This window comes from Proteus sp. CA142267, from assembly GCF_003336825.1.
Taxonomy (GTDB): Bacteria; Pseudomonadota; Gammaproteobacteria; order Enterobacterales; family Enterobacteriaceae; genus Proteus; species Proteus terrae.
Genome location: NZ_QPMG01000007.1, coordinates 57,672 through 115,342, shown reverse-complemented (window position 1 = coordinate 115,342; position 57,671 = coordinate 57,672). Strand labels below are relative to the sequence as shown.

The 57,671-nt window shown below is 38.1% G+C and carries 52 protein-coding genes (2 of these 52 cut by a window edge); 21 read left to right on the top strand and 31 right to left on the bottom strand.

Going from position 1 to position 57,671, the window contains the following annotated elements; genetic code table 11:
* Together C0T34_RS12710 and coaD are read left to right on the top strand one after the other, a co-directional pair.
* Positions 1-112, top strand: the final stretch of a protein-coding gene (locus tag C0T34_RS12710) for a glycosyltransferase family 2 protein (RefSeq protein ID WP_098941485.1). 668 nt of this gene lie to the left of the window's left edge; only the last 112 of its 780 coding nucleotides appear in the window; its start codon lies beyond the left edge, outside the window; it ends in the stop codon at positions 110-112.
* Positions 102-587, top strand: coding sequence for a pantetheine-phosphate adenylyltransferase (coaD, locus tag C0T34_RS12705; RefSeq protein WP_098941486.1), 486 nt, complete (start codon positions 102-104; stop codon positions 585-587). Before C0T34_RS12710 ends, coaD begins: the two co-directional genes overlap by 11 nt.
* On the opposite strand, the gene mutM is transcribed toward coaD, so the two are convergent.
* Entirely contained in the window at positions 584-1,408 is an 825-nt protein-coding gene (gene mutM / locus C0T34_RS12700; RefSeq protein ID WP_109850252.1) for a bifunctional DNA-formamidopyrimidine glycosylase/DNA-(apurinic or apyrimidinic site) lyase, read from the bottom strand. The genes coaD and mutM overlap by 4 nt on opposite strands.
* A 99-nt stretch (positions 1,409-1,507) precedes the next feature.
* On the opposite strand from mutM, the gene rfaL reads away from it, so the two are divergent.
* Positions 1,508-2,767 carry an O-antigen ligase RfaL gene (rfaL, locus tag C0T34_RS12695; RefSeq protein WP_109850251.1) on the top strand — a complete coding sequence of 420 codons (1,260 nt, stop codon included), beginning with the start codon at positions 1,508-1,510 and terminating at the stop codon, positions 2,765-2,767.
* Between the two features lies 1 nt (position 2,768).
* On the opposite strand, the gene C0T34_RS12690 is transcribed toward rfaL, so the two are convergent.
* From C0T34_RS12690 to radC, 7 genes are all read right to left on the bottom strand, one after another.
* Entirely contained in the window at positions 2,769-3,938 is a 1,170-nt protein-coding gene (locus C0T34_RS12690) for a glycosyltransferase family 4 protein (RefSeq protein WP_109850289.1), read from the bottom strand.
* Positions 3,938-5,041 (bottom strand): glycosyltransferase family 4 protein, encoded by a 1,104-nt coding sequence (locus C0T34_RS12685; RefSeq protein ID WP_109850250.1) that lies wholly within the window; start codon positions 5,039-5,041, stop codon positions 3,938-3,940. The genes C0T34_RS12690 and C0T34_RS12685 overlap by 1 nt, the downstream gene beginning before the upstream one ends.
* A 3-nt stretch (positions 5,042-5,044) precedes the next feature.
* Positions 5,045-6,046, bottom strand: coding sequence for a glycosyltransferase family 9 protein (locus tag C0T34_RS12680; RefSeq protein ID WP_109850249.1), 1,002 nt, complete (start codon positions 6,044-6,046; stop codon positions 5,045-5,047).
* Between the two features lie 138 nt (positions 6,047-6,184).
* Complete coding sequence (locus tag C0T34_RS12675; RefSeq protein ID WP_098941491.1) at positions 6,185-7,312, bottom strand: glycosyltransferase family 4 protein; 1,128 nt, start codon at positions 7,310-7,312, stop codon at positions 6,185-6,187.
* 149 nt (positions 7,313-7,461) lie between these two features.
* Entirely contained in the window at positions 7,462-7,629 is a 168-nt protein-coding gene (rpmG, locus tag C0T34_RS12670; RefSeq protein WP_006534250.1) for a 50S ribosomal protein L33, read from the bottom strand.
* Positions 7,630-7,640: 11 nt separating this feature from the next.
* Positions 7,641-7,877, bottom strand: coding sequence for a 50S ribosomal protein L28 (gene rpmB, locus C0T34_RS12665; RefSeq protein WP_036914542.1), 237 nt, complete (start codon positions 7,875-7,877; stop codon positions 7,641-7,643).
* A 247-nt stretch (positions 7,878-8,124) separates the two neighbouring features.
* The gene (gene radC / locus C0T34_RS12655) at positions 8,125-8,796 is read right to left on the bottom strand and encodes a DNA repair protein RadC (RefSeq protein ID WP_109850248.1); all 672 of its coding nucleotides are present in this window, start codon (positions 8,794-8,796) and stop codon (positions 8,125-8,127) included.
* 302 nt (positions 8,797-9,098) lie between these two features.
* On the opposite strand from radC, the gene coaBC reads away from it, so the two are divergent.
* The 3 genes from coaBC (at position 9,099) to slmA (ending at position 11,467) form a co-directional block, all read left to right on the top strand.
* A complete protein-coding gene (coaBC, locus tag C0T34_RS12650; RefSeq protein ID WP_098941493.1) occupies positions 9,099-10,310 on the top strand; it encodes a bifunctional phosphopantothenoylcysteine decarboxylase/phosphopantothenate--cysteine ligase CoaBC in 1,212 nt (403 codons plus the stop codon).
* Positions 10,294-10,752, top strand: coding sequence for a dUTP diphosphatase (gene dut / locus C0T34_RS12645; protein WP_098941494.1), 459 nt, complete (start codon positions 10,294-10,296; stop codon positions 10,750-10,752). The genes coaBC and dut overlap by 17 nt, the downstream gene beginning before the upstream one ends.
* Positions 10,753-10,864: 112 nt before the next feature.
* Positions 10,865-11,467 (top strand): nucleoid occlusion factor SlmA, encoded by a 603-nt coding sequence (slmA, locus tag C0T34_RS12640; protein ID WP_023583381.1) that lies wholly within the window; start codon positions 10,865-10,867, stop codon positions 11,465-11,467.
* 308 nt (positions 11,468-11,775) lie between these two features.
* Here the strand turns inward: slmA and pyrE are convergent, their stop codons facing one another.
* Together pyrE and rph are read right to left on the bottom strand one after the other, a co-directional pair.
* Positions 11,776-12,420 carry an orotate phosphoribosyltransferase gene (gene pyrE, locus C0T34_RS12635; protein ID WP_098941496.1) on the bottom strand — a complete coding sequence of 215 codons (645 nt, stop codon included), beginning with the start codon at positions 12,418-12,420 and terminating at the stop codon, positions 11,776-11,778.
* An 80-nt stretch (positions 12,421-12,500) separates the two neighbouring features.
* Positions 12,501-13,217, bottom strand: a complete 717-nt coding sequence (gene rph, locus C0T34_RS12630) for a ribonuclease PH (protein ID WP_069366895.1) — start codon at positions 13,215-13,217, stop codon at positions 12,501-12,503.
* A gap of 125 nt (positions 13,218-13,342) precedes the next feature.
* Here rph and C0T34_RS12625 point away from each other — a divergent pair, with 125 nt between their 5' ends.
* Entirely contained in the window at positions 13,343-14,206 is an 864-nt protein-coding gene (locus C0T34_RS12625) for a YicC/YloC family endoribonuclease (protein WP_098941497.1), read from the top strand.
* Between the two features lie 171 nt (positions 14,207-14,377).
* On the opposite strand, the gene C0T34_RS12615 is transcribed toward C0T34_RS12625, so the two are convergent.
* From C0T34_RS12615 to murQ, 5 genes are all read right to left on the bottom strand, one after another.
* A complete protein-coding gene (locus C0T34_RS12615) occupies positions 14,378-19,321 on the bottom strand; it encodes an RHS repeat-associated core domain-containing protein (protein ID WP_109850247.1) in 4,944 nt (1,647 codons plus the stop codon).
* Between the two features lie 107 nt (positions 19,322-19,428).
* The gene (locus tag C0T34_RS12610) at positions 19,429-20,349 is read right to left on the bottom strand and encodes a transferase (protein WP_098941499.1); all 921 of its coding nucleotides are present in this window, start codon (positions 20,347-20,349) and stop codon (positions 19,429-19,431) included.
* Positions 20,350-20,494: 145 nt separating this feature from the next.
* The gene (locus tag C0T34_RS18145) at positions 20,495-20,668 is read right to left on the bottom strand and encodes a hypothetical protein (protein ID WP_162556829.1); all 174 of its coding nucleotides are present in this window, start codon (positions 20,666-20,668) and stop codon (positions 20,495-20,497) included.
* A gap of 74 nt (positions 20,669-20,742) precedes the next feature.
* Complete coding sequence (locus C0T34_RS12605; RefSeq protein WP_109850246.1) at positions 20,743-20,943, bottom strand: helix-turn-helix domain-containing protein; 201 nt, start codon at positions 20,941-20,943, stop codon at positions 20,743-20,745.
* A 118-nt stretch (positions 20,944-21,061) separates the two neighbouring features.
* Positions 21,062-21,958, bottom strand: coding sequence for an N-acetylmuramic acid 6-phosphate etherase (gene murQ, locus C0T34_RS12600; protein WP_109850245.1), 897 nt, complete (start codon positions 21,956-21,958; stop codon positions 21,062-21,064).
* Between the two features lie 107 nt (positions 21,959-22,065).
* On the opposite strand from murQ, the gene C0T34_RS12595 reads away from it, so the two are divergent.
* Positions 22,066-22,803, top strand: coding sequence for a tetratricopeptide repeat protein (locus C0T34_RS12595; RefSeq protein WP_098941502.1), 738 nt, complete (start codon positions 22,066-22,068; stop codon positions 22,801-22,803).
* A 90-nt stretch (positions 22,804-22,893) separates the two neighbouring features.
* Here C0T34_RS12595 and C0T34_RS12590 read toward each other — a convergent pair whose 3' ends face one another.
* Positions 22,894-23,352: a GNAT family N-acetyltransferase gene (locus C0T34_RS12590; RefSeq protein WP_109850288.1), complete on the bottom strand. Its 459-nt coding sequence runs from the start codon at positions 23,350-23,352 to the stop codon at positions 22,894-22,896.
* A gap of 127 nt (positions 23,353-23,479) precedes the next feature.
* On the opposite strand from C0T34_RS12590, the gene C0T34_RS12585 reads away from it, so the two are divergent.
* On the top strand, positions 23,480-24,967 hold the full coding sequence (locus C0T34_RS12585) for a PLP-dependent aminotransferase family protein (protein WP_109850244.1): 1,488 nt from the start codon (positions 23,480-23,482) through the stop codon (positions 24,965-24,967).
* A 55-nt stretch (positions 24,968-25,022) separates the two neighbouring features.
* On the opposite strand, the gene C0T34_RS12580 is transcribed toward C0T34_RS12585, so the two are convergent.
* Complete coding sequence (locus tag C0T34_RS12580) at positions 25,023-25,592, bottom strand: rRNA adenine N-6-methyltransferase family protein (RefSeq protein ID WP_088494137.1); 570 nt, start codon at positions 25,590-25,592, stop codon at positions 25,023-25,025.
* A gap of 472 nt (positions 25,593-26,064) precedes the next feature.
* Between C0T34_RS12580 and asd the strand changes: the two genes are divergently transcribed.
* From asd to pepT, 3 genes are all read left to right on the top strand, one after another.
* Complete coding sequence (asd, locus tag C0T34_RS12575) at positions 26,065-27,171, top strand: aspartate-semialdehyde dehydrogenase (RefSeq protein WP_088494138.1); 1,107 nt, start codon at positions 26,065-26,067, stop codon at positions 27,169-27,171.
* Positions 27,172-27,630: 459 nt separating this feature from the next.
* Entirely contained in the window at positions 27,631-29,178 is a 1,548-nt protein-coding gene (locus C0T34_RS12570; protein WP_098941504.1) for an AbgT family transporter, read from the top strand.
* 38 nt (positions 29,179-29,216) lie between these two features.
* Positions 29,217-30,455 (top strand): peptidase T, encoded by a 1,239-nt coding sequence (gene pepT / locus C0T34_RS12565; RefSeq protein ID WP_204100982.1) that lies wholly within the window; start codon positions 29,217-29,219, stop codon positions 30,453-30,455.
* 74 nt (positions 30,456-30,529) lie between these two features.
* Here the strand turns inward: pepT and gyrB are convergent, their stop codons facing one another.
* Genes gyrB through dnaA form a run of 4 tightly spaced genes read right to left on the bottom strand, consistent with a single transcriptional unit; the run spans position 30,530 to position 36,573 of the window.
* Positions 30,530-32,944, bottom strand: coding sequence for a DNA topoisomerase (ATP-hydrolyzing) subunit B (gene gyrB / locus C0T34_RS12560; protein WP_098941506.1), 2,415 nt, complete (start codon positions 32,942-32,944; stop codon positions 30,530-30,532).
* A 20-nt stretch (positions 32,945-32,964) separates the two neighbouring features.
* A complete protein-coding gene (gene recF / locus C0T34_RS12555; protein WP_088494142.1) occupies positions 32,965-34,053 on the bottom strand; it encodes a DNA replication/repair protein RecF in 1,089 nt (362 codons plus the stop codon).
* Positions 34,054-34,064: 11 nt separating this feature from the next.
* A complete protein-coding gene (gene dnaN / locus C0T34_RS12550; protein ID WP_075673270.1) occupies positions 34,065-35,168 on the bottom strand; it encodes a DNA polymerase III subunit beta in 1,104 nt (367 codons plus the stop codon).
* Positions 35,169-35,172: 4 nt separating this feature from the next.
* Positions 35,173-36,573 carry a chromosomal replication initiator protein DnaA gene (gene dnaA, locus C0T34_RS12545; RefSeq protein WP_098941507.1) on the bottom strand — a complete coding sequence of 467 codons (1,401 nt, stop codon included), beginning with the start codon at positions 36,571-36,573 and terminating at the stop codon, positions 35,173-35,175.
* Between the two features lie 740 nt (positions 36,574-37,313).
* Here dnaA and rpmH point away from each other — a divergent pair.
* The 9 genes from rpmH (at position 37,314) to C0T34_RS12495 (ending at position 44,386) form a co-directional block, all read left to right on the top strand.
* Positions 37,314-37,457, top strand: coding sequence for a 50S ribosomal protein L34 (gene rpmH, locus C0T34_RS12540; protein WP_004246509.1), 144 nt, complete (start codon positions 37,314-37,316; stop codon positions 37,455-37,457).
* A 17-nt stretch (positions 37,458-37,474) separates the two neighbouring features.
* Entirely contained in the window at positions 37,475-37,834 is a 360-nt protein-coding gene (rnpA, locus tag C0T34_RS12535) for a ribonuclease P protein component (RefSeq protein ID WP_071788569.1), read from the top strand.
* Positions 37,798-38,058: a membrane protein insertion efficiency factor YidD gene (gene yidD, locus C0T34_RS12530; protein WP_072064717.1), complete on the top strand. Its 261-nt coding sequence runs from the start codon at positions 37,798-37,800 to the stop codon at positions 38,056-38,058. Before rnpA ends, yidD begins: the two co-directional genes overlap by 37 nt.
* Positions 38,059-38,060: 2 nt before the next feature.
* Positions 38,061-39,701: a membrane protein insertase YidC gene (gene yidC / locus C0T34_RS12525; RefSeq protein ID WP_098941508.1), complete on the top strand. Its 1,641-nt coding sequence runs from the start codon at positions 38,061-38,063 to the stop codon at positions 39,699-39,701.
* A gap of 130 nt (positions 39,702-39,831) precedes the next feature.
* Positions 39,832-41,196 carry a tRNA uridine-5-carboxymethylaminomethyl(34) synthesis GTPase MnmE gene (gene mnmE, locus C0T34_RS12520; RefSeq protein ID WP_023583363.1) on the top strand — a complete coding sequence of 455 codons (1,365 nt, stop codon included), beginning with the start codon at positions 39,832-39,834 and terminating at the stop codon, positions 41,194-41,196.
* A 148-nt stretch (positions 41,197-41,344) separates the two neighbouring features.
* The gene (locus tag C0T34_RS12515) at positions 41,345-41,602 is read left to right on the top strand and encodes a helix-turn-helix domain-containing protein (protein WP_072070485.1); all 258 of its coding nucleotides are present in this window, start codon (positions 41,345-41,347) and stop codon (positions 41,600-41,602) included.
* Positions 41,603-42,916: a type II toxin-antitoxin system HipA family toxin gene (locus C0T34_RS12510; protein WP_109850242.1), complete on the top strand. Its 1,314-nt coding sequence runs from the start codon at positions 41,603-41,605 to the stop codon at positions 42,914-42,916.
* A 196-nt stretch (positions 42,917-43,112) separates the two neighbouring features.
* Entirely contained in the window at positions 43,113-43,292 is a 180-nt protein-coding gene (locus tag C0T34_RS12505; RefSeq protein ID WP_088494147.1) for a hypothetical protein, read from the top strand.
* 632 nt (positions 43,293-43,924) lie between these two features.
* On the top strand, positions 43,925-44,386 hold the full coding sequence (locus C0T34_RS12495) for a DUF1097 domain-containing protein (RefSeq protein WP_098941511.1): 462 nt from the start codon (positions 43,925-43,927) through the stop codon (positions 44,384-44,386).
* A 100-nt stretch (positions 44,387-44,486) separates the two neighbouring features.
* Here C0T34_RS12495 and C0T34_RS12490 read toward each other — a convergent pair whose 3' ends face one another.
* The 10 genes from C0T34_RS12490 to C0T34_RS12445 all read right to left on the bottom strand — a co-directional run.
* Positions 44,487-45,266, bottom strand: a complete 780-nt coding sequence (locus C0T34_RS12490) for an ABC transporter ATP-binding protein (RefSeq protein WP_109850241.1) — start codon at positions 45,264-45,266, stop codon at positions 44,487-44,489.
* A gap of 80 nt (positions 45,267-45,346) precedes the next feature.
* Positions 45,347-47,428: a TonB-dependent receptor gene (locus C0T34_RS12485; protein WP_109850240.1), complete on the bottom strand. Its 2,082-nt coding sequence runs from the start codon at positions 47,426-47,428 to the stop codon at positions 45,347-45,349.
* 147 nt (positions 47,429-47,575) lie between these two features.
* Positions 47,576-48,616, bottom strand: a complete 1,041-nt coding sequence (locus C0T34_RS12480) for an iron chelate uptake ABC transporter family permease subunit (protein WP_109850239.1) — start codon at positions 48,614-48,616, stop codon at positions 47,576-47,578.
* Positions 48,613-49,620: an iron ABC transporter permease gene (locus C0T34_RS12475; RefSeq protein ID WP_098941515.1), complete on the bottom strand. Its 1,008-nt coding sequence runs from the start codon at positions 49,618-49,620 to the stop codon at positions 48,613-48,615. The genes C0T34_RS12480 and C0T34_RS12475 overlap by 4 nt, the downstream gene beginning before the upstream one ends.
* Positions 49,621-49,626: 6 nt before the next feature.
* Complete coding sequence (gene fepB / locus C0T34_RS12470; RefSeq protein WP_098941516.1) at positions 49,627-50,583, bottom strand: Fe2+-enterobactin ABC transporter substrate-binding protein; 957 nt, start codon at positions 50,581-50,583, stop codon at positions 49,627-49,629.
* 188 nt (positions 50,584-50,771) lie between these two features.
* Complete coding sequence (locus C0T34_RS12465; RefSeq protein ID WP_109850238.1) at positions 50,772-51,566, bottom strand: energy transducer TonB; 795 nt, start codon at positions 51,564-51,566, stop codon at positions 50,772-50,774.
* Between the two features lie 27 nt (positions 51,567-51,593).
* Positions 51,594-54,638, bottom strand: a complete 3,045-nt coding sequence (locus tag C0T34_RS12460; RefSeq protein ID WP_098941518.1) for a TonB-dependent receptor — start codon at positions 54,636-54,638, stop codon at positions 51,594-51,596.
* Positions 54,639-54,679: 41 nt separating this feature from the next.
* Positions 54,680-56,041 carry a porin family protein gene (locus C0T34_RS12455; RefSeq protein WP_098941519.1) on the bottom strand — a complete coding sequence of 454 codons (1,362 nt, stop codon included), beginning with the start codon at positions 56,039-56,041 and terminating at the stop codon, positions 54,680-54,682.
* Between the two features lie 210 nt (positions 56,042-56,251).
* The gene (locus C0T34_RS12450; RefSeq protein ID WP_098941520.1) at positions 56,252-57,013 is read right to left on the bottom strand and encodes a Slam-dependent surface lipoprotein; all 762 of its coding nucleotides are present in this window, start codon (positions 57,011-57,013) and stop codon (positions 56,252-56,254) included.
* A 432-nt stretch (positions 57,014-57,445) separates the two neighbouring features.
* Positions 57,446-57,671 carry the 3' end of a LysR family transcriptional regulator gene (locus C0T34_RS12445; RefSeq protein WP_098941521.1) on the bottom strand. Its footprint extends 662 nt past the window's final position, so the window shows 226 of its 888 coding nt (coding positions 663-888); the start codon falls outside the window, past its right edge — the gene reads right to left on this strand; its stop codon occupies positions 57,446-57,448.

Here is a 57,671-nt window from a genome sequence, read left to right as displayed (position 1 = left end):
TTTAGACGGGAAACAGGGATTAGTACTGGCATTTGTTAATGCACAGTATACCTTTAATAAATACGCTTCTTTATGGGAACTCAGCCAGAAGACGACCAATCATGAAAAATAAAGCTATCTACCCCGGAACCTTTGATCCTATCACTTATGGTCATATTGATATATTAACTCGTGCTGCAGGCATGTTTGATACCATTTTATTGGCTATTGCTGATAGCGCCCGTAAAAATCCGATGTTTACCTTAGAAGAGCGAGTTAATTTAGCCAGAGAAGTAACGAATCATTTACCGAATGTTGAAGTAGTGGGTTTTAGTGAGCTAATGGCAAATTTTGCTAAACAGCAACAAGCCACTATTTTAATTCGTGGTGTTCGTAGCGTTTCTGACTTTGAATATGAATGGCAACTTGCCAATATGAACCGCCATTTTGCGCCTGATCTTGATAGTGTTTTTTTACTGCCCTCTCAAAATCTTTCCTTTGTTTCTTCATCTTTAATTAAAGATGTGGCGCGCCATGACGGTGATGTTTCTACATTTTTACCCGAAGTGGTAACCACCGCAATGCTAAAAAAATTAGGTAAAATTTAGCCCTCATTATCACCATGTTGGCAATGTCGGCAGAAAAAGGTGCTACGTTGCCCTTGTTTAATACTTTCAATCAGTTGTCCGCAAATCAAACAAGGTTTATCTTTACGCCCATAAACAAAGAGTTCTTGAGCAAAATATCCCGGCTTACCATCAGACTGTAAGAAGTCTTTTAGCGTTGTACCACCTTGCTCAATGGAGCGCGTCAATACTCGTTTAATCGCTGTCACCAGTACCATACACTCTTCTTGCGTTAAGCTATTGGCTTTTCTATCTGGCATAATTCCCGATGAAAATAGCGCCTCGTTAGCATAAATATTACCGACACCAACAACTAATTTATTATCCATTAACCACGGTTTGATAGCTGTTTTTTTATTTTTTGACTGCTTATATAGATATTCGGCATTAAATTCTTCAGAAAGCGGCTCTGGCCCTAAATGAGCTAATACAGAACTAGTTTCTAAATCTTCACACCACAGCCAAGCACCAAAGCGTCGAGGATCGGTATAACGTAATACTTTGCCATCACGAAAAATTAAATCGATATGATCATGTTTTTCTTCAGGTTGTTCTTCTAATAGAATGCGAACACTCCCTGACATTCCTAAATGAATAATGATCCATCCTGCATTAAGCTCTATTAACAAGTACTTAGCGCGACGCTTTACACTTAAAATAGGCTCATCCAGTAGAGTCTTTATTTTCTCTGACACAGGCCAACGTAATTTACTATTGCGCACAATGGCATAATGCAACACATTGCCTACAAGATGAGGTTCAATACCTCGGCGACTGGTTTCAACTTCTGGCAATTCAGGCACAGGTGGCTCCATTATTATCAGATAAGAGATACAGCGATAACATCATTTTTATTGTATGATCAGCGTCCCTAAAAGTAGAAAGGACGATAGCAGATTATTATGATGTTGTTTAAAGACTATAGTAAAAAATCCCTTTGGAATTTATCCATTATTGGGCTTTACATTATATTGATCTACTTACCGGATATCACCCGTTATAAAAATATTGTGATGGGACTAATCGGTGCAACGGCACTGTGGTATCTGGTACGTGATTTTAAGGCTATCTGTAAGATATTTAAAAATAACCTGTCATTCTCACTACTGTTTTTATTGTTGGTGATTGGTTATTCCATAATAATTTCTGTCGAGCCCAGTATCAGTATAAAAGAGATTAATAAGCCGATACTCAATGGGTTACTACTTTTTGCTATTACCTTTCCAATTGTATTGTATAAAGAGAAATCTACCGATATAGCAAAGATGGTGATGGTCGCTTTTGCGATTGGGTTGCTGGTGATTATGGTTAAAGAGTTAGTGCAGTATTATTTGGAGTATCAGAAAGGTATTTGGCCATTTACAATAAAAAGCCAACTAATTCATCGGGAAATATCTTATGCTCTGCTTTTTTTCTTTCCCATTGTACTGGCTTTATGGGCTCTAAAAAGACAAAACTCAGTTACTAATTGGTTATTATTAGCTCTTGTCAGTTTATCTTTTATTTTTATTATATTAGGTACCTTAGCACGAGGGGCATGGATCGCATTAGCAATCACTACGTTACTTATCTTAGTCATTAATCGCCAATGGCTACTGATGATAATCAGTGCGTTAACTTGTGTCCTGTTATTGATTGGGGCAACAAATTTACCAACAAATCCCATTGTTAGTAAATTACTTCAACATAAATTAACTCAAATGAATGATGGTTTAAGATTTGATGGCGGTACTCAAGGCTCAGCGTTAGATCTTATTTTTGAACAACCGATAAAAGGTTATGGCTATGGTAATCAACTGTACCATAATATTTATAATGAACGAGTTAAAGACCATCCCAATTGGATATTTAAAAGATCCATTGGTCCTCATAACGTCTTTTTAGCTTTTTGGTTTGCTGGCGGTATTTTGGGGTTATTTAGTATTCTTTATTTTTGCTCTTCGATAATTGCCCAAGGTATCCAATTAATAAGAAAAAACCAAGGGGTTATTCGTCAAGCCTCCTTGGTGTTACTAATGTCCTTCTTAGGGGTTTATGTATTGCGAGGGTTATTTGAAAATGCCTATATCAATCAGGTGGGTATTTTGGTGGGATTAATGTTGGCATTACGCTACTCACTATTAAATTATCAATCAGTAACGTCATCAGATAAACAACAATAGGTTACTTAATTAACTTCTCTATTGTTTTCAATATAATCTCTGCCCGCTTATCCCAGTTGTAATAGTTTTCAACCAGAGAGCGGGCATGGGTTGTTTTTTCTTTGGCTCGCTGTGGGTTTTCTCTTAGTTGTATTATCTGTTTTGCAAAACTTTGTGCATCACCACTATCGGCAAAACTCACCGCTTTCTCATCCACAACATCACGAATTGAAGGAAAATCTGAAATTACTACAGGTTTTTCCATCACCATATATTCAAATAATTTAAGAGGTGAAGTGTAACGACTTCCAATACTCGTTAATGTAAGCGGAAGTACACAGATATCATGTTGACCAATTGCTTCAAAGCGTTTTTTGGGATCAATAAACCCTAAGAAATTTACTTTATCTTTTACATCCATTTCTTGCGCTAATAAGGTTAACCCTTCAATCTGTTCAGGTGTACCACCAGCAATATTAAGCCTTGCATTATCAAGGTATTTCATTGCTCGCATCATGGTAGGGATCCCCTTCCATTTATGTAAGCTCCCTAAATACAATACCTCAGTAAAGCTTTTCTCGGATATTAGTGATTTAATTTGGTAATCAGCCACAGCATGTAAATCAACTCCATCAGGAACCACTGTTATTGGCGTAGTAACTTGATACTGCGAAACAATATCATCTCTTAATAATGAAGTAAGAACAAAAATGCCTGTCGCTCGGCTGTAAACTAACTTCTCCATTTTTAATAGCTTATGATATTTTGCACGATTCTTTTTTTTCTCAAAGGAATGAGACTCTGCAAAAGATTGCGCGAAAATTTCATGACTCTCAAAAAAGAGAGGAATTTCTGGGTAATTTTCACAAAGATAACAAGCTAGTTTTAAATTACGGGTAAATAATGCATCAACGTTATTTTGTTTTACCCAGCGAGTGATCTGTAATGAGAAAAGTTTTTGTGAATTAAATGGAAAATACCATTTACGGCGAATATCTCTTAAAGAAACTAAACTCGCATTAGTATGAATTGAACGACCTAATATATCACTATCTCGATATTGCCCTTTAGGTGTGACTAATGTTACTTGAGCGCCTGCTCGAGCAAATGCATCCACATTTTGCAAAATTTGTAATGAAGCCACACGTAAATCAGGCACTGGGTAAGGATCAAGATAGGCAATTTTCATAATTATGACGCCAATACCTGTAATAAACGTTGCGCAGAATGTTGCCAAGTATAGCGTGTTTCTATACGGACACGCGCCTGCTCTCCCATCGCCTTACCTCTGTCTGGTAACTCACGAAGATGATTAATCGCTATCACAATTTCATCTGCACTACCTGGTGCGACTAAAAGCCCTGCGGTACCTTCATTGCCCACAACTTCAGGAATACCGCCGATATGGCTGGCAATCACTGGTTTGGCGCATGCCATTGCTTCTGCAATCGTAATACCGAAGGCTTCATCTCCAGTACTCGGGAAAATACCCACGTCACTTGCCGCATAAAATTCCGGTAATACGTTATGCTCAACAGGCTGATGAAAAATGACTTGCTCTGCAACACCTTTAGAAATCGCTTTCTTTTTTAATCGCTCAAGATCATCACCCGCACCGATAATCAAGAGTTTAACATCCTCACCTTTTAACTGCTCGATGGCATCAATTGCGACACTCAAGCCTTTCCAACCCACTAATCGCCCAGCAAATGAGAGTAAAAAAGTAGACTCATTGATCCCTAATTGCTCACGCAACGAGGTAGTCATAGGTTTAAATTTTTCAATATCCACACCATTATAAATCACACTAGGGAATTGTTTAAAATGATGTTGGATTTGCCAAGCATTAAAGTGACTACATGCAACCCATGCTGAAATCTTTTTACCTAACCAGCGATCGCCTTTGAAAAAACTGGTGCCCCCACTCATATAGCAAAAACGCGTTGAGGATGATTTAGGCATCATAGAAGGCCAAAAAAAGTCAAAAGGCTTCGTTAAAATAACCCAATCAAAATTTTGACTGATAACATCTTTTTTAGCGTGTCGTGCAAAAGTGTAACGCTCAACAATACGACGAAAACGCCCACCGAGATCAATCACTTTATCTCGTGGTGTATAAGGGTAAGTGTGAATTTGTATTTGGCGTCCTGCCAGATTGTGTCGGATATCGCCATTGCCACCATAAAGATGAACTTCATGCCCAGCATCATGCAATTGCTTAGCCAGCTCCCAAACCGCCGTTTGGATCCCGCCATAAGACATGGTGATTGTGACATCAATTATACCGATCTTCATGGATTACTTTTTCACCTTCATTCCATTCATGATATTACTCACTGCATTCCACACATTCTCAACTGAGATTTCAGCCATATTATCTTCACGGCATGCCTTTTCTAATGGTGTAGGGTGTTGAATAACCTGACAACAAGAATGTTGTATAGGGGCTAAATAGCACCCAGGATGATAGCTATGATATAGCGCCACCATAGGGATATCTAAAGCACCGGCTAAATGTGTAGGACCGGTATCAACACCAACATAAAGCGATAAATTTGCCATAATTGCCGCATTTTGACGCATTGAAACACGCCCTGCTAAGGCTAAACATCGCTCTTCACCTATTTTTTTAGCTAAATCAACAGATAATTGCGCACTTTCCTTACCACCTAATAGCAAAAAATACGTACTCGCGTCATGGGTAATAATCTGCTTTGCTAATTGCAGAAAGTTCTCCACTGGCCAATCTCGATAGGCTTTAGCGGGAAAGCTTTGTAACTGAAAACCAATAATATTCTTATTAATTAATGAATTATATTTCAAAAACTGTTGTGCAAAAGTCACTTCTTCCTCACTGATAAAGTAACGTAATTGCCAACAACTCGGATAAATCCCTAATGCATTAATTAATAAGGCACGCTCTTTTTGTGCAACCATCGGCGATTTGGGGCGCGCAACCCAAGTCGTATTACCTTTCTGCTCAGATATATCAGCAAAAGCAACGGTATGATGAGATTGGCGACGAGCATAGTTCACTAATTCACAATCACTACCGTATACCAAAGCCAAATCATAAGGTTTATTCGGTAACCAACCTGACCAAACAGCGCGCTTTTTAGAAAAATGTCTAATACTATTAATATCAGGATTATGCTCAAGAATGCATGCACTACGCTTATGTGCAAATACATGAATATGAGCATTGGGCCAACGCTGTTTTAAGGCATGAATAACGGGGGTGATAAGTAATGTATCACCAAAACGCGCTACCGCTATAACCAATATATTTTTTGGATCCATGTGCTTTTTATTTGGCTTAAATGATACATTTACTTCTCAGACTATACACTAAAAAGTATTACAAATATTCATCAATAAGATGAATACACCAAATTGATAATAGAGATAATCATTTCAAAACTTTATTATCAGCATTAATCATACTGACTTATTTTTATCGTTGATTGCCTGAATAAAGATCCTTTCCATCTTATCTAACATATTATCCAAACCAAATCGTGAAACAGCGTGTTCAAGCGCTGCTTTTCCCATCTGTTCACGTAATTCATCTGAGCTCATTAATTTAGCTAAATGACTTGTTAATGTTTCTTGTACCTGTGGTACTAATGTAAATCCTGTTTTACCGTCAATAACAGCTTCACTGATCGCGCCAACCGTAGTCGACACGACAGGCAAACCACACGCCATTGCCTGCATAATACCTTGTGGCACACCTTCATTACCAAAAGAAGGTAACGCAAAGAGATCCATTGCATTTAAACAATCAGGCACATCATTACGATTACCAAGGAAGAAGATACTTTGTTCTAATTCTGCTTCTTTAACCATCGGTTCTAAATTTTTACGTTGAGGCCCATCACCAACAAAAATTAATTGCCAATCAGGAAACAGCTGATGTAATGATTTCCATGCTTCAACTAAGTATTTATGTCCTTTCCACACTCGCATAGTTGCAACAATACCTAATGTCGGTTTATTCGGTATTCCAATTTTTTCTCTAGCTTGTTGTTTGTTTTGTGGATAAAAACGTTGCAGATCAATTCCCGTAGGCACTGATGTCATTTTTTCTAATGGAAATTTATTATGCTGATGGAGAGTCTGACGTAATTTCTCACCCGTTGTCACAACATGGGCACTGGATGAAAGATAAAGCCATCGAGTTGGTAATGAACGAGAAACATCCGTAGAAACATGGCGAGTTCGAACGACTACAGGAGAATGACGTAATGTGGCACAAGAAGTAGCGACTAACCATGCATCAGTTGAACTATGAGTATTGATAACATCAAATTGGTGACGATGTAATTTCAGCCATTGGCGAAGTGCTTTTAACGCTGAACCGCGTTTTTTTTCAATGGGTAATGTGAAAACCTCAATACCATAATCAGGCGCGGCCTTGGCAATTTTGGATGTAGGGCAACACACTAATGCAACTCGGTGCCCTCTGCGGATCATACCTTGAGATTCCGTCAGTATACGGATTTCCTGACCACCCCATCCACAAGATGATTCTGTATGTAATATTGATAATACTGACTTACTCATCCGCAATCCATTTATCTGATGATTTAAAAAGAGCTATAGTATAACTAAAGAGCAAGCTAAGATCACAATAGCTTTACTTTGTTATACTTAGCAGGCTCCAGATAACAAAAAACCCGACACTAAGGTCGGGTTTTTTAAGAAAACTAAAATTATTTAATTTTAGCTTCTTTATAAAGCACATGTTGACGAACAACTGGATCGAATTTTTTCATTTCCAGTTTTTCTGGCATAGTGCGTTTGTTCTTCGTAGTGGTATAGAAGTGACCTGTACCAGCAGAAGAAACGAGTTTAATTTTCTCGCGAATACCTTTAGCCATTTTTCAGCTCCTTAGAACTTCTCACCACGGGCACGTAAATCTGCTAATACAGATTCGATGCCTTTCTTATCAATCACACGCATACCTTTAGCAGATACACGCAGAGTTACGAAACGTTTCTCAGACTCAACCCAGAAACGGTGAGAGTGCAGGTTTGGCAGAAAACGGCGTTTAGTCGCGTTTAATGCGTGAGAGCGGTTGTTTCCACTCACAGGACGCTTGCCGGTAACTTGGCAGACTCGGGACATGTCTATTCTCCAAAAATCTAATCAGCTCGAGCTTTAATATCAGGTTTGACCGCCTCGTCAGGCTTTGGAGCCCATCTCAGCAACTTTTAACGATTGAAAAACTGTGTAAACACCTCAGAAAAAACTTGCTGAGATAGGCTCTTCTCGCCAAACCCAAGATCCTCAAAGGTGGCGTAGTATACGCCCAATGGCCTCAACGCTCAAGACCCGTACAAATAAAGATTGACAATAATTACAAAAATATTTGCTACAACCAACCTAGTTCTGCGAAAGAAACACAATTATCATGCCCTATCACAAGGTGATCGAGTACATTTACACCCACTAATTGGCAAGCAGTAAAAATTTTTTCTGTTATTACTTTATCTGCGAGACTTGGTTCGCAAATACCAGAAGGGTGATTATGAGCAAGAATGATGGATGTTGCATTCTTTTTTATTGATTGGCGGACAATTTCTCTAGGATGAACCTCTACTCTGTTAATTGTTCCTTTAAACATCTCTTCAAATGCAATCAATTGATTTTGATTATCGAGAAACAGTACCACAAACACTTCTCTGTCTCGCCAATGCAATAATTTTTGTAAGTAATGCTTTGTATCTTCTGAAGAAGATAATACATTTTTATACATAAATTGTGTTGTAGAAAAGCGCTGTGCCATTTCATTAATCGCTTGTAGCTGGGTAAACTTTCCCACACCAACGCCTTTAAAGCGCCCTAAAGTTTCATAATCAGCATTAATAACATGATAAAGAGAACCACACTCTTTAAGTAAAAAAGCCGCCAATTCTAATACAGATTTTTCATAAGTGCCGGTGCGTAAAAAGAGCGCCAATAACTCAATATCGGTGAGCGATTCCACGCCATAAAGTAATAATTTTTCTCTAGGTAAAAGCTCATTAAATGATTGATTTTCCATCCGTGGACTCCTTAATAATTAAAGGCAGTGGTATTAATGATCTACTTTATCTATTCACATAAGCATTAGAGTTTAGGTGAAACATCACTCATCATTAAATGCTAATCACAAAACAACTGTTGTTTTATACAGTTAATTTACTATAAACTACTAATCTTGTATAAAAAAGACACATATCAAATTTATGCGAGATGAATCGCAAAAATTTAATCTATAAAACATGAAGTTACATAGAATTCCGAATTCACGATGACCTTGTGGTAAAATTACGGGCAATTATTTATGTACTTAGGCATTTCATCATGACTACACTTCACGACAAAAAGATTATTCTTGGTATCAGTGGTGGTATTGCGGCCTATAAAGCACCTGAACTTGTACGCCGTTTACGTGACAAAGGTGCAATTGTGCGAGTTGTAATGACACCCGCAGCTCATGCATTTGTGACACCTTTATCACTACAAGCTGTTTCTGGTTTTCCTGTTGCGGATGATTTACTTGATCCAGCAGCAGAAGCCGCTATGGGGCATATTGAATTAGGTAAATGGGCTGATTTAATTCTACTTGCACCTGCTACTGCCGATCTTATTGCACGTTTGCGAGTGGGTATGGCAAATGATTTACTTACCACACTCTGTTTAGCGAGTAGTGCACCTATCGCTATTGCACCAGCAATGAATCAGCAAATGTACAGAGCCACGATTACACAAGAAAATTTATCAGCTTTAGAGCAACGCGGCTGTTTAATTTGGGGACCTGATTCTGGCAGCCAAGCTTGTGGTGATGTAGGGCCGGGACGAATGTTAGATCCTTTAGCACTTGTCGCATTAGCTGAAAAACAACTTGCTTTACAGCCACAAGATTTTGCAGGTAAAAAAATTACGATAACCGCAGGTCCGACTCGTGAAGCCTTAGATCCAGTGCGTTTTATCAGTAATCATAGCTCCGGGAAAATGGGATTTGCGATTGCACAAGCAGCCGCATTACGTGGAGCTGATGTCACACTTATCGCAGGGCCTGTCACATTACCGACACCCGCTTGTGTTAAACGTATTGATGTTGAAAGCGCACAAGAAATGTATGAACAAGTGATGCTAATCGCACCTTCACAAGATATTTTTATTGGTTGTGCGGCTGTTGCAGATTACCGCGCTAAACTTATCGCGGCTGAAAAAATAAAAAAACAAGGTGATGAAGTCACCATCACTATGGTAAAAAACCCCGACATTGTCGCGAGTGTCGGAAAAATGGTTGAACACCGTCCTTTTGTTGTTGGATTTGCAGCCGAAACCCAGAATGTGGAAGAATATGCCCGCAAAAAACGAGAACAAAAGCAACTCGATTTAATCTGTGCCAATGATGTTTCAGTAGAAAATCAAGGCTTTAACAGTGACAACAATGCATTACACCTTATTTGGGCTAATGGAGAAACGCGCTTACCACACAGTAGTAAAGCACAACTTAGCCATCGCCTACTTGACGAGATAGCCAAACATTATGATGAAAAAAATTGATGTTAAAATCCTTGATGCACGTATTGGTCAAGAATATCCACTTCCTGCTTATGCCACGACAGGCTCTGCTGGTTTAGATTTACGCGCTTGCCTTGATGCACCATTAGTTCTTGAACCAGGGCAAACCGAATTATTACCTACAGGTCTTGCTGTACATATTGCCGATGAAGGATTAGCAGCAATGGTACTTCCTCGTTCAGGTTTAGGTCATAAACACGGTGTCGTATTAGGTAACTTAGTTGGACTGATTGATTCCGATTACCAAGGTCAACTGATGGTATCTGTTTGGAATCGTGGTAAAACAGCGTTTACCATCGAACCCGGTGAGCGTATTGCTCAAATGATTATCGTACCCGTAGTTCAAGCTGAATTTAATATTGTTGAAGATTTTACCGCAACGGAACGTGGTAGCGGTGGCTTTGGCCACTCCGGCCGCCAATAATAACGACGTCTTGCATTAATTATATCAATGACGATATCACTCCCTTTGCACTAAAAACCTTAGTGCAAAGGTTTACTGATTTGTTTTGCTTTTAGCAGGGGCCTTATCAGTCATGGCAGAAGAAAAAGAAACCAAAAAGAAAAGAAATAGACGGGATGAAATCTTACAGTCACTTGCCCAAATGTTGGAATCAAGTGATGGTAGTCAACGCATCACAACGGCAAAACTTGCCGCTACTGTTGGTGTATCTGAAGCTGCGCTCTATCGACATTTTCCCAGTAAAACCAAAATGTTTGATAGCTTGATTGAGTTTATCGAAGATAGCTTAGTCTCCCGTATTAATTTGATTTTAAAAGACGAAAAAGATGCTGTTGCAAGAATTCGTTTAATTCTTATCTTGATCCTCGGTTTTGCTGAGAAAAACCCAGGGCTATCTCGTATTTTGACTGGTCATGCATTGATGTTTGAACAAGACAGATTGCAAGGCCGAATAAACCAGCTTTATGAGCGTATTGAGGTTCAACTACGACAAGTCATTAAAGAGCGTAAAATTCGTGAGGGTAGTGCTTTCTTGCATGATGAAGCGTTACTTGCTTCACAACTACTCGCTTTTTGTGAAGGTATGTTAGCGCGCTTTGTACGCACAGAATTTCGCTATCAACCCACTCAAGAATTTGAAGCTCGCTGGCCATTAATTTTGGCACAGTTACAATGAAATGATGGACTCGTGATTTAACTCAACAATTTGAAATTTACAGATATGCCGTTTTTTTCTTATTTGTGTTAACATGCGTCCTCTGGTACACAGTTACCTAAATGTATTTATCAGGAATGGCACTCGTGCAGTTCCTACATTGTGGCATTAGCGACTCGCTTTGCCCCTGCTGTAAAAGTCCTTTTTATATTTCAATATCTGTGATAATTGTCGCAGAAGATTCATTGTACTACTCACCCCGCCCATAATTGGGCGAGGGCTTTTTTTTATCTCTAATCGACCAACTCGTTTATCGCATATTGACTTTATTAATTCACGCCATAGCGCTCACGATAAGCTTTAACCGCAGGTAAATGCTCAGACAGTGTTTCATTCTCACTTAGGTAACTAATTAAATCATCCAAGGTAATAATCGAATACACTTGGCATTGATAGTCACGTTTTAACTCTTGTATTGCAGAAAGTTCTTCTCGCCCTTTCTCTTGTCTATCCAAACTTAATAACACCGCAGAAAGCGTTGCATCATGCTGTTTTATAATTTCCATTGATTCACGAATTGCAGTACCTGCTGTAATGACATCATCGACAATCACAACATTACCTTTCAATGGGCTTCCTACTAATGTTCCTCCTTCACCATGATCTTTAGCCTCTTTGCGATTAAAACAGTAAGGGATATCGATATCATGATGTTCAACCAATGCGATTGCCGTTGTGGTTGCAATAGGTATCCCTTTATAAGCGGGTCCAAACAACACATCACAAGACACATTATTATCTAATAATGTTTGCGCATAGAACTGCCCCAGTAAAGCCAAGTCACGCCCTGTATTAAATAAACCGGCATTAAAAAAGTAAGGACTCACCCTTCCTGATTTCAGTGTGAACTCACCAAATTTCAGGACATTTTTTGCTAATGCTAGTTCGATAAAGCGGCGTTGGTAGGCTTTCATTTTTTTCTCCTCTCTACGTTACTTGATGACAAATTTTAGACATAAAAAAGGCGACTTCTCAGTCGCCTTAAAAATATAATTTATTGCTTAAGCGCCTCTTTTTGCGCTTCAAATATTTTCTCTAATCCCCCCTTTGCAAGGGCGAGTAAAGCAAGTAATTCTTCGTGACTAAATGGCGCGCCTTCTGCCGTACCTTGAACTTCAATCATACGACCATCATCAATCATCACCACATTCATATCTGTTTCTGCGGCAGAATCTTCAACATATTCAAGATCGCATAATGGTTCACCATCAACGATCCCCACAGATACAGCGGCGACCATTGATTTAAGAGGGCTCTTTTTCAGTTTACCTTCTTCAACCATTTTATTTAAAGCATCAACTAATGCGACGCAAGCACCAGAGATAGAGGCTGTACGTGTACCACCATCAGCTTGAATAACGTCACAATCAACAGTGATAGTGAATTCACCTAATGCTTTTAAATCAACAGCAGCACGTAATGAGCGTGCAATTAAGCGTTGAATTTCCATAGTACGGCCGGTTTGTTTACCACGAGCCGCTTCACGTGCATTACGACTATTTGTTGCACGAGGAAGCATACCGTATTCTGCGGTTACCCAACCTTGTCCTTGTCCTTTAAGAAAACGTGGTACACCCTCTTCTACAGTGGCGTTACACAAGACTTTAGTATCACCAAATTCGACTAATACAGAACCCTCAGCGTGTTTTGTATAATGACGAGTAATGGTAATAGGACGTACTTGGTCTGCTTGTCTGTCTGCTGGACGCATGGTGTTATCTCCGCTTTCTCTGACATATTGGGGGCGCATTATACGACCTAAAATGGCTTATGCCTATCCTGTATCGATGCCTAGGGTTATAATCGTATCATCTTTTACACTATTGAGACCCTATTATGATCCGTAGCATGACCGCTTTTGCTCGCCGAGACATCAAAAAAGACTGGGGTAGCGCTGCATGGGAACTACGTTCCGTCAACCAACGCTATCTTGAAACTTATATTCGTTTACCTGAGCAATTACGTAGTTTAGAGCCTGTTATTCGTGAACGTCTACGTAATCGCTTAACGCGCGGTAAAATTGAATGTAACTTACGTTTTGATCTTAATGCTCGCTTTCAAGGCGAACTTAATCTTGATGAAAATTTAGCAAAACAACTGATTGTTTCTGCCAACTGGGTAAAAAGCCACAGCCATGAAGGGACTATCAGCCCATTTGATATTTTACGTTGGCCGGGTGTTATTTCCGCACAAGAGCAAGATTTAGATGCCATTGGTACTGAGCTTTTAGCTGAATTAGATTTAGCGATCGATGCCTTCATCGCAAGCCGTGAAGCAGAAGGACAATCACTGAAAATACTTATCGAACAGCGTTTAGATGCTGTTTGCGAAGAAGTTGTTAAGGTGAGAGCGCAAATGCCAGAAGTTTTACAATGGCAACGTGAACGCTTAACGAGCAAATTGGAAGAAGCTCAAGTCCAAATTGATAATAATCGTTTAGAGCAAGAGTTAGTGATGTTGGCGCAACGTTTAGATGTTGCTGAAGAGCTTGATAGATTAGAAGCTCACGTTAAAGAAACACGAAAAATTCTTGTAAAAAAAGAAGCAGTAGGTCGCCGTCTTGATTTTATGATGCAAGAATTTAACCGTGAATCCAACACATTAGCATCGAAATCAATTAATACTGAAGTCACTAATTCAGCCATTGAATTAAAAGTTTTGATTGAACAAATGCGTGAGCAGATCCAAAACATTGAGTAAGATTTCTTAGAACAGACCGTGAAAGAATCAAGGTTAAATTGAAAGGACTGAGCCCTGTAGAGTACAGAACTCAGTCCTTGAAAGTTGCTTAATGAACAGTCCAACTTTATGGGGGCACTTCAGAAAGACGGGGTTTTACGGCGTACCTGATAAGTGAATATAAACAATGAGTCAGAGTGAAAAATCGAACCATTTCCCCTTATAACGAAATCGAGTAATATATTCTTTGGGTATTGGTGTTACAAAGGTCGCTTCTACGGTTCTTGCGGGTAGCATAGCGACAAAATTTGAAGTATCAACTGTTTCCCCATCAAGTAGTAAACGTGGAGAAGCTACATTTTTTCGAAATTTTAGCGTTTCAGTTCCAAGTACCTGAGCTGTGATATTTTGCTCATGCATTTTAGGAATTTTAATTTCATATAAATAATCACGAGAATCAGCATAACCCCCAGCCGCCATATCTGTACCGAAAGAGATATAATCTCGGTTAGGGCTACGGACATGGGCTTGTGAGTGTTCTGTAGCATTTTTACTAAATTCAGATTTGAAGCGCTGTAATATTTCTGCGGGTGTATCTTGGCTCCAAGGTTTGAACCCTCCTGCTTCACTTATTTTATTGGGTGCCCGATTTTCACCTCGATAAAATGCCATTGCATCTTCTACTACGGCCCACTTTTTCGCAGCCACAGTCGCACCGCGACCCGATAATCCAGTGTCTAGAATATTTCCAATACGTGCTCTGAAGCCTGAAGTTGCTCTGTTTAGCCCCATTAGGGCGCCACGACCCACCACCTCACTGATACCTGCAATACCTGTACCTAAAGAAACCCAGCCAAGAACAGACGATGCTTCAAGATTACTATCAGAAATAGCACCGCTGACAATACTTGTAATATCGGAAACAACACCCAGAGCCCCTACAGCTAAAGTGATTGCAGAGGTTGAGCTAAGCGCTGCAGCCACACTGCCAGCTGCAATAATTGAAGCGCCTGCTGTGAAGATAGAGAAAATTAATCCTAACGCACCCAATACAATTCCTGTAATAGCGTTGCCACTTAAATGACCACTGGGATCTAATCGGTTGATTGGATCGCCAGCACAATAGGCATAAGGGTTAATACCGCCCGCATCAAAGGGGCTGAGACTATCAGGGCTAATAAACCTCATTAGTTGAGGATTGTACGTTCGATACCCATTCCCCAGATGATAATTGCCACTAAGTGGATCACGACGCTCACCATTAAAGCCGGGTAGCCATAAATCACTACGACTATAACCGTAAGGGCTCCATTGGCTCAGCGTTCCATTATCTTGAGATGTGTCTCGTGACCAAAGTAGGCTTGCATGGCTATCTGTGGCAGTGAGTATGAGATTGTTTTCTGTTGCAGCACCCAAACAATGATGGCCTAGTTTGATTAATCGATTATTAATAGACTTAGATGTCATTAATTCGTTTACAAGCTCATCTCCCCGGTAATAGAGTGATCTACTATCTGTGTCATCAATATTTTGTATGGCTAGACGATTTAATGCATCATAACTATATGTACTATTTTTTCCGTTCGGGTTACTGATGATTTTAAGTCGGCCAATTGCGTCATAATGTAATGTATTATCTATTTCATCTTTAATCATACGTCCATTAGCATCATAACTGAGTGAAATATTAGCTGGATAATTAGCGTGTGTATGCGTTATCGATGAGAGTTGAGTGGGATCTTTATCATTTTGATAATGATAGTTAGCACTGTCTATAGTGTTGTCTTTGTGGGTTGTGTCTACCTGAACAAGGTTATTAAGAGCATCATAAGAATAGATTTGTTTTGAGAGTAAATTACCATACGGCGTGGTTGGAAGCTCACTCCCTATTGCTTCGTAACTGAGTAAGCGATTGCGTAGATCGTAGTCATAATGTTCTGTACAGACAGTGGTGCCATTTTTTTGGGTTACACGATTGGCAAGTTGATCGTTTTCCAACCATGTTTGAGATATTACTATTTTCATACCGGAATTATCGGTTATAGTACGTGAGATCTCTCTGCCAAAATCATCATAAAAGAGCTGTGTTTTTAGGTTAGCTGCTGTTGTAGGATCAGAAACAGTTAGGGTGCTGAGATCCCCTAATGCGTTGTAATTGATTTGAGTTTTTAATGCATTATCAGTAACTTCAATAAGTTGACCAAATGCATTTCTGTTGTAGCGCGTTTGAGCACTTGTGATATCGTTAAATGCGGTATTGCTTCCGAGTAATGTCCATTGGTAATCGCTTTTTTTAGCACCAGTTAAATTACTCGTGACGGTTTCTGTTTTTAATGTTCCTGAAGGATGCCAAGCCAATAGTGTATTAACGCTATTGGACTCGTCTGCATCTAACAGTCGGCCATTACGTGCATTATAAGAGAACTTTTGTTTAACGTCATTTGAGCTAAGGGAAAGTATGGCATTATCCAATTCAGGCACGTATGTCATAAGGATTTTTTCTTGTGCCGGTGTTGTCACATTATCTGGTACAGGGGAGGCTTTTTGATAGGTATAATCTGTTACCCTCCCTCCACTTATACTTTTTACTACGCGTCCTAAACTATCAAATATTTGAGTACCTAGCGTCCAAGTTTCATTCTCCCTTTTTGAATTATTTCCCGTTACTTTTATGGATGTGATTTGTTCACCCTTTAAAAAAGGGGCATAAGTGCGAGTGACTATGCTACCATCTGCTGCTGTTTGGGTAACAACGCGATCATAAGCGTCATAGGTACGTAGTGTGACGTGACCCAGCTCATCTTCTTCTCTGCATAAGCGTCCCCATCCGTCATAGTCATACTTACGTGTCCCTTTAATATTCTCTTGTTGGTCTTTGAGTGTAATATGTAGAGGTCGAGAGTTAATATCATAAGTTGTTTGAGTACTACCGCTATATATTTCTTGTCCATCTTGAGTGCCACTTTGTTTTAATATTTTTGTGAGATGGATGACATCAATATTTTGCCAACGTGTTCTACCATCAGTGGAGGATGCCTTGGTTATCTGCCCCCAATTATCGTAACAGTAAGTATTACTTATTGTGTACTGTTTATTGCTTTGATTTTCTTCTAACTGCCAGTCACTACTGGTTTCTGAACTTATTTCATTCAATAAATTATAATTATAAGATTGAACTTCATACCAGATAGTAGGGGTATTGCTATTTGCTCGTAATTTACGAATGATTCGTCCTAAACCGTCAAAAAAAATTTTTGACTTATTTCCTTGTCCATCGGTTTCTATGCACGTTATATTCTTATTTTGGTCAATGAGATAATGCCAAGTACTGGTATTTTCATATTCTGTTCCTTGGGATAAAGTTTTACTAATAATTCGCCCCATACAATCATATTGATAATTAGTGTTAATACCTTGAGCATCTGTCTTTGTGTAAAGTAAACCACTAAATAGTGATTGAACACGAGTGAGTTCACTACTTAAGCCGTCATAACCAATAAGTTTAGCTGTTTGTGTGATTAAGTTATTGTTTATTCGCGTACTAAAATATTGGGTATTAATATAGACGTTATCTTCATTTTCTAAGTCATATACTTCTTCTTTAATGATCGTTACTCGACCAAAGCTAATATCGTCTAGTGTTGAGTTTAAGGTGTAAAATTGCCGTGATAATAGTTTGTTATCACTATAAAAACATTTTTTCTCTTGTACGATATATTCAGTATTGCCGAGTTTTTGGTAACTAAACTGAATGACACGTATTGGTGTGGGATAAGGTGTTTTCGGTGGTATGAGCGTTTGTTGTTTCATATATTTTACAAAACCATTGGGGGTTGGTGGACAATTTTCTTCCCCTTCAGCTGCATACCAAAGTGTTTGGATTTCTGAGCCATCTGGATATTGTTCTTTAATCGGGTTGCCCCAGATATCAAATTCGGTTTTTGTTATCTCCTCACGACTCTGTTCTTCAGCTGGTTTGCTGAGGTCAGTATATTGAGTTATTGTTTGTTTTGGTAACTGAAATTGCTCTGGTTGTTGATCAAAAGGCATACCTATCATTGCGTAATATTCCGTTTTTACGCTGTGTATACAGGTTCCTCTCTGGATCTTCTCTTCTGTGATCAAATGGAAATTGTTATAGTGACGAGTAATAGTAATATTTTCACTTTCTCCTATTTGAGTTTCAGTTGAACCATATTGATAATCAGTCAAAATAGCATAGGCGTTGTCACGGTTAGGAGAGAAATTAACGCCACTTGCAAACCCTAAATAGTTAGTGCTGGTATATTCATATGTAGTAACTTGTGCTTTCTGTTCGTTACCAGGGTCAAGAGTATATTTTATTACAGCAGGAAGAGCGGGAATGGCATCTTCAGGAAAACGCATGATATTATTTTGATAAGTTACAGTTTCAGTTAACCCTGAAGGATAAATAATACTCTCAACAAAACCATTTATATTATATGAAATATCCCATTTGTAATCGTTATTTATATAAACTATTTTTTTCAGAAAGCTATTAAATAATTGGCAGTGTAAAAGACGTTCTTCTGAAGTTTCTGAGAATAGTGTTAATGCAGGAATATTTAGATCGTCATAATTGATATTAATTAGCTCCCCATTTTGATCTTCTATACTTGATAGCCTATTTATTCCTTTAAATATCCAATTGAAATTAACTTGATGGCCTAGAGGGGAATGTATTGAGATCACATTTTTTATTTCTCTACCAGAATTAGTACCCTCTAAAATTTCAACTACGCCTGATTTGTAAGTAATAATATAATTCTCATTAGTTCGTTCTATTTTAAATGTTTTTAATTTTCGTTGTTCAACCTCTATACCTTGTGGATTTTCTTTGATGCGATAGGTTTCACCATTGGATAAATACAGTATTTTATTTAGTGCATCATAATAGGTTAGTGAGAAAGAAATACCTTTGCCAAAACCGATATTATCAGTGTTAAGTTGATTGTAATTTAATGAAAGATTAATTTCTGGACCTAAATTCCCATTTGCCACGATGTTTATGATAGGAAAAGAGAATGAATATAATCCAGTACGAGGATCTACTCCCCCAAGTGAAGCGCTGAAAAAATTATGACTTTGTGTAAAATATTCTGATTTTGGTGTCATTGTATAAAACTCCATTAATATTATTGGGTTGCAGGTGAAATTAGCCTCTGTGCATAAGTGAGAGGCTAATTTTTTCAGAGATAGGATTTATTTAAATAGGTAATGAATCAAACAATAACGTTAAAAGATATTTGATTATCACCGTTTGATGTAACATTGATATCAGCTCTATTTCCGTATTGGTCATGTAAGAAGAAATGTAAAGATTTTTTCCATTCGCTGTAGGACCATAGAGCACCATGCCATACCCGATAAGACCAGAAGCAGATCCCCATTTCTTCATGATTTTTCGATGTTACGGTAATGGACCATGAAGAGGAAAAGGTAAATTTTTTTGTATAAGTGGCAGATACATCACGTTTTATCGATGAGTCAGTTGAGGTGCAGCAACCTTTATAATTTCCTGTTTGTTTATAGTGAAACCAGTAGCCTTTGTCACATAGCGCATCATGCGTTATTGTATTTTGTGCTGTTTTAAATCGAACATAATATTTTTTTAAAACACAGTTATAACCACCAAAATCACTCTCATTTTTTGTCACAATATCCAAATCATCATTATTAAATATTCTCTGAGGTTGGATGTTTAAAGAGATAAAATCAGGAGTGGCATTATTATTGTTATTAATAGTTGAGGTTGTATATTCAGTATCACCAACCATAACACTCACGGATACTTTGAGTGGGGACTCTGAAACCTTAGGTACGGAGAGATAACAAAGGCAACTACTAGCCGCGCTGGAGTATGTTATTGGTTTGGGAATTGGATATGCATATGCTCCTTCTTTATCGGATACTTCTAAAATACTATTTGGAATGGCCTCATTTTTATAGTCAACTAATTTTATGTGTTTGTATATTTCTTCATTAGATAAAATAATTGAATTATTTTTTGCATCTCTAGCCTCTATAATTATATTAATAGGGACTTGATGAGCTTTATTGGCATAAATAGATGTGGATTTCTCACCGTTAGATATGTAAATATATAATTTATATATTGTTTTTATATCACTCCATGTATTCATAGATAACCTCGCTATATTTATTAGTCAATTTTTTTCGATATATAGATAGTATCTTTATTTTTCCTTTTTATCATAACACGCAAAAAAAACATTAATTATATTAATGTATGTTATGGCGCTTATAATATTTATGTGTTGGTTTTTCTTATAACCCATTAAACAATAAGTAAGAGTTATTGGCGCTTATATCAAACAGAGACAAAAAAGCCAGCAAATACAAGGTATCTACTGGCTTGATGATGGGCTGTAAATAATTCCCTTTTCGTGACATGCTTTGTTTTAAGCCCCTTTCCTGTAGCTGTTGTTGATAATGAGCCATTTGATTACTGCCCCTTGATCTATCGCGGATATCAAGTCGTCTGCGAACTTCATGTAGAGATGTCCCATTGAGGATCATTTGAACTCGGGAGAATAAACTTGTTTTGACGTTTTAACTTTTAAGCCACCTAACCCGTGTAATCGATAATTTTCAATCCATAGGCGGATTATGGCATGATTGATTTTAAACCTTTTACTGAGTATTTTAGGTGGCCCTTCATCATTTAGGTAAGCCTGAATAATTTCAAGTTTAAACTCTAGCGTATGGTTTAACATAAAAAAACTCCCTTCAATTCAGACTAAAAGAGTCCAACTTTTGGGGTGCAATTCACTTTAGGGCGGGGAGGATGTCAATAATAGTACTTTATAGTGAACATCAAATTGTAGCATTACACTATTCCAACGCCTTTCTAATAAATCCTTTGTTTTGATTAAGCATCTGTGTGGCCTGTTGTGCATCTACATTTGCTAAGATCATTAAAATTGCCGTTTTACAATGACGATGACATTGTGATAACGCTTCTTCAGCGATAGCTCTTTCACACTCAGTTGCTTGCATTACAATGCGAATTTGGCGTTCAACCAATTTGGCATTAGTCGCTTCAACATCCACCATTAAATTACCAAAAACTTTGCCGATTTTTATCATCGCACCTGTTGTTATCATATTTAAGATAAGTTTTTGTGCTGTGCCGGCTTTCATACGTGATGAACCTGTTACCACTTCAGCACCCACAATCGGTGTAATGGCAATATCAGCAAGTTTGGCAATCGGGCTTTCTGGATTGCAACTTATCGCCCCTGTTGTTGCACCTAATGATTTTGCATACTGCAGAGCGCCTATCACATACGGTGTTCTACCACTTGCAGCAATACCCACTAAAATATCTTGCTCATTAAAATTAAGTTGGCGTAAATCTTGTTCGCCTAATTGAGTATTATCTTCTGCATTCTCGACAGCTTGTAAAATAGCCTTGTGTCCACCAGCAATTAATCCAATCACCATTTCATGAGGTGTACCATAAGTTGGAGGACATTCACTGGCATCTAAAATCCCCAATCGCCCCGATGTACCAGCGCCACAATAAATAAGACGACCACCTTGAGAAAAAGCAATCGCAACTTTATCAACTAATTGAGCAATTTCAGGTAACGTTTTTTCGACTGCTAATGGCACTTTTTTATCTTCATTATTAATGACTTTTAGCATATCGAAGGTTGAAAGCGTGTCTATATTTTCACTGTTATGATTTCTACTTTCTGTGACAAGATTGCTAAGGTCAATCGCCATTATCGCACTCCAATATTGTTATTTGTTTGATTAAACCGAAGAAATAAACTGCTTTTATACCATTATTATTGGTAAGATTTTCAAAATCATTTCAAACGGTACCTTACATGACATTTATTAAATATATTTCGACCTTTATCAGCCTAATTACACTTTTTTTCTCCTTTTCTTTACATGCTAATTTTGAAGAGCAAGACAAAAGAAAATTTGAAGATACTCGCAAAGAAGCACTAAATCACAATGCACCAGCTCAATATCAATTAGCTGAAATGTATTTAATGGGAACGGGTGTCGAAAAAAATATTCTTAATGCCCAATTATGGGCAAATGAGGCAATAAAAAACGACTATGCCGATGCCTATGCATTACTTGCTGATCTCTATTTATTTAATGCGGACCCTTACTTTAAAAATTATTATGTTGAAGCGAGAAAATTAGCAACAATCGCAGCAAATAAAGGAAGCATAAGAGGAAAAATAAGTTTAGCAACGGCTCTTATAGCACCTTTATCTGGTGAAACAGATTACAAAAAAGCAATTACATTATTAGAAGAAGCTGCAGCAACTCATCAACCAGAGCTTGTTTACGCTCCGATTTGGCTAGGTGTTCTTTATAGTGGAGTGGGTAATGTGCCTGTAGATACTGAAAAAGCGAATATGTGGTTTGCAAAAGCTAATGAAATGACTTTTGAAGGATTTGCTCAAGCAATGGCTTCTTTTATGTTCTCTGGTCAATATTATATTATCGAGCCAAACAAGCAAAAAGCAGATGAATTAATGCAACAAGCTTGTGAAGAAGCAAAAAAAGTTGGCAATGAGTTTTATTGCCAACAAGCGTTTAATTAACCCAAAATTGAATAAATAACCCTAACTCAGAAAAGAGATGGTAAATATCGCCATCTCTTTTATACCTTGTCTGTCCTACCTAACGTTCTTTTATAGCGCCATACGGTATTCAATCACACCCGGTTTTTCTGCTACCCAATTATATAAGCGCTGACCACGTAAATTGGTTTCCTGTGTATGCCAATATAAACGAGCACAATTACGCTGTTTTGCTTGTTGATTAACAAACTCAATAAGTTGCTTACCTACATGGCGACCACGTGTATCTGGTGAAACAAATAAATCTTCTAAATAACAAAAATTACTTTCAGCCCATGTTGAACGATGAAAAAGATAATGTACAAAACCTAATACTTTTTCACCTTCCATCGCTACAGCACAATAAACAGGTTCTTTTTCATCAAAAAAACGTGCCCATGTTTTTAATGTTGTCTCTTCTGATAACTCAACTTTATAAAATACTTGATAACTTAACCAATGTGGCAACCATTGAGCATAATGCTCTTGTTCAACAAACTGAATTGAAACAGTTATTGGTGTTGTGCTCATCTCTTCACTTCCTTCTACTTTCATAAATGCTATAAAAAGGTATCACCTGCCTTTAATCGTGGTCATGGTACGTTTAATTTTGGTTCTCAATAAGGTACACTTTTTGTGTTTTTATAGGGTCCACTTTATGAAACAGAAAAAAACAGCTTATTTCCCTAACCTTGTTTTAGAAGAAGGACCTATTGGTTCTCAGGTTTATCACGCGATTAGAAAAGCGATTTTAGATGGACGCTTAACATCAGGTAGCCGTCTACCATCAAGCCGCACCTTAGCTGAAATGATGTCGATTTCCCGCAATTCTGTTATTGCAGGATTTGAACGTTTAATTGATGAAGGTTATTTATTTACTCGGCGCGGTGCAGGTACTTTTGTTGCAAGCACAATCCCTGATGCCATTATTTCGGATAAGTGGATCAAAACAACCCACTCTATTTCATCACCATCAATCGAAAGCCCATTAGAAATGCTAAACCCCAATATGCAAAAAGCACAAGCATTTTGGCAACAATCACAACCCAATATCAATAGTAATCCAATTTTTCATGTTGGTGTTGGATGTGTTGATCTGTTTCCACATGAGCTTTGGGGAAGATTATTAGGGCGAGTTTGGCGACAATCGAAAAAAGCACTCGCAACATTTAATTCGCCAACAGGTTACACGCCTTTAAAAGAGATGATATGCCAATATATGCAATCAACTCGTGGGCTTTTTTGCCAACCTGAGCAAATCATTATTGTGAATGGAACACAGCAAGCGATTAATCTCACCACCAGAGTATTATTAAAAGAAGGTGATGCAGTTTGGTTAGATGATCCTGGTTATGACAGTGCTCGGGGGATCTTCACATCTTATGGTATAAAATCACACCCAATAAATTCAGATATGGATGGAATGGATATTTATCAAGGAATAGAAAAGTGTCCTGAAGCAAAACTTGTTTTTACGACACCTTCACATCAATTCCCTTTGGGTAATACGCTCTCACTTTCACGCCGTATTGCGTTGTTAGAGTGGGCATCATCCAATAATGTGTGGATCTTTGAAGATGACTACAATAGTGAATTTCGCTATCACTCTAAACCCATTCAATCTCTCCAAGGATTAGATAAATACCAGCGCGTTATTTATGCCGGTACATTCTCAAAAATGATGTATCCCGGATTTCGTTTAGGCTTTTTAGTGGTTCCTTTACCTTTAGTTGATGCCTTTAAAGCCGCTAAATACTATACCGATTCACATTCTGGCTTTTTAGAGCAAGCCACATTGGCACTGTTTATTTCTCAAGGACATTATGCACGCCATGTTAGGCGAATACGAAAAGCCTGTTATGAACGTTATCAAGTGTTAACTAATGCCATCAAAACACATCTATCTCATGTTTTCTGTGTTGAACCGACAGACTCAGGTATCCATATTGTCTGCTGGTTACTGGCTGGCTATACAGAAGAATATATTGTGAAAAAATCACGAGAGATTGGCTTAGCGATACAACCTTTATCACGTTACTGTATTCAAGCCTACCCAAAACAAGGCGTATTATTAGGATATGCGGCTCATGATCCTATTGAAATTGAAAAGAGTATTATTTTGCTTGCTCAAACATTATCTAAATAAATAACATTTATTCTTATTTGTTATTTGCAATATAAACGTCGAACAAGCTTTGCATTTACCCTATTTTATTTTTTGGTGTGCAATAATAAACCCAAGCAGGAGGAACATTCAGCATTACCAATTTTTTTTCTAAATGAAAATAACGAGATAACGTTTTTTCATATCGAGTTGTATATTGAAATAATACAAAACAACCTTGTGTTTTTAATAACTCTTTATGTACCCGTTTTAAAACTCTTAAACCTGTTTTTTTAGGAATAGATAAAAAAGGTAGCCCTGAAATAATCATATTATAATGACTATTTAGTTTCTCTGCTGATGCGGTATAAACCCTTAATCGCTTATCATTAATCTTATCTAACTCTGTCGCAAAACTGGGTTCTATTTCAAAAACATCTAATGATGAATTCAACGACATTCTTTTTAAGATCTGTTGAGTAATAACCCCAGTGCCAGCACCTAACTCAGCAACCTGAAGATCCTGTTGCCAATTAAGTTTATCTAACATTTCATAACATAACCAACGAGATGAAGGCGCGATAGTACCCATCGTGGTTGGTGAGATCACAAACCGTTTTAAATATGAGTAGTATGTAGATAATGGAATGAATGTGGATATATCCATCTTCGCCTCCTAGTGCCTTTTAATTAAGGTAAAATAAAAAGTAGATTAAATGAAGAACATTCATCATTATTTTTATTTATGAAAATACATCATCTATTAAATATAGACTTGCAGTATAAAGCTTGGAGTCATCTCTAAGTAAATACGTTTTTCTTATATATTACACTATTTTACATTTTTCTATTTTTACTCTATTTTCTTAAACAAGAATATATTTTTATTTATCCTAAAAAAGAAAATAAGATATAGCAGATTATTCTTACACTTTTATGGTTGCTTCATTTTCTTTTTTAACAACTCATTGATATTTGTTCGTTCTGTGGCTTTCTTTTGTTAACTCTACGAAGACTATAAGAAACACTTCTAATTCTTTGGTAAATAATCAATAAATTAACTTGCACCCATCTCTATATTTTGTCAGGTTAGTGTGAGGTCTCTCACTATTCCTACAGATAAAGACAGGGTAATTACAATGAAAAATGTTGGTTTTGTGGGCTGGCGTGGTATGGTCGGCTCCGTTTTAATGCAAAGAATGGTTGAAGAACGTGATTTTGATGGGATAAACCCTGTTTTCTTCACCACATCTCAATTAGGTGAAGCAGCACCCGCTTATGGTAATCACCGTAGCACTCTGCAAGATGCTTATGATATTGATACCTTAGCATCACTCGATATTATCATTAGTTGCCAAGGTGGTGACTACACCAATGAAATCTATCCAAAACTGCGTCAAGCAGGTTGGCAAGGTTACTGGATTGATGCAGCATCAGCACTGCGTATGAATGATGATGCCGTGATTATTCTCGATCCTGTTAATGGACAGCATATTCAAGACAGCTTAAATAAAGGTATCAAAGCCTTTGTTGGCGGTAACTGCACCGTCAGTTTAATGCTGATGTCATTAGGTGGCCTGTTTGCTAATAATTTAGTGGAATGGGCAAGCGTATCCACTTATCAAGCGGCTTCTGGGGCTGGTGCTCGCCATATGAGAGAGTTACTGTCACAGATGGGCTCTTTACATAATCAAGTGGTTAAAGAGCTAGAAAACCCAGCATCAGCAATCTTAGATATTGAACGCAAAGTCACTAACTTTACACGCAGTGGTGCGATGCCTACTGAGCAATTTGGTGTTCCTCTAGCAGGTAGCTTGATCCCTTGGATTGATAAACAATTAGAAAATGGCCAAAGCCGCGAAGAGTGGAAAGGACAAGCAGAAACTAACAAGATCCTCAATACAGGTTCAAATATCATTCCTGTGGATGGTCTTTGCGTTCGTATTGGCGCATTACGCTGTCATAGCCAAGCATTTACCTTAAAACTGAAGAAAGACTTACCTGTTGCTGAGATTGAACAGTTACTCGCAAGCCATAATGATTGGGTAAAAGTCATTCCTAATGACCGTGAATTAACTATACGTGAATTAACACCTGCCGCAGTTACAGGTACATTGAGCACACCAGTAGGCCGTATTCGTAAACTGAATATGGGCCCTGAATTTATTTCAGCCTTTACCGTGGGTGACCAACTGTTATGGGGTGCTGCAGAGCCTTTACGTCGTATGCTAAATATTCTGCGTTAATATTAATTATTTGGAATATCGGCCATTTTTAGAAAATGGAAATGGTTGATATTCTTATTCTCAATAGCCATTAGCTTCATTTCTTATTTCCCCTCCTCTTTTTTCACAAAACTATTTTTTAAATTTTCATATTTTATTTATTTTTAATTTTATGGCGCTTTATAAAATACGTTTTCTACAATAGTTTCAAAAATAACGCTAAAGAATTCAGGCAGATCATTCAGCATAATCCACCTATTTTTATTCAAAATAGAGTGCAAAAATAAATAAAGCATTTTTTAACAACTGAAAAATAATGACGAAGAAAATCCAAATATAACAATTTCTAATATATTATTCCTTTTCTCTTCATTAAATAGAAACTACGGTAACTACTTATTATTTAAAAATAAATTTACTTTGCATTGTCATTTATTTATGGTGATTTTTATTACTTTTATAAAAAGATGCATTATAAATATGACAACACAAACACAACCCAATAAAAAAGGTTTTTTAAACCGAGTAGAACGCATTGGTAATATCATGCCTGATGTTACGATGCTGTTCGTTTACGCCCTCGTGATCTGCTGGATATTTTCATTTCTCCTCTCTTTTGTACATTTTGATTATTTCCATCCAGTGACTAAAGAGAAAATTGCCGTTATTAATATGTTTCAATATGAAGAAATCATATTATTTGTGACAAGTGCAGTGAAAAATTTCATTAGCTTTCCTCCACTTGGAATAACGATTGTTGCGACATTAGGGATTGGTATTGCAGAAAGCAGTGGTTTTATTAAAACAGCTTTAAAAAAGATGCTTTCGTTTATTTCCCCTAAAATGCTAACACCAACGGTTGTATTTGTTGGTATTGTTGCGCACTTAGCGTCTGACTCAGCTTACGTTATTCTTATGCCTGTCTCTGCGATGATGTTCTATGCCAGTGGTCGTCATCCTTTAGCCGGTATCGCCGCCTCATTTGCAGGTTTAGCAGGTGGATTTACAGCAAGTTATACACCGTCAATCATTGACCCAATAATGCAAAGCTTTACTCAAGAAGCGGCGCAAATTATGGCTCCTGGATATAGTGTTAACGTTTTATGTAACTACTTTTTTAGTGTAGGCGGTACATTTGGTGTTATTTTAACTTGTTGGTATATCACTGAAAAAATTGTAGAACCTTGGTTAAACAAAAACTGCCCTGTCTCTTCGGGGATTGATACCAAGGATGCGGAGTTGGGTGAAATCACACCAATAGAAAAACGCGCATTCCGTTTTGCTGGTTGGGCGGTTGTGTTGATGGGAATTGGTTTATTTGCTCTGTTATTACCAGAAACTTCGCCATTACGTTCACCTGAAGGTAGCTTAACCAGCCCTAAAGCGCCAATTATGCAAATTGTGGTGCCTTTACTGTTTATTTTCTTCTCTGTACCCGGCTTAATCTATGGCTATATGACCAAGTCTTTTGCTTCCACAAAAGATATTGTCAAAGCGATGGAAAACATCACTAAATCGCTGATCCCATTTATCGTTTTTGCCTTTTTTGCAGCTCAGTTCCTTTACTCTTTCCAACACTCGAATTTAGGAACTTTATTAGCACTATCCGGTGCAGAGTTACTGCGTACGCTTAATATGCCTTCAGGTATGACAGTATTAGGTGTGATTTTGCTGACTGCTATTTTAAATATCATGATCACCTCAGCAACATCAAAATGGGCTGTTATTGCACCAGTATTAGTGCCAATGTTAATGGCTGTCGGAATTTCACCTGAATTAACGCAAGCTGCGTTCCGTGTCAGTGATTCCGCAATGAATGTGAGTACACCGATGTTCCCATTCTACCCACTGATTTTGATGTATTGCCAAAAATACTATAAAGGGGCAGGTATCGGTACACTATGCTCAATGATGATCCCTTTCACTATTGGCTTGCTTATTGTATTAACGACGACACTGTTTGTCTTCTGGGGACTCGATATTCCTCTTGGCTTTGACAGTGGATATACATGGCAACCGGCATCATAACTCACGCTTATAAAAACAACTGTATTAGGAACAACATTATAATGAACACCCTAGGTCAAAAGTTAGAACAGCGTTTCTTCCGTTATCTGGCAATTGAAAGCCAAAGTGATGCATCTGCTTCTGTGGTACCCAGCACGCAAGGGCAACTTGAGTTAGCAAAGTTACTGGCTAAAGAGCTAGAAACTTATGGACTAAAAGATATCTATATCGATTCTCATGCCATTTTATATGCAATGAGACCAGGTACTAAACCCAATGCCCCTAAAGTTGGGTTTGTAGCTCACCTTGATACTGTTGATGTGGGTATTTCGCCTGATATTCACCCTCAAACACTGCGTTATGAAGGGAAAGATCTCTGCTTAAATAAAGAGAAGGATGTCTGGTTTAAAGCTCAAGAACACCCTGAAGCACAACCTTATATTGGTGAAGAAATTATCTTCAGTGATGGTACAAGCGTATTAGGTGCTGATAACAAAGCAGCGATCACTGTGGTTATGGAGTTAATGGATAAACTTCAACATGCTGATTTTGATTGTGGCGATATCTATGTTGCGTTTGTACCTGATGAAGAGATTGGATTACGCGGTTCTAAACTGATGGATTTATCTCGCTTCAACGTTGATTTTGCTTACACCATAGATTGCTGTGCATTAGGCGAAGTAGTGTATGAAACCTTTAATGCGGCATCAATTAAAGTGTCTGTAAAAGGTATTACTGCGCACCCAATGTCAGCGAAAAACGTATTATTAAACCCAATTCGTGTTGCTCATGATTTTATTGGCTGTTTTGACCGCTTTGATACACCAGAACACACCGAACATCGCGAAGGTTATTTCTATGTCACTGATTTAATCGCCAACCCTGATAATGCGGTGATTAAAATGGCCATTCGTGATTTTGATAAACAAAGTTATGAAGCCCGTAAACAGTTTATTAAGCAATCTGTTGCTTTGATCCAAGCTCGCCACCCTCGTGCGCAAATCGATTACGAGATTGTCGATGTGTATAACAATATCAGTGATTCGATAGGGGAAGATCGCACAGCTATCGAACTTATTTTTGAGGCATTAAAACGATTAGATATTCAACCTAATGTGATCCCAATGCGAGGCGGTACAGATGGCTCTGCGCTTTCTGCAAGAGGATTACTAACACCAAACTATTTTACTGGTGCACTGAATTTTCACTCTCGTTTTGAGTTTTTACCTGTTAGCTCATTTGAAAAGAGCTATTTAGTAACAGAAATGCTGTGTCGGTTGGTCGGACAACGCGGATAAGCGTTATTGTTTTAGCCAACAAAAAAGCGGAACCATTTTCATGGCTCCGCTTTTTTATCTAACTTAATCTAAAACTAGATATCGATATTTGCAGCTTTCAGCGCATTCTCTTCGATAAAGGCACGACGAGGTTCAACCGCATCACCCATTAAGGTGGTAAATAATTCATCGGTTGCAATCGCATCTTTCACGGTAACTTGCATCATACGGCGTGTATCTGGATTCATGGTGGTTTCCCATAATTGCTCTGGGTTCATTTCACCAAGACCTTTATAACGCTGTACAGCAAGGCCACGACGTGATTCTTTTGTTAACCACTCAAGTGCTTCTTCAAAGCTTGAAATTGGCTGACGACGCTCTCCACGCTCAATAAACGCACCCTCTTCAATTAGGTTACCAATAATATCACCTAAATGAGTAATACGTTGATATTCGCTACTGTGGATAAAGTCATAATCCAGTTTGTAGTCTGTATCCACACCATAAGTACGAATACGTAACACAGGCTCAAACAGACGATTTTCATCGTTTTGAACGATAGTGTAGCTATAAGTACTGCCTTGGTCTTCAGCTTCATTTAGACGGTTAACTAAGCCACTCATCCACTCTTCAACTTTAGCTTTATCGGATAACGCATCTTCTGTTAGCGTTGAATGATATACCAAGCTGTTTAACATGCTAAGTGGATAGATACGCTCCATACGACGAATAATTTTGTGCGCTGCATGGTAGTCAACAACCAGTTTTTCAAGTTGCTCACCGTGCATTGCTGGTGCGTGTTCACTCACATAAAGTGCTGCTCCATCAAGTGCGATCGACATCAGATATTCGTCCATTGCGTCGTCATCTTTGATGTATTGCTCTTGTTTACCTTTCTTCACTTTGTAAAGTGGTGGCTGAGCAATAAAAATATGACCACGTTCGATAATTTCTGGCATTTGACGATAGAAGAATGTCAGTAACAGAGTACGAATGTGAGAACCATCGACGTCCGCATCCGTCATGATGATAATGCTGTGATAACGCAGTTTATCTGGGTTATATTCATCACGACCGATACCACAACCTAATGCGGTGATTAACGTTGCAACTTCTTGAGAAGCCAACATTTTATCAAAGCGTGCTTTCTCAACGTTTAGGATTTTACCTTTTAATGGAAGAATAGCTTGCGTTTTACGGTTACGCCCTTGTTTTGCAGAGCCACCCGCAGAGTCCCCTTCCACTAAGTACAGTTCAGAGAAAGCAGGATCACGTTCAGAACAGTCCGCTAATTTACCTGGTAAACCACCTAAATCTAATGCGCCTTTACGACGTGTCATCTCACGTGCTTTACGCGCTGCTTCACGAGCACGAGCGGCATCAATGATTTTACCGACAACAATTTTCGCATCGTTTGGATTTTCTAACAGATATTCCACCAGCTTCTCATTCATCAGCGTTTCTACCGCTGTTTTCACTTCTGAAGAAACCAGTTTATCTTTTGTTTGTGATGAGAATTTAGGATCAGGCACTTTAACAGAGATAACTGCAATCAGACCTTCACGAGCATCATCACCCGTTGCACTGATTTTCGATTTCTTATTAAAACCTTCTTTATCCATATAGTTGTTTAACGTACGTGTCATTGCAGTACGGAAACCAACTAAGTGAGTACCACCATCACGTTGTGGAATATTGTTGGTAAAGCAATAAACATTCTCTTGGAAACCATCATTCCACAGCATCGCCACTTCAACACCAATACCATCTTTTTCAGTAGAGAAATAGAATACATTTTGGTGAATTGGCGTTTTATTACGGCTTAAGTATTCAACGAATGCTTTAATACCGCCTTCATAGTGGAAATGATCTTCACGGTTATCACGTTTATCAATTAAACGGATAGAAACGCCTGAGTTTAAGAATGACAACTCACGAAGACGTTTTGCTAGGATCTCATACTGGAATTCAGTCTCGCCTTTAAAGGTTTCAAGACTTGGCCAGAAGCGTACAAATGTCCCTGATTTTTCAGTATCGCCAATGACTTTTAAGCGATCATCAGGCACACCATGACGATAAATTTGCTGATGGATATTTCCATCACGATGGATTGTCAGTTCAAGTTTTTCAGACAACGCATTAACAACAGAAACCCCTACACCATGAAGTCCACCAGAGACTTTATAGGAGTTATCATCGAATTTACCCCCCGCATGCAGAACGGTCATAATAACCTCTGCCGCTGAGACACCCTCTTCTGGGTGAATGCCGGTTGGAATTCCACGACCATCATCTCGAACAGAGACGGAGTTATCTGAATGGATAGTGACAATTATCTCATCACAGAAACCCGCGAGGGCTTCGTCGATTGCGTTGTCGACCACCTCGAAGACCATGTGATGCAGACCGGTTCCATCATCTGTATCCCCGATATACATCCCCGGGCGCTTACGCACCGCATCCAGCCCTTTTAATACTTTGATACTTGAGGAGTCATATGTATTCGACATCAACGTTTCTCGCTTTATTCCTATGGTTTAACCTCTATTTTGCCACGTTCTACGCTAAATAGCCTGCTATTTACATCTAGCATATCTTTCACTTGCCCTTGTGTTATCGCACTAACAAACACTTGAGCTTGCGTAGACTTTAGACGCTCGGCTAACAACTGACGCCGACTTGCATCTAATTCAGAAGCAAAATCATCGAGCAGATACAGGCATCTTTGCCCATTCTTACGAGTGAAATATTCACCTTGTGCCAGCCTCAAAGCACACATCAACAACTTGAGCTGGCCTCGTGACAACATATCTTCTACTGGCGTGCCGTTTGCTCTAATACGTAAATCTGCTTTATGAGCACCTAGTGAGGTATACGCTAGCATTTTATCACGTTCAAATTGACGTGCTAGCAACTCACCATAATCTGTTTCTTTATCCCATCCCCGTTGAAAGCTCACTTTCAACGAAAACTCAGGCAAAAACAGACGACACGTTTCTTCAATATCTTTAGCGATATCTTCGGTATATTGAGCTCGCCATTCACTTATCTGTTCTGTTAATGAGATAAGTTCTTTATCCCAAGGCATCAGTTGTCGATAAGACGTTGCTTGCCTCAGTGCTGCATTACGCTGTTTTAATACACGTTTTAAATCTGACCATGCAGCAAAAAATCGAGGTTCATTATGAAAACAACCCCAATCAATAAAAGCGCGACGATATTTAGGCCCACCATTCAGTAGTGTAAAGCCTTCAGGTGTTATTAATTGCATCGGTAACAATTTTGCTAACTCTGCAATTTTATGACCATCGCTGCCATCAATACGAACTGTACTATTACCTTCGCGATCTTTACTTAATCCAATCGCATAGCCACGGCTCTCTTCATTCAATCCACTTAAGCGGCCATGAAGAATAAATTCATTTTCATCGTGCTGGATCACACGATTAGCTTGAGAGCTACGAAATGCGCGTCCATGACCTAGAGTGTAAATCGCTTCAAGTATACTTGTTTTACCACTCCCGTTAGGCCCAACAAGGAAATTAAAGCCATCCGCTAATGGCAAATCCGCCTGTTCAATATTTCTAAAATGACGGATCAATAAACGGGATAAAATCATGTTAGTGACTATTATAAACGCATTGGCATAACAACATAAGCAGCCGCAGAACTTGCCACATTCTCCACTTGAACACTTGAAACAGCATCTGTTAGCAGCAACTTAACTTCTTCACATTTCAATGTATTAAGTACATCAAGGAGATAACTGACATTAAAGCCAATTTCCATTTCTTCACCTTGATATTGAACATCAACAATCTCTTCTGCTTCTTCTTGCTCAGGGTTATTCGCTGTAATTTTCAATTGACCATTGGTGAGGTTTATACGCACACCACGGAATTTTTCATTGGATAAAATTGCAGCTCGAGAAAATGCCTGTTTAAGAATATCACAACCCGCTGTTACTGTTTTCGTTGGGTTTTTCGGTAATACACGACGATAGTCAGGGAAACGACCATCAACCAACTTCGAGGTGAAAATAAAATCACCTACATGGGCACGTATATTGTTACTACCGATTTGCAGTTGCAGTGAGCTCTCACCACCGCCATCAAGTAAACGCATCAATTCAATAACACCTTTACGAGGAACAATAACAGAATGTCCCGGTAAAGATTGTCCAATATCCATTGAACATACCGCTAAACGGTGTCCATCTGTTGCAACTGTGCGTAACTCTGTATTTTCAGTTTCAAACAACATACCGTTGAGGTAATAACGCACATCTTGATGCGCCATTGAAAATTGAGTGGACTCAATCAGACGTTTTAATGTTGCTTGAGGCAAAGTAAATTCAACCTCACTTTGCCAGTCATCTAAATTAGGAAAATCAGACGCAGGTAATGTTGATAAAGAAAAACGGCTACGACCTGAACGCACTAAGAGGCGATCACCGTCAAGCTCAACACTGATTTCAGCACCTTCTGGTAGCCCACGCCAAATATCAAAAAACTTACGCGCAGGAACAGTTGTGGCGCCAATTTCATGAGATTGGCTAAGATTAACTCTTGCCACCATCTCCATTTCAAGGTCGGTCCCCGTTAGCGATAAGGTGTTTTCAGTTACCTTAAGCAATAGGTTACCTAAAATAGGTAATGTTGGACGACCACCTAAAGGGCCACTTACTTGTTGTAGCGGCTTAAGAAGCTGTTCACGTTCAATGATAAATTTCATAGCGCTAGGATGATAATGTTCTGATTAAGTTAGAAAAATCTTCTTTGATGTCATGACTCTCTTCACGCAATTGCTCTATTTTTCGGCACGCATGAAGTACAGTTGTATGATCACGACCCCCAAAGGCATCCCCGATTTCAGGCAAGCTGTGGTTTGTTAATTCCTTCGCCAGCGCCATTGCCATTTGCCTCGGACGGGCAACCGATCGAGATCTTCGCTTTGACAGTAAATCAGCGACTTTAATTTTATAATATTCAGCAACCGTTTTTTGAATATTATCAATAGTGACTAATTTTTCCTGCAAGGCGAGCAGATCACGCAATGCTTCACGTACAAAGTCGATAGTAATCGCACGGCCTGTAAAGTTTGCGTTAGCAATCACTCGGTTTAATGCACCTTCAAGCTCACGGACGTTAGAACGAAGTCTTTTGGCAATAAAAAAAGCCACTTCGTCAGGTAATTGAATTTGGTTTTCATCCGCTTTTTTCATCAAAATCGCCACTCGGGTTTCAAGTTCAGGTGGCTCAATGGCAACCGTTAATCCCCAACCAAAGCGTGATTTTAATCTATCTTCAACACCATTTATCTCTTTAGGATAACGGTCTGACGTTAAAATGATTTGCTGATTACCCTCTAACAATGCGTTAAAGGTATGAAAAAATTCTTCTTGTGAGCGCTCTTTATTGGCAAAAAATTGAATATCATCAATTAATAGTGCATCCACAGAACGGTAATAGCGTTTAAAGTCTTCTATCGCATTATTTTGTAACGCTTTTACCATATCTTGTACGAAACGTTCAGAATGCATATAAACGACTTTTGCATTCGCTTTACGTTCCATAATGCTGTTACCGACCGCATGTAATAAGTGCGTTTTACCAAGCCCTGTCCCGCCATATAAAAAGAGTGGGTTATAAGCACCACCGGGATTATCAGCAACTTGTCTTGCCGCAGCTCTTGCTAACTGGTTTGATTTACCTTCAACGAAGTTATCAAATTTATGTTTAGGGTTAACGTTAGAACGATAATTAAGTTCAGGCAATTGAGAAGCGGGTTGATTATCCCAACTCGGGCGAATAGGCTGACTATGCGTTGGAGCCGTATTCACTGTTGGATGTACAACCGCTTTAGGAATACTTTCCGTAGTACGTGTTGATGCGGGTTTATTACCGACTTCAAAACGTAAAGAAGGGACTTCAGAGCCACAAAAATCCACTAATAATGCGTTGATATTATTAATGTATTTTTCTCTCACCCAATCTAAAACAAAACGATTAGGTGCATACAGCGCCAGCGTATCATCGCTTAGTTCTGCCTGCAAGGGACGTATCCACATACTAAATTCAGTGGCAGGTAACTCATCCTGCAATCGGGCAAGACAATGCTGCCAAAGCGAAAGTGACACGGCGGACTCCCCTAAAAAAACAAGACTAAAAAATAAACAGGAAAAATGCAGTTAAACACTGTGTGCCTAAATACAAAGTGCACAACACCGTTCCTCTTCAATTCTTAATAAGGAACAACTCTTGGTGACAACGATTTTTTTACATCGTGACTCACGATCGCAGACTGGCTATTCTGATCGTGACGGGGGGATCATATCGCAAAATGAAACGAAGATCCTCTTTCTTTTGCACAGTTTTTATGGTTTTTATCCACAGGCTTGCTGATTTACGATAATTCACCAAATGAAATATGCAAAGGCGTTCTAGTGTACTTGAGTCGTCCTATAAATAGCAATTGGGGATAACTTTCTCTTTGCATAAATCTCCCTTTCTTATAGTAAGTGATCAAATATCTCTCATTTGATCCACTAAAGATCCTTGCGCTTTCACCATGAGTCCGTATAATCTTGCACCCTGCGTGCTTGTACCAACAAAGTCACTTATTAAGGCTTTTTTAGGTCGCTAATAAGCGTACTCGTTGCGCATAAGTCAGGATTGATTATCGGGTTTGCTAAAAAAGACGACAAAAATCGGTACTTAAAGCGTCATCTTCATTGACGCATTTGAGTGATTTTATTACAATCCCGCATCTTTCCATCATTGATGCTGCGATTGAAGTACCGGTTTGTTTATTTATTGCACGCCTGTCTGTCAACGCATTTGCTGAATCAGTAATAATATTAAGTAGGTAGAAATCGCCATGAAACGCACTTTTCAACCGTCTGTACTGAAGCGCAACCGTAACCACGGCTTCCGCGCTCGTATGGCCACTAAAAATGGTCGTCAGGTTCTGGCTCGCCGTCGTGCGAAAGGCCGCGCTCGTCTGACCGTTTCTTCGAAATAATAAAAGCTAACCATTCCGTGGTTAAGCTCGCTTTTCCAAGGGAGTTACGTTTGTTAACTCCCAAGCATTTCAATTTTGTTTTCCAGCAACCACAACGTGCGAGTTCTCCAGAAGTTACTATTTTGGGTCGCCAGAATGAGCTGGGGCATCCCCGCATCGGTCTAACAATCGCAAAGAAAAACGTCAAACGTGCTCATGAGCGTAATCGTATTAAACGATTAGCCCGTGAATACTTTCGTTTACATCAGCATGAATTACCGCCGATGGATTTTGTGCTATTAGTAAGAAAAGGGGTTGCTGAACTTGATAACCATCAATTGACGGAAGTATTGGGTAAATTATGGCGTCGTCATTGTCGCTTGGCTCAAAAGTCCTGATCTTGCTGATTAGGGGCTATCAACTGGGGATTAGTCCTCTGTTGGGGCCTCGTTGTCGTTTTAATCCTACATGCTCTAATTACGGAATTGAGGCATTGCGCAGGTTTGGAATGATAAAAGGTAGTTGGTTAACAGTGAAACGCATATTAAAATGCCACCCTTTACACGAAGGTGGTGATGATCCTGTCCCACCTAGAAAAAACGACGATAACAGAGAAAATTAACGATGGATTCGCAACGCAATCTTCTATTCATCGCTTTGCTGTTCGTTTCTTTCCTGATCTGGCAGCAGTGGGAGGGTGATAAAGTTTCACAAAACACCACCACTACCGCTCAGGTCTCGCAACAAGCGGACGTGCCAAGCAGTGATAGTCTTGCTGTAACTGGTAACAGCAATGAGCAGGCAAAATTGATTACCGTAAAAACTGACGTACTTGATATTCGTATCAATACTCAGGGCGGTACTATCGATGAGGCTGATTTGTTAGCCTATCCCGCCGAGCTTAATTCACAGACACCTTTCCGTTTACTGGAAACTACACCACAATTCCTGTATCAGGCTCAAAGTGGCTTAATCGGCCCAGATGGTCCAGATCAGAAATCTCGCCCAGTTTATAGTGCTGATAAAAACGAATTCGTACTTGGTGAAAACCAAGATGAATTACGTGTACCTATGACTTTCGTAAATGAAGAAGGCGTGAAATTCGTCAAAACCTTCATTCTGAAGAAAGGTCAGTACGATATCGGTATTGATTACAAAATTGAGAATACAACAGATAAAACGCTGACCATGAACTTCTACGGCCAGTTAAAACAATCTGTTAAATTGCCAGAAAGCCGTGATACAGGTAGTAGCAACTTTGCACTACACACTTATCGTGGTGCGGCATACTCATCAGATGAAACCAACTATAAAAAATATAGTTTTGGTGATATCGAAGATAAAAACTTATCTCTAACCACGAATAATGGTTGGGTTGCAATGTTACAACAGTACTTTGCAACAGCATGGGTTCCTTCTAAAGATAGTCAGAACAATAGCTTCTACTCTATCACTTTAGAAAACAAATCTATTGCTCTGATTGGTTATAAATCAGCACCGGTGACAATTGCACCAAATAGCAGTGCTGATATCAGCTCAACATTATGGGTTGGCCCTGAAATTCAGTCAGAAATGTCAGCCATTGCGCCACATTTAGACCTGTCTGTAGACTACGGTTGGTTATGGTTTATCTCTCAGCCACTGTTTAAACTGTTGAAGTTCCTTCACAGCTTTATCGGTAACTGGGGCTTCTCCATCATCATGATCACCTTTATCGTTCGTGGTATCATGTACCCGCTGACTAAAGCACAGTACACCTCCATGGCGAAAATGCGTTTACTGCAACCAAAACTGGCTGCACTGCGTGAACGTATTGGTGATGACAAACAGCGTATGAGCCAAGAAATGATGGCGTTATACAAACAAGAGAAAGTGAATCCTCTGGGTGGTTGTTTACCACTGATTATCCAGATGCCAATCTTCCTTGCGTTGTATTACATGCTGATGGGCTCTGTTGAATTACGTCATGCACCATTCATGTTATGGATCCAAGACTTATCTGCACAAGATCCGTACTACATCCTGCCATTATTAATGGGTGTGACAATGTTCATCATTCAGAAACTGTCTCCAACAGCAGTCACTGATCCGATGCAACAAAAAATCATGACCTTTATGCCGGTTGTGTTTACCGTATTCTTCCTGTGGTTCCCATCAGGTCTGGTTCTGTACTATATCGTCAGTAACTTAGTGACCATTATCCAGCAGCAGTTAATTTACCGCGGTCTGGAAAAACGTGGTTTACACAGCAGAGACAAAAAATAAGGTCACATGAGGAAAAACCTCTTCCTTGGTTACATTCAAAGGAAAGTGACATAAAATAGCGAAGGCGGTCTACAATGACCGCCTTCTGTTTTTTATATTGATATGATTATTCTGATTAAGCGAGTACACCATGCATAGCACTGATACTATCGTCGCTCAGGCCACACCTCCGGGAAGAGGCGGTGTTGGTATCCTACGCGTTTCTGGCCCTAAAGCTGCCCTTGTAGCACAAACCGTTTTAGGCAAGTTGCCTAAACCTCGTTATGCCGATTATCTGCCATTTCGCAATGATGACAACTCAGTACTTGATCAGGGTATCGCCCTTTTCTTCCCTAATCCGAACTCATTTACGGGTGAAGATGTTCTAGAACTACAAGGCCATGGTGGCCCCGTTATTCTGGATTTATTACTAAAACGTATTTTACAAATCCCCGGTGTGCGTATTGCTAATCCTGGTGAGTTTTCTGAACGTGCGTTTTTAAATGACAAACTCGATTTAGCACAAGCAGAAGCGATTGCCGATTTAATTGATGCCAGCTCAGAACAAGCAGCTCGTTCAGCAATTAATTCGCTACAAGGTGCATTTTCCTCTCATATTAACGAGATGGTAGAGTCATTAACTCACTTACGTATCTATGTTGAAGCAGCCATTGATTTCCCTGATGAAGAGATTGATTTTCTTTCTGATGGTATCATCGAAGGAAAACTTAACGCCGTTATTGCTGAATTAGATGACGTTCGTGCTCAAGCTCGCCAAGGTAGCCTGTTACGTGAAGGGATGAAAGTGGTTATCGCAGGTCGCCCTAATGCAGGTAAATCAAGCCTATTAAATGCATTAGCAGGTCGAGAAGCAGCTATTGTCACGGATATTGCTGGTACGACTCGTGATGTATTGCGTGAGCATATTCATATTGATGGTATGCCTTTGCATATTATCGATACAGCAGGCTTACGTGAAGCCAGTGATGAAGTTGAACGCATTGGTATTGAACGTGCTTGGAAAGAGATTGAGCAAGCAGACAGAGTGCTATTTATGGTTGATAGCACCACAACTGATGCTACCACACCTGAAGATATCTGGCCTGAATTTATGGCACGTTTACCAAATACCTTGCCTGTTACTGTTATTCGTAACAAGTCGGATTTAACAGGGGAAAATGTCGAGATCACGGCACAAGGTAACTACCCAATGATCCGTTTATCTGCTCGTGATGGAATGGGTATCGAGTTACTGCGCGATCACCTAAAAGAAGCCATGGGCTTTAATAGCAATACTGAAGGTGGTTTCTTGGCTCGTCGCCGCCACTTACAGGCATTAAATACCGCTGCGGAACATCTACAGCAAGGCCATGAACAATTGGTTTATGCAAAATCCGGTGAATTGTTAGCAGAAGAGCTACGACTGGCTCAGCAAGCATTAAGTGAAATCACTGGTGAATTTACTTCAGATGACTTATTAGGCCGTATTTTCTCAAGTTTCTGCATCGGGAAGTAACCATCAAATCTTACCTGCTATACCGTGTAAACCTTAACTTAACGGTTATAGCAGGTAAAGTCGGATTTACACGCTATAACCACTAAATCTTGATCTACACGCTATAACCGGTATATTAGATATTAACGCCTATAACCGGTAGAAGATGATGATTATAATTAACGCCTATCAACTCAGCGTCCATCTAAAAGATGTCCGATTAACAAAAAAACTTTCTCAAGGTAAAGTCGCCCAAAAAGTGGGAATTCGACAAGACACCGTGTCCAATTTTGAACTTAATCCTAATTCCACCAAGCTAGAAACCTTTTTTAAACTGCTCTCCGCACTAAATTTAGAGATGGAAATTCATCCTAAAGATGCTAAAAATAATTTAGCACACAAAAGTGAATGGAAAGAGGAGTGGTAAATGGCGAGCCTTGATGTGTATATGAATGAATATTATGTGGGTATTTTTACTAAAAAAAGCTCAGGTGCGCATTCATTCCAATATGCTGAAGATTGGGTTAATCAACCAGGAAGTCGCCCTATATCTCTTTCTATGCCACTACAACTTCAAGAATATCAAGGAGATTGTGTCTATAATTTCTTTGATAATCTTTTACCTGATAATCCTGAAATTAGAAATCGTATTGTGAGTCGCTATAATGCAAACTCAAATCAACCATTTGATCTATTAACTGCCGTGGGTGCAGATACGGTTGGTGCATTACGGTTACTTCCTAGTAGTAGTACGCCAGCTAATATAAAAAAAATAGAATATAACAAACTTGATAACGCTGAACTTGAAAAAATACTATTAGGATATCAATCCAATACACCACTCGGTATGCTTGAAGAATATACTGATTTCAGAATTTCTATCGCTGGAGCGCAAGAAAAAACAGCATTACTTTTAAAAGATGATCATTGGTGTGTGCCACACAATAATACGCCGACTACACATATTATTAAGCTACCCATTGGTGTTATTGAAGGGCATTCCTATACAATGGATTTATCCGATAGTGTAGAAAATGAATATCTTTGTACCTTAATTGCCAAAGAATTTGATCTTCCTGTTCCTCACTGTTTTATTGTTAAAACAGAAAATATTAAAGCGCTTGCTGTAGAACGCTTTGATAGAAAATACTCATCAGATAAATCGTGGATAATCCGCTTACCCCAAGAAGATTTTTGCCAAATTCTAAATATACCTTCAGCTCTAAAATATGAAAATGAAGGGGGGCCTGGCATTATTGATATCATGAATTATTTGCTTGGTTCATCAAATGCTGATCAAGACCGTTTTCATTTTATGAAGGCACAAGTACTATTTTGGCTTTTAGCTGCAACAGATGGGCATGCAAAGAATTTCTCTGTTTTTATCAATCAAGAAGGACGTTTTCACCTCACGCCTCTTTATGACATCATGTCTATCTATCCCAATTTTGGAGGACGAGGACTTAATCCACGAGATGCAAAACTCGCTATGGGATTACAGGCAAGCCGAGGCAAAAAATATTCCATAGAGCAAATTTTTCCTCGCCATTTTTACCAAACAGCTGAAGCAGCCAGTTTCGATCCTTCATTGATGACTGATATTCTTCGTTATTTTTATAAAGAAATGGACGATGCCATCAAGCGCGTAAAACAACAACTACCTGATGATTTTCCTTCTGAAATTAGCAGTAAAATATTGAATGGAATGAAAACACGCTCCGCAAGATTAGCCAATATTTAGCAGCTTACCTGCTATACCGTGTAAACCTTAACTTAACGGTTATAGCAGGTAAGTTCGATTTACACGCTATAGTCGTTTTTTAATAATTAAGTGATAGCTTTACTCATCTTTGTAGTTTGTTTTTTAAACAATTAATCCTTATTTATACTAATCAACATTACTATATTTTCCAGAAAGAAAATCATAGGAGATATCAATGGCCACGACTTCTTTTAGTAAAAATTTTATTGTTAAGGACAAACAGTCTATTGAACTTATACAGAATGCTTTAAGTTATCCTCGACATATAAAAATAGTAAAACGGAATTACGAAACAGAAAATAGACAAGGAATTGCGTTATTAAAACAACGATTATCCAACTTGGAAAACTACTAAAAGAGTTTGGTAAAGAAATAACAATTAAGCTCTTAGGTAGTTTTTCTAATAATTTAAATAGTGACGTTGAGAAATTTTTAACTTCTTCTACTAAAGCAATAAGATTTGAGCAAACTAATAATGCACGAACCTATTTAATATTAAATGATAATGGTGAAATTCTTGCTTACTTCTCTTTATCCTTTAAAGTTAATCTTGAATGTTATGCCGTCTTATCAGAAGCAAAAGCTCTTATTGGTGGTAGGATCATTATATTAGAATGCGAAAATAATAAAAATCTAATTCAACTTTATGAAAGACATGGTTTTACACTAATTGAAACCGAAAACAATTGTCCTTATTCTCTTCGAACTCTTTATATTCATATTATTGAAGAATAAAAATAAATTAAATATCAATAAATAATACGTAGTTAAATATTTATTTTTACATTTAATAAATAAAATTTATTACGCAATCGTTTACTTTTTATTTTTTCTATCTTGAATAAAGAACAATATATCTAACACGTATTAATACCATTATTAAATGTGCATTTTAATGATCTAAATATAGAAAATCAGTCAATGACAATGCTAAACTTCGTTTTTAGTTAACTGGGTAAATATCCCCCTTATATTTAAGAGTCTATCGTGAGAACGCTTTATTTTACTGCGCTGACAACAGGCATTCTTTCTGCCATTTGGGCATTTATTGCTAATCAATTTGATTTATTAAGCTGGGCTGGCTTTTTGGGTTGCACCGCCTATTTTGCTTATCCTAAAGAAGGTATTAAAGGATTAGCTGTCACTATGGCTACCATTATGAGTGGCGTGATTTGGGCATTAGCGATTATTTATGGTAGCCAAGTCTTTAGTGATATTTCTATTTTTGGCTATGCTGTCACAGGTGTTATTGCCTTTGTGATGTGTATCCAAGCTAAAAGTGCACTACTTGCTTATATTCCCGGCACTTTTATTGGAGCATGTACTATATTTGCCGCTCAAGGGGATCTCGCTCAAACCATCCCTTCATTAATCGTTGGCGTTCTATTTGGGTATTCGATGAAAATGAGTGGACTTTGGGTTGCCAATAAATGGCCAAAAACAGCGTAATTTGTTTATGCTAACTCAAATCTAAAAGCGGTATTTAGTTATGCTAAAGCCGCTTTTTTATTTCTTAGCTATATAGCCAGCAATATAGTTAGTTATATAGTTAGCAAGGTACAATCATCGGTGTCCCAACAACAGGATCAGGAATAATTTGGCATTCCAAATCAAAAACCTGTTTGATTAGCGCTTGATTGATAATAGATTTTGGCTCTCCTTGCGCAATGATTTTTCCTTTCACCATCACCACCAAATAATCGGCATAACGACACGCTTGGTTTAAGTCATGTAAAACAGCGACGACGGTGCGTCCTTGTTGCTGATTAAGCTTTCGAAATATATTGAGTAATTCAATTTGATAAGCAATATCTAAATATGTTGTTGGCTCATCTAACAGTAAAATCTCGGTTTGTTGCGCTAATATCATCGCTACCCAAACACGTTGCCGTTGACCGCCAGATAACGAATCCACTGTTTTATCTGCAAATTCTACAATCCCAGTCTCTTTCATTGCAGTTTCTACGGCTAACTTATCTTCTCGGCTCCATTGATGCATAAAGCTTTGATGAGGAAAACGTCCTCTTGCTACTAAATTAGCCACAGTGATCCCAGAAGGCGCTTGCATCGTTTGTGGTAATAACGCGATTTGACAGGCAAGTTTTTTGGTCGGTAATGACGTTAAAGGCTGAGCATCTAATGAAACATGGCCTGATAATGGTTTCAATAAACAACACAAACTACGCAATAGCGTTGATTTACCACAACCATTGGGGCCAATAATGACGGTGACCTTTTTATCAGGAATAGAAAGCGAAATATCTTGACAAATCGTTGTCTGTTGATATCCCAATTTTAAACTGTGTGTCTGTAATCGGCTATTGTGCATAACATTATCTTTTTATTGAATGATCACATTAGGCAAAATAAGGGTGATAAATTAACACCACCCTTTGCTGTGATTTATATTTAGAAACGAACTTCTACTGAAGCACCAATCATACGAGGGCGTTGGTAAATAGCAGTATCTTTATTATTATCTGGAGTAAGAATTCGTTTATCAGAATCAAATAAGTTCTGAGCAAATAACGTTGTTCTACCCCATTTAAAGTTATAGCCAAGCTGTAAATTAGCTAACCAAAAACTATCTACTTTGCCGCTATCTGCATTATTCGCATTCGAGAAATAATCTCCCGAGAACTGAACATTACCGCTAATATCCATCGCTTGTGTTAATTGATATTTAGCACCGACATTTGCAGTATAACTTGGTGCTCTAGCTAACTCTTTCCCTTCAATACCACTGTTACCAAAGTCTTTGATTTTAGTTTTTAATAAACCAACACCTGTATTTAATTCAAGAGCGTCTATTGGCTGATAAGCAACTGTTAATTCAGCACCATAAGTTTCAACCTTTTTCGCATTACGAATGGTGGAAGAGTTTGGCCCTAAATAGAATGGCAGTTGCATATCTTTATAATCGTTATAGAACAAGTTTGTCATAACACTCAACTTGTCATCCAACAGGCTATTACGTGTATAGAGGCTATAGTTCCATACATATTCGGGTGAATATACGTAAGTAACAATTGGCTTACCAATAGTCACACCTGCGCCACCACCGTTATAGCCTCGTCCGACAGCAAAACCGACGGTTTGGTTCACGGCAGGTTTCCATGCGATATCTGCTTTAGGGAGAAACGTGTTATAAGTTTCATCAAAATCGATAGCAACGGCTGCACTTCCCCCATTACGAGTGTGGTGCTCTCGTTCAAAGCGCCCTGATAATGTGATATCAATTTCAGGAAACAGTGCATAAGTTAATGAACCATAAGCAGAAGCCGTTTCTGTTTTATCATCAAAATAACTACCACCAAAGATATTTACAAATTCATCTTGTTTGGCGTGGAAATAACGTAAACCAAAAATTCCGCTTAATGCCTCACTGTCTGTTTTAAAACGAAGCATCGGTTCAAACTCAAACTCTTTAGCATCAATATCCGCACGAGGGCTTTGGGCTTCAGTGAGGCGGCGTGTTGAAAAATCAGTATAAATCAGAGTATTTTCAACACTTAAATTGTCATTCGCTTCCCATGTTGTATTTAAAATACCACTGGTTGTTTTACGTTTAATCACAGGACGAAAACGTGAAGGTGCATTTGGCGCTAAATTACTCGCCATATTGGCTTCATTTTGCGGTGATCGACTATCAAGATGGCTGACTGTTAACTTGGCTTTGAAATCAGGATCATCTAAAGAGTCATAAAGCAGTTTTCCACGAAATGTATTGGAATGGATATCGCGTGGATCACCCGTTGGTGAGTATTTATCCATGTGAACAAAGCTTTCACGCTCTTGTCTTTCTGCGGTAAAACGAAATGCTAGTTTATCTTCAATCAGTGGCCCTGAAGTCATCACTGCATATTCACGAAGATCTTGCTGACCCGCACCCAGTTTTACAGCATTTTCCCAATAGAATGTTGGATCTTGAGTTTTCACCAAAATCGCACCAGCAATCGCATTACGACCTTGAACATAGCTTTGCGGATCACGGAAAATTTCAACGGTATTCACATCCCATAACGATTGAGCACCATAACCAAATTCGTTGTAGGTAAATGAACGACCATCAACGGAGAAGTTAACTCTGGGGCGAGTACCGCCTAAAAAGGCAATCGCACCTTGTGCAGGCCCTGAACCATCAACACCTCGAATAGCAGGTAAAGCATTGCTGTTTCCGTTATCAACAATGTTGGGAGTCATTTGCAGTAGTGTGTTCACATCTGCATTTGGTGTGGCTTCTATTTTTTTCGCATCATAAACCGTGACACTTGAGCCTGTGTCATAAATAGATTTATTCAGTTTTTCACCCGTCACAATTAATACATCCACTTTTTCATCGTGTTTTTTGTTGTCTTGTGACGTTGACGTTTTTTCTATTTCTTGTGCATTTACATTAGGAACAGCAATACATAAAGTTCCTAATAAAGCCGTTTGTACAAGTGTTGTTATTGTGGCTTTTTTAGCGCGTAGAGTAAGAACAGTAGACATAAGTCTATACCTTTCATGCCATAGAGCATGCCATTAGACGATTTATAAAATACTCTCATTACATCCCAAATGTTTAATTAGTCTTTCTGGCGACCATCCCATGACTCATCCTTAAGTTAGTAAATATTTATTTCCTTTATTATTATTTTAAGTTCTCTGTTTTCTTGTCAGTAACCACAACAAATAAAGTCCACCAATAACACCTGTCATTAAACCAACAGGCATCGTGATATTGATGGGTAGGCTTTGTGATAACACATCAGCAGAAAGTAAAAGGAGTGCTCCCATTAATGCAGAGCCCACAATGGGTAACTTTCCTGAATGGCTTAATCTGATCACTAATTGAGGTGCAGCGAGTGCGACAAAGGCAATTGGCCCTGCGCTGGCTGTCGCTAATGAGGCAAGTAATACGGCACTAAAAATCATCACCCATCTAACTCTACCTACATGGACACCCAATTGCTGTGCCATATCATCACCCATTTCCATTAACGTTAATGACTTAGCGTAAAAAATAATAAGTGGAACAAGGATCAGTAAACCAATAAAGGTAGGATAAACATGTTGCCAAGTACGGGCATTTAGTGAGCCCGCAAGCCAAAGATTAGCCATGATGGCATTATCAATATTGCCCTTTACCAACAATAAACCATTAAAAGCATGTAAAATGGCACCGACACCAATACCAATTAAAATCATGGTGTAACCAGACATAACACCATTTTTTAATGACAGCAGATAAACAATTAGCGCCGTTGCCATTCCGCCTATTAACGTAGAAATAGCGATATCCACAACTGTGCCATTAAAAATAATGATTTGAAGTAATGCACCTGTTGCTGCACCTGTCGTAAAACCAATAACATCCGGTGAACCTAAAACATTACGAGAAATTGACTGGAAAATAGCCCCTGAAATACCTAATGCAGCACCAACTCCCATTGCGGTAAGCAGACGAGGCAAACGGATATCCATGACGATTTTTTCTTTAATACCGCCTTCTGATTGCCCAACAACAATATCTATCAATGTAGAAAATTCGATAGGAAATTTACCTGTTGTCAGAGCGAAAAATGCGAGAGAAATCATCAATAAAAATAAAAGAAAGGCGATGATGATATCTTTTGGAGAGAAGATCCAAGACCATGTACCCAATTGGCAGATAATCTCATTATTTTTAAGTTTCATAATGTAATGATCCGCCAACGTTTAACCAGATAGATAAAGAAAGGCCCGCCAATCAGTGAGATCATAATACCAACGCTAATTTCTCCCGGCGTACCAATTAACCGCCCTAAGCAATCTGCCACTAACATCACTAATGCACCAATCAGCATTGACATAGGTAAGATACGTCGATATTCAGCACCGACTAAACGACGAGCAAAATGAGGAGCGGTTAATCCTAAAAAGCTAATAGGCCCAACGGCTGCGGTTGCACTCCCTGCAAGAAGCACTATTGCAAAGGCTGATAATAACCAGACTCTTTTTTGGTTAGCCCCTAACGCATGGCTAATATCATCACCTAAAGTCACAATATCTAACGAACGTGTGAGTGAGTAAGCAATCACGCTTCCAATGACCACTAATACTGTAATCGGGTACAAAACATCAAAACTACGTCCTTGTAATGAACCCACAACCCAATGGCGGAATTGATCGAAAACGCGCTCATCACTATTTACCGTAACAAGCTGTGTAATAGCGAGCAAAACAACAGAGAGAGCAACACCTGCAAGCACCATTCTCACAGGGTTAAGTCCGTGTCTTACCCCGCCAAGAAGATAAACACCAATACCCGCGAAGAAAGCGCCTAATAAACCAAACCACATGTAAATAGTGACGTCAGTGATCCCCGTTAGCGCAATTAAAGAGACAATCGCGACCATAGCCCCAGCATTAATGCCAAACAAGCCCGGATCAGCAAGTGGGTTGCGTGTCAAAGCTTGCATTAGTGTTCCGGCTCCGCCTAATGCGACACCAATCACTATCGCTAATAATGTGCGAGGAAAGCGCAAATAGCGCACTAATAAGTGCTCACTATTTGTCGTATCAAAATCGATAAAAGCCTGCCATGTTGTGTGTATAGAAACAGCTCGGCTTCCTACAAATAAGCTTAATAGTGCAAAACAGAGCAATAGAAGAATAGCGCTTCTTATTCCCCACTTTATGCTGTGGTGAGAAGTCAACATGCGTTATTACTTCTGTTGGCTAAAACGCGCAACCATATCACTAATAATTTCTTGCGCGCTGTAATAATCAATACGAAACGAGTTTGCACCTAAACCATAAACTTGCTTATTTTTTATAGAAGGCAGATTTGCAAGAATGGGATCAGCCATAAATACATCGGCTTCTTTGGCGGTTCCACTTAATAGAAACGTTGTAGGTGCAGTGAGTTGTGTTAAATGCTCATATTGAGCCCACACAAAATCTGAAACAGGTTTATCTTTCGGTTGCCACGCAAGATCTGCACTTTCAATGGTGAAACCGAGTTGTTGTAATAATACCGCATGAGGGCTGGTGGTTAGCGAAACGGGATTAACAGTACCAGCACCAAAATAAGAGATAATATTGACCTGACCTTCAGGGAGTTGTAGTGCTTCTTTCCCCTCTTTTACTTTTTTTGCAAAACGCTGTAATAGTGTACTGGTCTCTTCTTCTTGTCCTGTGGCTTGTGCCAATTGTAACGCCAAGCTTTCCCAGCTCTGTTTGCCGTAATCTAAAACAATGGTAGGCGCAATTTGTTTAAATTGTTCAACTTGAGGATAGACCGTATCACCACCATTTACAGAAACAACGATTAAATCAGGTGCATAAAGATAAGCCATCTCTAATGAAACACTGCCCGCAGACCATAGCTTTTCAACATTTCTCTCTTTTGCTACTTTATCCCATTGGGCAAAAAATTGGCCATTTGCCGCCGTTGAACTGGCAACCACCGGAGCTTGCATGGCAAGGAGCGTTCCTGTGATAGAAACTGATGCCGATAAAATACGCTGAGGTTTTGTTTTAATTTCAGTTTTAGTGCCATCAACGTTGATAAAAGTGCGAGGCCAAGATTGGCTATCAGCGCCAACATCAGAAGCATTTGCTGTATTAACAATGAAAGAAAAAATAAAAACACAGGCAATAGAGACAACGGATTTAAACATGACCACTTTCCAAGTAAATATCTTTACTTTAAATAATAAATGCAATTATTAATGTTAATCATAATCAATATCATTAACAACAAGGATTTGTGGGTTTGTGATCGGAAAAATGAGAATGAGCGCACAAAAAACAATTTTATAAAAAAACACCCAAGTCCAAGTCGCACTCAGGTGTTTTCGTTAGTTTATTAATTTAATTGAAAATCTAATGAAACAATCAAAGGGTTCAATAGGTTTTCGGGTTTAGGACCTATAGGTTTTACGCGTTTAACCGCAGCAATAGCCGCATTATCAAGGGAAGAAATACCCGAGGTACTTTCTATCTCAACCCTTGAAATCGTGCCTTCAGATGTGAGTGAAAAACTCACCACCACCTGACCTTCATGTTGCATACGACGTGCTTGTGATGGGTAACGTTTATGACGCTCTATTTCTCGACGCAGTGAACTAATATAGTGATTATCAGATTCGCCTTGCCCTATTCCTTTCTCGCTTAATGCATGACTTCTTCCTGCTAACGAATTTGCCGTATGTTGTGTCAAGCTTTCTGCCGAGGCTTCTGAAGTCGTTTGCGCTACTTGGCTTTCTAAATCACGCTGTTTTATCGGCTCTACTTTTTCTTGCACCACCTGTTTTTTTACAGGTGTAATTGGTTTTATAGGTGTGGGCTTTTCTTTTATTTTTTCAGGTATTTTCTTTGGTGCTTCAACAAACTCCCCTTTTTCGGCAATGGGTAAAACAATGGGCGTTTCTTGTGGCTCCGTTTCCACTAAAGGTTCCGGCACCACTGTTGATTGTTGAGGCGGTGAAAATACCACTTGGTAAACGGATAATGTATTTTCTTGTTGCTGATGAATATGGTGTGCACTTTCTGTCATAGAAAGTGAACGCAACACCCAACTTAATACGACGATATAAACTAATGATATGCCAATTAGCCAATAATAAATATTAAGCGGTTGCCTGACAGAAAGTGCCAACATAAATAAAAGCTCCTTACTCTCTTTTAGTTAAAATTGTGCAGTCACACCTAATCGGAATGTTCTTCCGGGTGCAGGCATACCTGATCGCGTTAAAGGATCAATGTAGTATTCGTTTAATAAATTACTGCTCGTTATTTCAAAAGATAAATTAGGGCTATATTGATAGTTAATGTAAGCATCAACGGTAAAGACTTTTGCCCAACGCATTGGGTTGTTATTTCTGCCATACATTTCTCGTGGTAATTTTTCTTTTAGCCATTTTTCATCTTTATTTTCCACTTCTGATGAATAAAGCCAACGACTTCCAACTTCTAATTTATTATCTAACCAACGAGTCCCTAAATGTAAATTAACCGAATATTTAGGTTGGATAGAAGTACGTAAAAAACCACCGGGATAACCCCCCGTCATACATTGTTTAACACCTAATAACCCTGAAGGATCGTAGTTACTAAAGGCATTTTTATCACATACTTTATTTTTATGGCTATAAACTAAAGCCGTATCCATAAAAATAAAGCCATTATCAAAGCGAGCTTGAACCTCTAACCCCTCTAATATTTGCTTTTCAAATTGCCTAATTTGCCAATTCGCATCTCTATCAAACACATTTTCAATATTGGTACGAAAATAGTTAATTTTAATATCGGCATGGCGCTCCACATTTAGCCAATCTGTCAAATCAAACACAACACCTAACTCAGCACTTTTCGCACGCTCGGGTTTTAATTTAAAACCGTAATAACGCGCTTTTGACCCAGAAAAACCACTGGTATCTTCAAATAAACTGGGTAACCGTAGCTGCTCAGTATAACGTCCATAAAAACGCAATATATCGTTGGCATATACCGTCGCAGACACTAAGGGTGAAAATGCGCCATGATGATAGCTGGCCTCTGGTGCAAAACTATCTTTATCATCATCAAGATAAATAGGTATTGGATTAGAAACGCCCATTTCATATTTATTAACTAATTCACCTGTAATTGGATCAGGTACTTTTTCATTAATATTAATATAACCGTTTAACAAAATATTATTGCTTTTTAATAACTCTCCATATTCATCAAAACCCCAATATAATAACTCTGTTTTCATTGGTCTCATAGTAGTAGAGTTGAAAACAACATTTCCATTCTCATCACGGAGATATGTTCTATTTTCAAAATGCATTTGTTTTGAGATTTTTATTTTACGATTAATTTCTTTTTTTATATTATCAGGTAGTTTTTCATACTCTGGATGAGTTAATTTATACGCTTGTACTATCCTTCTTTTTTCTCTAAGTTCAGGATCTCTTATTACTCTTTTATATTTTTCTGGTAACTGTTGTTCCGTAATTCCACATAGAGTGCCAACTAAATAACACTCTTCCTGTGTCAATGTTCTTTTATAACTTACTATATATCCTCTAATAGAAGGGGGTTTCTCATAACCTTTTACGTTATTCCGTCGCTTATTATTTAAAAAAGTATCCGTTAAATGATAATAATGATATTTTCCGCCAGCAGTAATAGCTAACCAAGAAAGTGGCTTCCAATCTGTGGAAAGGGCTAAATTAATTTCATGACGTTGTCCTGCTCTCCCTGAGGTAACAAAATCAAAATTTTCAGGAATTTTAATTTCATCACTGTCTAATTTTTCAAATTGATAATTACTGGAAAATGAAATAGAAAATTGAGGCGATAATTTAAATATCGAAGATAAATCCACGCCATAGCGATTGTTCTCTTGATAAAGAGATGCTGTATCAATAAAACGGGTATCTACTTTTGCATCCCATTTAGATAAATACCGTTCTTCATAATCAATCTCCATTGATACTCTGGGTTCACCACCACGAGTATTCGTATGCCCAGAAGTTAAATTACCCCATAAACGTAACAGTAAATCCGCTTGCTTATCTTCTGGTTTCCACTGATAAGTTAATATTCCCGCCTGTTGATTAATCGTTGCTAATGGCCATTGAGTCACAACATTTTTTTCGTAACGAGCCCACTCTAGCCTCAGAGGCATAATATCGCCAAACAGTAAGTCTGTGTATCGATAGTTAATCGAAAAACGGTGTGTTGATTCGGGGAATAATGTTCCTTTTACTAAAAAGGAACGATTACGACTGGAGGTATTAGGGACTTCATTACCAGGACGATAAATATGGGCAATAAAAGGAACATAAGGCGTTAACCTTAATTTATAATCAATAGAATGGATTGCCTTCATATCATCCGTTTCGAGATAAGCTTCTGTATTTCTTTTTCCTGCTAAATAATTTCCTTTTTCTCGCAGTGCATAGGTAAATAATAAATTAAATTTTTCTTTTTCAAAACCAATCCCAAGTCGAAATGAATGATCATGAAAGTGCCAATCTTTATTTTTTTGAGGGGTTATTTCTAAAGCTGGATCAACGACCTTTGAACCATGATGATAGAAATAAGGATAATTGCGATAATCTCCGAGCATATCTAAATAGACTTCTTTATACCGTGTGGAGTTATTACTAATATCCCCTTTAAAGTTAATACCAAAAGAATCGCCAATAGGTACAATATCTCGAATATCTAAGGTTTTTATCGCAATACCGCCACCAATACCGGTTTTCATATCAGGTGTTAATGAGGGACCTTTTTCAATATAGATACTGCTAATCAGATTAGAATCAATATAATTACGATTAGATGCGCCACTATAACCTCGATAAACAGTAATTGCCTGCTCTGTACCATCGACAGTCACAGGTATTCTACCTTGCCCTTGAATACCTCGAATATTAGGATCAAGCGCTCCCCCATTACGCGCTTCGCCACTATAAACACCAATGGCGCTTTTTAGTAAATCAGCGGGGGAAACGCCTTGATAACGCTCTAATAGCTCTTTTCCTAAATAAACATTAGAAACATCTTTCTCATAAACTTGTGAATAACCCTGTTTATCTTTTTCTTTATTATCAGAAATCTGAATATGACCAAGATCGGTTTTATCTTCTTTGGCTTGCAGATAAAAGCAAGGAGAAAATAGCGATAGAGAAACGAAGATTGAAACAATTTTTCGCTTTCTAAAAAGCATTACATGCATTGTTTTACCTATTCAATTAATAAAGGAAGTCACTTATTTAATTAAAATTGTTTTTCTAATTTAAATAACACTTCATGTTGCTGATATTGATATAACCAATCCACATTGCTTAATCTTCGGGTATAACGTAATTCCATTGTGGGATAACACCCTAAAACAAAAGGTGATTTGCTTTTAATATTGGTTGTAAAAATAAAACCATTGTCTTTTCTTCTCTTTTTTAATAAAGGGTTATAGTTATTAAAATATTTAAATTGATGCTGTAAAAAAAGAGAGATATGCCAATTAGCTGACAATGGATAATAAACGCCAGTTTTTATACCATACAGCTGATAATTTAATAAAGTGTTTTTTTTACGATCTAACTGATAATTTAATTGATTAACTAAGTGTATTCCATTATTAAAATAATAGTTATGGTAAGCACTATAACTTACTCGCTTACTATTTAAATTATTTAACGTTTTTTGATATTTCTTTATTTTATAATCCAAGCTTAAATTAATAGTTTGCTTTTTATTAATAAAATAGGAAAGCTGTGTTTCATTTCCCCATGCTTGATATTCATATTGTTCCCGTGATGATTTTATTTCGTAATAAGGTGTTATTGACCACTGATATTGCGGTTTTTGATAGCGGTAGCCCAGTTGTGTATATAATGCAAAAAAATTGGCATTACGGTGAGAGTGATAATCTATATATCTAGCATAAGTATAAGAAGAAAAAGTATGGTGAGAATAAATAATAAAAGGTTGATAAAAAGAAAAATAATGAGTAATTCCTGTAGATGCAATAGGTTTTGCACCTCTTAGCGTCGTTTTTCTTTGAGTGGATTGAGAAATAATTTTTTCAGATAAGTAAGGTGCATGGTTAATATTATCATCATAAAAAAAGCCAAGTTGATAGAAACGTTGGCCTTGAAAATAAGAGGCTAACTTAACCTTATAAAACTCAATAGATTGGATAATATCTTTAGATAAATCAACAATGTTGCTCAGTTGATTAAGTTGTTTCTGTGCTTTTTTATATTCTCGTAAATGAAAATAAAGTTGAATTAATCCTGTTTGGGCTGGGATAAAATCGGCTTTTTGCTTAAGTTGTTGCTGATAATAAAATTCAGCGTTTAAAAAATCACCTCTATTTTGTGCCAATAACGCCTTTGCATAATTAACAAGTAATGCTTCATGTTGGGGTTGTTGCTGATAATAAAGCAGTAATTTTTCTGCTTTTCGCCACTGTTGCTGTTGCAAATAGTGATAAAGCTGCTGACCTACTTTAGCTGTACTCGTTGTTTCAAGATAAGAAAATAACTTGTCGCGACTCTCTTTTGCGCTCCCATTAAATGAAAATACAATGAGCAATACAGCCAGTAACCCTCTGGTTAAAAGTTGATCATAATTCATGGTATATCCTTATAAAAACAAAAGAACAATTCCTTTAAATCGGCTTAATTTAGATAAAAAAAACAGATAACCCTATACCAGATTATCTGTTGCTAACATTTAGCGTAATGACCACTAATACCACTTTTAAAGAATTAACCGATTGTATTACCAAATAAATCTATAATGTTATTTTTGAAAAAATCAAGAAGCGTCCGTGCTTGCTGTCATTTATTCACTGTCACTGCTATTTTTCGTACCACCAAAACTAATGTCTTTTTTATGATCTGAACTAAACACCACAATACCCGCTAATGCTTCTGCACTTTCACCAAAGAAAGCGCCTTCAACAACCCCTGATGTTGACCCTTCATTTGCATCTGCAGAAAACGTCACTTGGTTATTTGCGGTATAAAGATTTCCTCCTGCTAAATCAACCGTACGTTGGCTATTAGTCAGCGAACCTTCGATTTTCTTTTGTGAAAAATCAACATCAAACGAACCTGAAAGTAAGTTACTACCACTATATTGACTAATACCCGTTACCGTATAAGTAGCACTGTCTGTCGGTAATGTGGTTGTAACATCTTTACCAACATAATAGGTTTGGTGTGTTGCATCCGTTGCTGATGTTGTTTTTGCCCAGTCACCAAAATAGACATTGGCATCCGTGATTTTGGCAAAGTGAAAAACACCCATATCACTATGTTGATGATTAGATTGAACTGTATAAATTCCATTACTATCCGCTCCACCACTCATTCTTGCTGATGTTAACGAAGCAAAACCAATTTTTTTCCCACCTCCTACTGTACTAATACCAACACCCGGCTCTCCACCTGGTATTTGACTATGACCACGCTGTATAGCATCACTTGCGCCAACTTTCATTGTCGTTAAAGGGCCACTTTGATTAGAGTGAATTTCAGCATGTACTGCATGAGAGCCCATTAATATAAATAATGCGCAGGTTAATTTATTACGTTTTTTCATAATAACTTCCTTATTATTCATTGGAGGGTGTGGCTACTTATTATAAATAAAAATAACAAGTAGCCACTTACAGAAATATTGATATTTTATCTATCGTTCCAGCTTCACTTACGAATATAAAGTTTGCTGTGTTGTTCGTAGGTAATATTAAATAAATCTCTTTTATTGTAAATAACACATTTTAATTAGAGAGGTTTTAATTAACCCTATTTATGTTATGAGAATTAAATTAATTAAATGATTTACTTTGATTTTTTATTTAAACACATAAAAAACAAATAAATATTTCATGTTTATTTTTGTGAACAGTCTCGCAATTATTTATCTTTATTTGTTTTAAGACTAATTAATATTTATTAGGTGTTTTAGCTTTATTATAAGTTATATATTATAAATATAATCATTACTCAAATTAAAAATCTTTTTCATTCACTATATTTTATTTATTTCCTCAGAAATTATTTTTATAAAGATATCACGATCTTTATTCTGAATATTATTATTCCAAATAACACCTATTTCCCATTGTGTATACAAGCCAGATAGTGGCAATAAAGTGACTTTTTGTTTGTCACAAATAAGTTCTGCACTTTTAGGCACCAATGCCATACCTAATCCAGCGGCAACTAATGCTAACTGCGTTTGAATATCTTGTGAT

Bases quoted from the DNA above. Each gene is read 5' to 3' on its own strand.
- coaD (WP_098941486.1), top strand. From the start codon at position 102: ATGAAAAATAAAGCTATCTACCCCGGAACCTTTGATCCTATCACTTAT.
- rfaL (WP_109850251.1), top strand. From the start codon at position 1,508: ATGATGTTGTTTAAAGACTATAGTAAAAAATCCCTTTGGAATTTATCC.
- C0T34_RS12685 (WP_109850250.1), bottom strand. From the start codon at position 5,041: ATGAAGATCGGTATAATTGATGTCACAATCACCATGTCTTATGGCGGG.
- C0T34_RS12680 (WP_109850249.1), bottom strand. From the start codon at position 6,046: ATGGATCCAAAAAATATATTGGTTATAGCGGTAGCGCGTTTTGGTGAT.
- C0T34_RS12675 (WP_098941491.1), bottom strand. From the start codon at position 7,312: ATGAGTAAGTCAGTATTATCAATATTACATACAGAATCATCTTGTGGA.
- rpmG (WP_006534250.1), bottom strand. From the start codon at position 7,629: ATGGCTAAAGGTATTCGCGAGAAAATTAAACTCGTTTCTTCTGCTGGT.
- rpmB (WP_036914542.1), bottom strand. From the start codon at position 7,877: ATGTCCCGAGTCTGCCAAGTTACCGGCAAGCGTCCTGTGAGTGGAAAC.
- radC (WP_109850248.1), bottom strand. From the start codon at position 8,796: ATGGAAAATCAATCATTTAATGAGCTTTTACCTAGAGAAAAATTATTA.
- coaBC (WP_098941493.1), top strand. From the start codon at position 9,099: ATGACTACACTTCACGACAAAAAGATTATTCTTGGTATCAGTGGTGGT.
- dut (WP_098941494.1), top strand. From the start codon at position 10,294: ATGATGAAAAAAATTGATGTTAAAATCCTTGATGCACGTATTGGTCAA.
- slmA (WP_023583381.1), top strand. From the start codon at position 10,865: ATGGCAGAAGAAAAAGAAACCAAAAAGAAAAGAAATAGACGGGATGAA.
- pyrE (WP_098941496.1), bottom strand. From the start codon at position 12,420: ATGAAAGCCTACCAACGCCGCTTTATCGAACTAGCATTAGCAAAAAAT.
- rph (WP_069366895.1), bottom strand. From the start codon at position 13,217: ATGCGTCCAGCAGACAGACAAGCAGACCAAGTACGTCCTATTACCATT.
- C0T34_RS12625 (WP_098941497.1), top strand. From the start codon at position 13,343: ATGATCCGTAGCATGACCGCTTTTGCTCGCCGAGACATCAAAAAAGAC.
- C0T34_RS12615 (WP_109850247.1), bottom strand. From the start codon at position 19,321: ATGACACCAAAATCAGAATATTTTACACAAAGTCATAATTTTTTCAGC.
- C0T34_RS12610 (WP_098941499.1), bottom strand. From the start codon at position 20,349: ATGAATACATGGAGTGATATAAAAACAATATATAAATTATATATTTAC.
- C0T34_RS18145 (WP_162556829.1), bottom strand. From the start codon at position 20,668: ATGGCTCATTATCAACAACAGCTACAGGAAAGGGGCTTAAAACAAAGC.
- C0T34_RS12605 (WP_109850246.1), bottom strand. From the start codon at position 20,943: ATGTTAAACCATACGCTAGAGTTTAAACTTGAAATTATTCAGGCTTAC.
- murQ (WP_109850245.1), bottom strand. From the start codon at position 21,958: ATGGCGATTGACCTTAGCAATCTTGTCACAGAAAGTAGAAATCATAAC.
- C0T34_RS12595 (WP_098941502.1), top strand. From the start codon at position 22,066: ATGACATTTATTAAATATATTTCGACCTTTATCAGCCTAATTACACTT.
- C0T34_RS12590 (WP_109850288.1), bottom strand. From the start codon at position 23,352: ATGAGCACAACACCAATAACTGTTTCAATTCAGTTTGTTGAACAAGAG.
- C0T34_RS12585 (WP_109850244.1), top strand. From the start codon at position 23,480: ATGAAACAGAAAAAAACAGCTTATTTCCCTAACCTTGTTTTAGAAGAA.
- C0T34_RS12580 (WP_088494137.1), bottom strand. From the start codon at position 25,592: ATGGATATATCCACATTCATTCCATTATCTACATACTACTCATATTTA.
- asd (WP_088494138.1), top strand. From the start codon at position 26,065: ATGAAAAATGTTGGTTTTGTGGGCTGGCGTGGTATGGTCGGCTCCGTT.
- C0T34_RS12570 (WP_098941504.1), top strand. From the start codon at position 27,631: ATGACAACACAAACACAACCCAATAAAAAAGGTTTTTTAAACCGAGTA.
- gyrB (WP_098941506.1), bottom strand. From the start codon at position 32,944: ATGTCGAATACATATGACTCCTCAAGTATCAAAGTATTAAAAGGGCTG.
- recF (WP_088494142.1), bottom strand. From the start codon at position 34,053: ATGATTTTATCCCGTTTATTGATCCGTCATTTTAGAAATATTGAACAG.
- dnaN (WP_075673270.1), bottom strand. From the start codon at position 35,168: ATGAAATTTATCATTGAACGTGAACAGCTTCTTAAGCCGCTACAACAA.
- rpmH (WP_004246509.1), top strand. From the start codon at position 37,314: ATGAAACGCACTTTTCAACCGTCTGTACTGAAGCGCAACCGTAACCAC.
- yidD (WP_072064717.1), top strand. From the start codon at position 37,798: ATGGCGTCGTCATTGTCGCTTGGCTCAAAAGTCCTGATCTTGCTGATT.
- yidC (WP_098941508.1), top strand. From the start codon at position 38,061: ATGGATTCGCAACGCAATCTTCTATTCATCGCTTTGCTGTTCGTTTCT.
- mnmE (WP_023583363.1), top strand. From the start codon at position 39,832: ATGCATAGCACTGATACTATCGTCGCTCAGGCCACACCTCCGGGAAGA.
- C0T34_RS12515 (WP_072070485.1), top strand. From the start codon at position 41,345: ATGATTATAATTAACGCCTATCAACTCAGCGTCCATCTAAAAGATGTC.
- C0T34_RS12510 (WP_109850242.1), top strand. From the start codon at position 41,603: ATGGCGAGCCTTGATGTGTATATGAATGAATATTATGTGGGTATTTTT.
- C0T34_RS12505 (WP_088494147.1), top strand. From the start codon at position 43,113: ATGGCCACGACTTCTTTTAGTAAAAATTTTATTGTTAAGGACAAACAG.
- C0T34_RS12490 (WP_109850241.1), bottom strand. From the start codon at position 45,266: ATGCACAATAGCCGATTACAGACACACAGTTTAAAATTGGGATATCAA.
- C0T34_RS12485 (WP_109850240.1), bottom strand. From the start codon at position 47,428: ATGTCTACTGTTCTTACTCTACGCGCTAAAAAAGCCACAATAACAACA.
- C0T34_RS12480 (WP_109850239.1), bottom strand. From the start codon at position 48,616: ATGAAACTTAAAAATAATGAGATTATCTGCCAATTGGGTACATGGTCT.
- C0T34_RS12475 (WP_098941515.1), bottom strand. From the start codon at position 49,620: ATGTTGACTTCTCACCACAGCATAAAGTGGGGAATAAGAAGCGCTATT.
- fepB (WP_098941516.1), bottom strand. From the start codon at position 50,583: ATGTTTAAATCCGTTGTCTCTATTGCCTGTGTTTTTATTTTTTCTTTC.
- C0T34_RS12465 (WP_109850238.1), bottom strand. From the start codon at position 51,566: ATGTTGGCACTTTCTGTCAGGCAACCGCTTAATATTTATTATTGGCTA.
- C0T34_RS12460 (WP_098941518.1), bottom strand. From the start codon at position 54,638: ATGCATGTAATGCTTTTTAGAAAGCGAAAAATTGTTTCAATCTTCGTT.
- C0T34_RS12455 (WP_098941519.1), bottom strand. From the start codon at position 56,041: ATGAATTATGATCAACTTTTAACCAGAGGGTTACTGGCTGTATTGCTC.
- C0T34_RS12450 (WP_098941520.1), bottom strand. From the start codon at position 57,013: ATGAAAAAACGTAATAAATTAACCTGCGCATTATTTATATTAATGGGC.